We start from the raw sequence: 57,671 nt of genomic DNA, 5'->3' as shown, positions 1-57,671 counted from the left end.
ACCATTCTCCAGTACAATACCTGTTAATGAATTTCCAATCAGAGGAACTACACTTTGATCAGCTGACTTTTTTAGTTGAAAACTAAGGTTTGTTCCTGCATCAATTTCTTTAAAAGGCCCTAAAGTTTTCCAGGTAAGACCAGTAATTGTGGAAGGAGATTTTCCATTCGTGTATGGAATTACTACCTGGTCTCCAAAATTCCCGTAACTAACTCCCTTAAAAATAGCTGCCCCACTGGTATAGAAGAAATCAAGGGAAGGAGCATCAGGAGAAAAATTGGCAAACCTGATCTTTGCCTTGCCTGGAGAAGGAAGAGACAAATCATCATAAACCAAAATTAAACTGTCTACATTATTTGGGTTTAAAGTACTTGTTAAACGTTTTTTGACAGTAAACAAAGTATGTGCAAAATCTGCAATAGGGCCATTAGGTCCAGAAAAAGAAGTTGTATTACTTTCCTGAACAAAGTTTGCACTTCCACCAAAAACATAAGATGCTTTATAGGAAGTATTGGCGCCTTCAGTTACATTATACTGAACTTTTCCAAACTGAGTTTCCAGATAAGGAGAAGCTGTATTCCTTGACAATAAAGCTGGCGTGACCTTTCTCGTAAAGTCCCAGAAATTAACAGCAACTGGTGAAAGCCGTGCATTAACAAACTTGACTTTAGCACTCAATGCGGGCCGGTCACCGGCATCAACATCCAGATAGTCTGCTTTATGGCAGCCAGAAAACAAGAATGTGCTGATTATAATAGTTAGGTTTAAGTTTGAATTCTTCATGATCTTATTATTTAAAAGTAGCTGATAACCTGATAAACGGCTGAATACCTGTAGTTGTACCTGCCTGACTGGCACTTGGAGCCTGGGTTCTGGTAATATTACTTCCTGGCGCCGGAATAGAATAATCGCCCAGTACATTGAATAAATTATTTACCCCAATGGTAGCCTGTAATTCAGGAGTAATACGATATCCGGCTGAAAAATCTGTAATCCACACCGGGCTAAAGTCCTGATAATAATAGTCTGGCTGAGGAAAGTTAGCATTCAGCTGGCTTACGGCTGTCACTTTACCAAAGTATACCGTTCTGAGCAGCAGATTAATCTTTTTATAATTATAAGTACCCTGCAAGGTGATTTTCGTAGCAGGGATACTTGATGTGACTCTGGCTTTCTCACTTTCATCAAAAATGATATAACGATAAGCTTCCAATCCTTTAGGAGTGTTTACTTTGGTCAGTGTAGTTTGCTGAAAATTACCACCTGCTAAAAATGCTGCGCTTGAACCATCGGGCAATAAGAATTTATAGCTTCCTGTAAATTCAATACCCTTGGTTCTCGTATTAAATGAGTTATAAAAGAATTTGGCCTGTATGGTTCCTGTTTGTACAAATAATGCTCTTACATCAGCTGGTAAGTTGGTATCCGTCGCAGAAAAACGTCCGGTATTCCCTACCCGGTCTTTAATATCAATCTGATAAGCATCAAGCGTCAGCTCTATATTTTGTAACGGTTGAGAAGTAATACCTGCCGAATAGCCTTTAGACCTTTCTGGTTGAAGGGCTGGTATACCAAGTGCTTTAGTAGCAGGATTTACATTGTTTGCTGTCACCTGATCAATTGCAACTCCATTCTGGAAAGTGGTAGAGGTTTCTGTATAATAAAATTGAGCGAGATCAGGAGCTCTAAAACCTGTATTATACCCTCCTCTTATAGCCAGCCATTTAGCAAAGCTATAACGTGTTGCTGCTTTGAAAGTACTCACACTCCCAAAATCAGAGTAATTCTCTACACGAAATGCACCAGAAACCAACCACTTATTAGTTACATTCAGTTCCAGATCAGCATAAGCGGCAGAAATGGAACGCTTTACATCAACAGCATTACCGGGCCGGAAACCAGCATGGATTTGTGAACCCGGAGACAGGCCGTTCAATGGCGTACTACCGATATTATTAAAATATGGAATACCTCCTGTAGTATATTGCACGTCATATATCGGGCTCAAATCTGCTTTGGAATAAGAACTCTCCTCTCCTGCTTTAATCTGATAAGTTTCTACTCTGTATTGACCACCGAAAGCAACGTTTAAACCACTCAGTACTTGGGAGAACTTCCTTGTAAAATCAATACTTCCGCTATTCTGTGATGCGTTATAACTACCCGCATTAAAGGTTCTTGGTGTTTTTTGTCCTAGACTGGCATTCAAAGAATTGGTAATTATATTATCAAAAGCATTCCTTCCATAAACATTGGATACATCTACATTCCATTCTTTTATTTTTCCTTTTACGCCAACTGCGAAAGACTGATCTGTTATAATGTTGTCCATTGCGGGCAGAAATCCATCAGGATAGACAAAGGTATTATTCCGCTCCGTCCATCCAGGTAATCTGTAGACTGCAGTAAATTGGGAATTGCGATGACTGATCCCTCCAAAAGAATAGATTTCAAATCCATCTTTCAAAGGGATAGCTGCGTTAAAAGAGAGCAGACCTTCTATAGCTTTATTAGTAGATCCGCGCTGATCAAAGAAATGACGGTCAATACCTCTTGAAGCCAGTATAGCATCATCAATTTCTTTGGTATATATCTGATCGAAGCCCCTGGTATTGGCTCCGCCGCCATAAGCAGGTCCAATATAAATTCCATCAGAGTTCTTCCCAACAGGCAAAGAAACTGCCTGTGTTGCGTATTCTCCGGTCACATTGAAATACCCCTTAGTTCCTAACTTCACACCAAAATTAGCATTGGTACGGGTAGTCAAGCCATCTCCTCTACGGCGTATACTTTCAATGGTACTCACTGTTAACTGGTCAACGTTACTTTTCAATACGATATTGATCACACCAGCAATCGCATCAGATCCGTATTGCGCCGCCGCTCCATCCCTCAATATTTCGATTCTTTCAATCGCTCCGACAGGAATTGAATTCAGGTCATATCCGGTTGCGCCATTACCTAATCCCCCCCAGCTGATGTTCGAGCTTTTATGTCTTCTTTTGCCATTCACCAATACTAATACCTGATCCACTCCCAAACCTTTCAGCTGAACGGTAGATGTCGCTGAAGCTGCATCACCACCGCCAGAAACTGAGGAATGAAAAGAAGGAGATACATATTGAAGTAATTGCGTAACACTGGATTGGGGAGCGTATTCCTGCAAGGATTTCAGATCGATAATATCGACCGGAACCGGAGAGTTTAATTTGGTTCTGTTCGCACTGCGTGAACCGACAATCTGTAATTCATTGAGGTTATTATCAGCTTGCTCCAGGTTGATATTAAATATGGCAGATTTTCCAATTTCTACTTCCTGGGTTTGATAACCGATATAGGAGATAACCAGAAACCTTCCATTTTTAACAGGTATTTTAAAAGATCCATCTTTTGCAGAGATCGTAACTCCATCCAGTCCTTTGATCTGGATAGAGACGCCCGGCAAGGGCAGATGATCTTCTGCGGAATAGATAATGCCGTTGATTGTTCTTTGCTGCGCAAATGTATTTGGGGAGATCAGCACACCCAAAAGAAAGAATAAGAGTAAAGTTTGTTTCATGTATAAGAGTTAATTTGGACATAACAATGGCCGTTCACAGTCAAAAAAGGCCGTAATTCAGCATGTAAAAAGTATAATCGGTTTATTTCAGGGGAACCTGAATCATGGTTTCTTCTTTATAAATCTGTCATCCGTTAATGAAATCAGGAAGGACTCCAGGTCAGTAATTTCATCTTCAGCTAATCCCAGAGGTTTACTTAAGGACAGATCTCTATTTTTACCATTTTTGATAATCAAATCTGGGTTATTGTAATAGCTGATTACTTCTTTCAAAGTCTTAAACATCCCGTTATGCATATAGGGCGCCGTTAAGGCAACATTCCTCAAACCTGGAATTTTAAAATGTCCTTTATGCTCTGGGTTTTTGGTCACTTCATAACGGCCAGCATCTTTAAGTTCGTTTTCGTTGAACAACCCGATCCCCTTAAAGCGATCAGCAGTAAAATCTTCCCCGGAATGGCAATTATTGCAATTTGCCTTCCCTATAAAGAGCAGTCTTCCACGTTTAGCGGAGGCAGAAACAGCCTGATCATCACCATTGATATAGCGGTCATAAGGACTGTTAGCTGTTTCAAGCGTTCTTTCATAGGCAGCAACAGCTAACAAAAGGTTCTTTTCTGTGGGTGGACTATTAAAAATTTTTTGAAATAAAGCTGCATAAGTCTGATCTGTTTTCAGACGCTCCACAGCCTCGGCTATAGGAAGGTTCATTTCAACCGGATTAATTATAGGCTGAAGCGCCTGTTCCTCTAAAGAAGATGCTCTTCCATCCCAAAACAAAGTTGGCCGACCAGAAAGATTGGTGATAGACGGAGAGTTTCTTGTGCCTTTAATACCTCCAACACCCACGCTCACTGCCGAGGTATCTGCAAATGCGAATTCCGGTTTATGACAAGATGAACAGCTGATAGACTTATCTTTAGAGAGTACCGGATCAAAAAAAAGTTTTTCTCCAAGCCTTTCTTTACTATTAATGACGGCTGGATCATCAGCTCCAAAGCCAGCAAGAATAAATACCAGGAAACTTATGAGCAGCAAAACATTTATTTTAACGGGGATCATCAGCATATCATTCTTATTTCATTTACAAAATGACAAAGGAGGATAAGAACTATCCTTCCTTTATCAGTCAAAACATCGGTTATTATTTAGTAGCCGCCAGCTGAATATTCAGTTCAAATTCATCAGAGATTGTTTTGTCTCCAAGGTTCTCAAAGAAACTCTTAGACCTGAACTTAATACCGTATTTAGTTCTGTCGACCAGGATTTTTGCAGTCGCTGTAAGTTTAGACTGGTCAATTTTAACGCTGGCAGGAAAGCTGACCTCATTCGTGATTCCTTTAATCGTCAGATTGCCTTTAACATCATAAAGACCAGCACCTTTAGATACTGCAGAAGTGATCACAAATTTGGCTTTATCAAATTTCTCTACAGCAAAAAAATCATCACTTTTAAGGTGCCCTAGTAATTTTGCGTTACTCTCTTTGTCAGTGATATCAGTCACTACAATAGATTTGGTATCCAGATCAAAACTTCCGCTTCTTAAAACATTATTTTCTACATTGAGTGAGCCTGAACTCACAGCTATAGTCCCGGAATGTTCCCCGGTGACTTTTTTTGCAAGCCATGTAAGTTTACTGTGTGCCGCATCTACTTTATAGGGTACTGCTTTTACGTATTTTCCAATCGGATCTTTCAATGGGACTAAAGCCATGCGATCGATCATAGAAAAGGAAGAAAGAGCCAGGACTGTTCCAATGGCAACTAATGCATTTATTTGTTTCATATTTTTCTAGGGATTTTGGGTTTCTGTTTGGGCACTGAAATAAGAAGCTGGCGGAACTGGTTCTGCCAATAATTCATCCAGTACTTTGTTAAATTTCTTCTCGTACGCTGCGTAGTATTTGCCGGTTACTGTTCCGGTATAACCTGTATAAATTTCTCTGACCTCTCCTTTACGGTCAATAATAATCGTAGTCGGATAGGCCACAAATTTGTTTAAGGCAGGCAATTTATCGGCAACTAATCTTTTATCGGCTAATCCGCCGAAAAGGATATCATATTTGATATTATATTTATCACGTAATTTCCCAAGTGTATATTTACCATATTCCAGATCGTCCTTTTGCTCGAATCCTATCGCGATAGCCTCTACACCACGGGTTTTATTTTTATTAAACCATGGAGATAAAAAGATAGTCTGATCTGTACAATTTGGACACCAGGTACCTACCAGCTCTACAATAACCACTTTACCTCTATACTTTTCATCAGTTAGTGAAACAGGCTTACCCGTAAGGTCAGGGAAGGTAAAAGCCAGCTTTTTCACTCCTGCTTTCAGCGCAGTCAGGGTATAAGGATCAGGTAATTCTGCTTTGCTGTCTTTAACACCTGTAAACTTCAGGTTATCATAAATCCCCTGGCTGATCTCTCCCGACAAGGTACCGTCTTCGTTAATTGTACCTTTATAAATTTTAGGACTTGGGCCACTAAATCCAGACAATACGAATTGGTTCCCTTGTACTGTTCCTTCCAGTTCACGGCTATCACCAGTCACCTGTAAAATTACCCCGGTTAATTTATTCCCTGTTTGTTTCAGGATGGCTATTTTGTTTGGAACGGCTTCTTTGGAGAAACCTTTAAGCTCCCATTTCCCCGATAAATCTGCAGCGGGAGCTACGTCTTTTCCTGATTCAACAAAACGATAGGATTTACCTTGTTCAGCAGTAAAAGGCAAAGCGTTTCCTCTGAGGCCGGGTACAAGACTTCTATATTCACCACTGATTTGTCCATCGTTATCTATTTTAGCCACTAAGGCAGCGTCATAAGTATTCATTTTGATGAACAAAGAATCTTTGCCTAGATATTCGACATGAAAATCATCTCTCCGCGTCCCATTCAACAGTGTGAAAGTCGCGTGTTCCACATCCTTTCCTTTCAATTCGAAATTAAAAGGTACTTCAGTTTCACTAACTTTAAAAACACCACGCCAGATTCCTTCTTTAATGAATTTTTTAGCTGCTTTTGGATCTTCGGTTTTACCCGCTGCAAAAGAAGCAGAGGAAATTAGTACAGCTAGTGCCAGCACCCCTATTTTTGATACTTTAATTCTCATAATATATATTTTTGGTAGGTTGATTATTTATTTTCCTGTGGTAGTCGCTGCAACTGCCAGTTGAGGTACAGGTTCAGCAATGAGTTCATCGAGCACTTTATTGAATTTCTTTTCGTATTCCTCGTAATATTTACCAGTCACAGTTCCGGTGTAACCCGTATAAATTTCCCTGACGTCACCTTTTCTGTCGATAATGATAGTCGTCGGAAAAGCAACAAATTTGTTGAGTGCAGGCAGTTTTTCGGCAACAATTTTTTTGTCTGCTATACCACCAAATAGGATATCATAAGTAATCCCGTATTTTTCTTTCAATTTGCCCAGCGTATATTTTGCATATTCTAAATCATCTTTCTGTTCGAAGCCTATTGCAATAGCTTCTACGCCACGTTTTTGATTCTTTTTAAACCATGGAGCAAGAAAAACTGTCTGGTCGGTACAGTTTGGGCACCAGGTACCGATAGTTTCGATAATGACAACTTTACCTTTATATTTATCATCGCTAAGGGAAACTTGCTGTCCTTTTAAATCAGGAAAAGTGAAGTCAAGTTTTTTATAGCCTTCTTTTAAAAAGGTAAGTTTATAAGGATCTGGCAATTCTGCTTTTTCATTTCGCAAGCCATCAAACTTCAAGTTCTTATAGATTCCAAAGCCTTGTTCGCCTGTGATGCTGTTATCGTCATTGATTTTTCCTTTCACAATAAAAGGGCTTGGGCCTGTAAAACCTGAAAGTTCGAATTCATCACCTTGTACAGTACCTTCCAGTTCACGTGTATCTCCCACAACGGTCATAATTACACCTGTCAATTTATTACCAGATTGCTTTAAGAGTGCGATAGATGCAGGGACGGCCTCTTTAGTGTAAGTTTTGATTTCCCATTTACCAGAGATATTATGTTTTGGGGCGATTTCTTTCCCCGGCTCTACAAAACGGTAGCTTTTACCATATTCTGCGATGAATGGTAAAGAATTACCCCTAAAACCTGGTACAAGACTACGATATTCACCAGTCAGGGTTCCATTGTCTTCAATTTTAGCAACTAAAGCTGCATCGTAGGTATTCATCTTTACATAGATCGAATCCACACCACGGCGTTCTACATGAAATTCATCACGTCTTGATCCATTAATCAAAGTAAGTAATGCATTTTTTGAATCTTTGCCTTTGAATTCGAAATTAAAAGGAACTTGCGATTCACTGACTGTAAAAACGCCACGCCAGATCCCTTCTTTTGGAAGAGGTTTTGAATCATTAGCGGAGGCAGTTCCGCTGATCAGTACGACCGAGGTTAGTAGTCCTGCCAGTTTAGAGGAGAATTTAGTTTTCATAATCATCTTTATTAGTGTTAAGTCCTATTTTTTATAGTCTTTCATAACAAAGCCACGAACTCATAACGATTCCTGCCAGTTCACAATTGAACTGCCTCTGCAAAGAAGCAAGCCAGGAAACCTGAATAGTTACTTGTTATTAATTAATTTATAATCCATTGCTGGATCAGGTTGAGCACTTTTTCCTATGGAAAGTTGCTAGAAGTTCAACGAGACTGCCTCTCCCTTCTTCTGTATAAATCAACTAACTAATGGTGGTGATTAATTAGATGGTAAAGCTGTATATTTAAAATAAATCCTGATACCCCGGTGCTTTGTTGTAAAGAATAGATGACCACCATAATATTCCATCAAAATGCGCCGGGGTATCAGGATTTTGAAATCAAGATTATCAGCTCCGGTAATTGAGTGGATTTACAACTGCTGCTTAACGATTCAGTTTGTAAATTATAGGGTCAAATAGTAGTCTTTACGCCATACAACATCGCATAAAATTGCCTGTTAAATCAGTCAGCAATAATTTTTGAAGTTGTAATTTAGCAATCATGGTGAGCGTATTTTTAAATTGTTTTAACTTATCTACCCTAAAGATAAGAATGAAAAACCGTAAAAACAATTAATACTACTATTTTAGTAGTATTAATTTATAAAAAGTTGTTTTCTGGCTAAAAACGCCACTAATTAATCAGCAGGGTATAATACAAAAGAATAAGGATTTGGAACAGGGCTTTTATAAGGACTATATAATCCCAGGTAGCTGACCAGTTTACTTTCGTCCATTTTATGGATAAAAAAATCTGTTGACAGCAGGTAAAATTTGATCAGTTCAAAAATCTGATTTGACTTTTCTGCTTTAATCCCTAAATAATAAAAGGCTTTCCACCTGAGATTAGTCATTGCATTATTGGATGAGGAACTGAAATAATCATTGACGTACTGATCCAATCCTGCAGTATCCAGTTTCAGGTAATACAGTTCTTCTCTGATTAACATGACGGCATGTTTTCGCAGTGATGGAGATGCGATATATAATGCAGGAGGAAGAATTAACAATCCTGTTCCGATACCTGCCATGGTGATGAATGTTCTTCTTTTCATAACTAAAATGAATGATCTGCGGAATACAATGACATAGCTGATAAAGTCAGTGTTGGATTTGATGCACTAAAAGTAGTAAACGAGCCGCTGCCCAGTACAAAAACATTTCTGTACTGTTGGTGAACCATATTTTTATCTACCACACTATCTGCCGCAGTTTTACCCATTCTTGTGCCTCCTAAAATATGTCCTTCGTTAGGAAACGGGTCCAGGAATTTCAATTTTTCTACAGGAAGACACGATAGAATTCCCGGAAGAACTTTTTTCATGTTTTCCATTCCCTTCAGTGCATAATCGGATCTGCCCCCTTTAAAATTGATTTCAGGCACCAATTTATCTGAAGTGGTGGTGATATAATTCGTTGAGAGTGGTAAATCTTCAAAAATCATACGGAAAGAGGTCATATTTAACCATTTACCTCTTTCAAGCCGGATATTATAAGGTGCATTATTAGTTTCGATCAAACAGGCAGCATAATCCTTACGGTGGTTGCCATCATATAACATATAACCGTTTGCATTGACCCAGGTACTGCCCCCTGTATTTTTCAGGTTGTCCAGATAAATTAAGACCTGCATGCCAAGCTGTTCTCCAAACCCTTTACCAGTCAATGGATTACGATCACCTGAATTTAACAGGATATTTGAATTAAACATCGGATTAGCACCCAGAACGATAACCTCTCCAGCGATCTCATAATCCTTTCCGTCTTTCACATAACAAACCTTTTTTGCTATGTTGCCTGCGGTTTCCAAACGGTAAACCTGTGCACCATATAAAAGTTCAACCTGCGCGTTCTGATATACGTCAATACCAGAATTCTCTATGGTGAATTTAGCATCTACCGGACAAACATCGCAGCTTGAGTTGGCCATACATTGGTTTCTCCCTTTTGTACCCCTGCTCGCCCTTGCAGTAGGCTGGCTGATGTACTGATTTCCATATTTCTGATGCAGTATTTTATCTATCGGGCTGAAATTATGAGCTGGAAGCGGATATTTACTTTTCTTAGGAAAAGGTGTTCCGTCCGGCCCGGAAATAGCCATCAATTCTTCTGCTTCTTCATAATAAGGGTCAAGCTCTTCATAGGTGACCGGCCAATCGTTTTCTACCCCAAATAACGTCTTCATTTTAAAATCAGAAGGCATAAATCTTGGTGTACATCCCCACCAGCAATTAGAACTTCCTCCAAAAGCAGTCGTAAAAGGCCACCTTTTCTCCGGGGTTTTATTCATGATCTGATCTTCCCACGAGTTACCAGAGGCCGGAGAATCAGCAAGCTCCCCTCTTTTGATCTTTAATCTTTCACTATGCGGGAATAACTGTCCGCGTTCAAGCACAAGGATCCTCTTTACTCCTTTATTCTTTTCCAGATACTTTTTCAGAAAAAATGTAGAAGAGAAGCCGGTGCCAACAATAATCAAATCGTAATAATCGTATTTCATCTAATATTGGATGCGTTTTTAAGGAACCAATATAACCATGGAATATCAACAAACATCAAAATGCAAAGCAATGCCGTAAAAAGAAATAAATATAACATAAACCACTTACGTGTATGTAGTTTTTCGGAACCCTGTACTGGAGAATCGTTCAATAATCCAATTCTGAGATACCATGAAAACAACAGAGCGAAAAATGGAAAACTAACCAGTAATTCTATTCTGTCCTTAATCAGGAAAATACCCATAAAAAAGGCAGAGGTAATCGCGTAAAAAAACATAGAGACCAGTAAGCTGTTTTCCGTATAAAACTTAAACGACCTCCGGTACTGACCAGCCGTTTCAGGATTTCCAATCATCCTGTATTCTGCAAAACGTTTAGTAGCCATTAAAAATGCACCTCCCATCCAGTAGGCAACAATAATACTGGTTGGAGGAAAAGTGTTGATCCAGTCAAAATCCCATTTGCTGTCCGGAGCACCTAATGCCGGAGAAAATATAAACCAGCCCAAACCAAAACGTATAGGGTTATTCACTGATTCAGAAAGCACATCCAGAAATACCCGTTCTTTACTCCTGAATGGTCTTACATTATAAATAACCCCCATAAATAAGAGGAAAGCCGAAAGCAGGATAAATTTATACGAGATCAGGTAAGCTAATGACAACCCTATAATTGCAAGAGCAACGTATTCCAGGTAAACTAACTTTGGGTTTACCGTGTATACAACAGAAGATCTGTTCTTTTTTAAAGGATGGAACCTGTCAAAATCTGCATCCAGGTATTCATTGATCACATAATTTGCCGATGCAATTAAACAAGTACTGATAATTCCAATAATGATTTTAAAAAACAGATGGCTGTCTATAGGTGTCTTAAATACAGATAATGCAAACAGCATTCCAGGTACCATGAAAACGTTCTTCACCCAGCTGTCCGGGCGGGCGAGGGCTATATAATCTTTAAGACCCGCCTTTTTTTTAACCGTCATTTACAATCTCTTATTTATAATGTCCTTTTAAACTATTTGCAAGCGCTGTATATAAGCTGCCTGAGTTATATTTATTGATATTGAGGTAGCGTATTTTTGCCCGGGCAGCACATATTCCATCCAGTTCATCCCGATCGCCTATGTAAAGACATTCTGCTGAATCAACACCAAAGTGCTTCATGATATGAAATAAAGCAATTGGTTTCGGCTTCAAACAATTAACCTCTGTATCAGTAGAAGCGACCACCAAATCGGCTTCAATTTTCAACGCTTTTAATTTATCAATGGCACCGTAATCTGAATAAATAGCTACTTTGATCTGATGCTCCTTTAACAGCTGCAAAAATGGATATATTTCAGCGTACCGGCAAGCATATAAATAAGGATTTGGAAATTCAAACATCCATTTTGAAACGACCTTTTTAATTCTTTCCAGCGGGGCATCTATTTTAGCTGCACACCATTGATATTGTTCAATCTCCAGGTTATTACTGCAATAACCTGCCTTTTTTTTACGCTCGGAACGGAAAAAATATAGAATCAGGAGATCTCTGAGTTGCGTTGGTCTGACTAAATAATATTTTAGCAAAGCATATAACATTCTTCTTCTTAATCCAGACTGATTGTACAAAGTACCATCTACATCAAGAATCAAAACTTTTATTTTCTCCCAATCTATAACATCCACCTATGGCTATTTAAATAATCTTTAAATTTATGAATTATTTGCATTAATTAAAAAGTTTCCCATGACTGAGCATCACTCATATGTGTAAAAACCAATCCAGCTATCTCAGAAACCAAAATATTTGGTACAGCATAATTATTGGATGCGGCATTTTCGTTCGTCTCTTCCATCTTTTATATAACCGCTCCCTTTGGCTGGATGAAGTTTATCTGGCTACCAGCCTGATCAAAATGAATTACATTGAGCTGGCGGCCCACACTTTGGATTATCAGCAAAAAGCACCGATTGGCTTTTTATGGGTTGTAAAAACATTTGTTTACCTTTTAGGAACGGGCGAAATGGTGTTGCGTCTATTTCCTGTTTTATGTGGTATAGCGGCAATTTTGCTTTTCATTCCTGTAGCCAAGTATTTCCTGCGCCCGGTTGCAGCAATAACAGCTGTAGTGATATTAGCACTGGCTCCTCCTCTGGTTTTCCATTCCGTTGAGATCAAACAATATTCGACTGAACTATTTGCCACTGTACTGATCTTGTATATTTATATGCACTATAAGGATCGGTTAGCATGGCGATCATTACTCGTCTGGGGAATTTCAGGAGCTGCAATTCTATGGTTCTCCTACTCATCCATATTTATTCTGGCTGGAATTGCAACAGGCATCAGTTGTAAAAATCTTTACAAACGAGACTGGAAGCTATTCTTCAGACAATTAGTCCCTTTCTTGTTATGGCTAGCAGGTTTCGTCCTGAACTATCTGCTGTTTACACACAAACATGCGGAGTCTAAATGGGCAGCTGAGTGGTTTGATTTTTATCATTATTTCATGCCATTGCCACCAGTCAATATGGAAGAATTGCGTTGGTATCCAGCGGCCTTGTATCATTTAATAGAATATCCGCTTGGCCTGACCTGGAAATTGTTTACTGGAAATTCTGTTTTGCTTAAAGCGCTTCTGAATACTCCATGGTTACCACTTATTGGGCTGTTTTATGGGATATGGCTCTATATTAAGGATAAAAGATATGCGCTGATCCTGTTATTTCCATTTGTGTTTGTTTTTCTGGCCTCAGGGCTTAAGCTTTACCCTTTAAACGAACGGTTCTGGGTTTTCATTTGTCCTTTGCTCATCCTCTTTATTGTCAAAGGAATAGATCAAATTGCCTCATTTTTCAAATCAGACAAGGTGAGCTTGTTATTCTTTATACTCTTAATAGCAGCGCCAGTTTACAATTGTGTGCAAACAATGATACATCCCGATGAATTTATCATTCATAAAAGATCTTTTCAAAAAGAAGCACTTACTTATGTGAATACTCATTTTAAACGTGGTGACCTAGTTTATGTGTACTGGAATGACCTGCCTGGCTATCGTTTTTACAAGCATACCTACCCTTATAATTTTACTGCACTCGAAGGAGGAGATTACCGCAAAGTTTCAACCAGTTATCCTAACTACATAGCCCATTTACAAAAAGACCTCAGATCATTTGAAGGAAAGAAAAGAATCTGGGTGATTTATAATCATCTTATTCTAACCGATATTGGCGATGAAATAGATCAGCCCGCCTGGTATTATTTAAAAAACATCAACCCTACAGATCGCCTGATGAGCCACCTCTCCACATTGGGGAAACAGGAGAACGTTTACACCTCATTTGATGTGAAGGTCACTTTGATTACGCTGAAACCTTAAAAAAATAAAAAGCGGCTCTTCAAAAGAAGAGCCGCTTGATTAAGTGATGGTTTATGAGCCCTTAGGCAGTGGTATCTTATTCCCCGAAGTATTAATCTTATACCAGGTTTTATTTTCATAAAGTGCACCTTCATGTTTGCCTTTATGCTGGTTGACATCGATTCCCAATACCTTGCCTTGATAATAAAAGCCAACATTATCAGCAGTTATCGTATGTCCGACAATGATTCTTTTCACCTGATAAAGCGCAAGTGTCCGATTAACTTCTTCTTCAGTTGCTTTAGGTTCAATAAAATATCCGCGGTACCAAAACAAAGAAGAGCGTGTCCCGTCAAAGAATTTACGAACTACACTGTCAGTCATTAAATCTTTCTTTTTAGCCAGTGCATAATAAGGACGGCACTTAGTGTTGATTTCCGTCAGACCCATTTTTAAGGTATTGATCACTGGGGCAACTCCCGCATGCAGACAGAGGTTGTCTCCAATCTTCTCGATCAGATTTTTACTCCTCAACCAACGTCCCATTTCCGTATCCTGGCTATAAAGTTCTTTATAGTCCAGTCCCATTAACTTTGCATTCTCAAAATATTTAGCTTCTACATACCGCAGGTCGCCACTCAGGTTCATAATATCATGGTTACCCAAAATCGTATGCAAATAGCCCCCTTTAGCCTTAGACTCCTGTTCCAGCTTATATAAAAGCCAGAGCGTGGCCGGAACTTCTTTTCCACGGTCAAATAAATCACCGCAGATAACCAGGTGTCCTTTCCCGAAGATCCAGTTATACTGCTCATCTATTATTTTATTGGCCAGCAGCAGCTTTCTGAATGCTTCAAACTCTCCTTCTATATCAGAAAGAGCAATTATCCGGTCTGGCTGTTTAAACTCCGCTGGTTCATTTTGAAGAACCCGTTGCAATTTCACCGTAAAATCCCATTCCGGGTGATCAGAAAACCTGACTTTTAAGGGAAGCCCCGCTTGAGCTCCAGCCGGAAAGGTTTGTAACTTAGCCTTTCGAACACCGTCTTCAAGTACTACACTGTGTACCTCTATTTGCTCTTTTTTATAAAGTACATAGGGCCCATCATTCACATTTGCCCGATCAGCAGTATCAGGGTTTAGCCACAGGCCATTGATTAAAAGCGGCAATATCAGCGTCAGTAGATTCATATTTCAACTATTTATAACCTTGATTTTGTTCCATATTAGGATTAGCATTCATTTCAGCTAAAGGGATTGGCAGCACAGTTCTCAAAGAAGTATTTGCTACAGGTATGGTAATACCACCTGTACGGTATTTAACAAATTCTGCTTTATTGCGCGTCAAATCAAACAAACGATGTCCCTCAAAAGCAAACTCCTTACGGTTTTCCACAAGAATAAGGTTTTGTAAAGCTACTCCGGTTTCTGTAGTCGTTGGTTTTGCAGTATCTGCGCGTTTTGCGACCACATCTAAATCTGCCGCTGCTAAACCATCTTTACCCTGCTTTGCCCTTGCTTCTGCCCTGATTAGATAAACCTCTGATAAACGAATCACTTTAACCCCTTCCTCATAAGTGGAAATATTGTTATACTTCGTAATCACAAAAGCAGGATCTTCACCCCCGCTACCACTTCTTTTACTTTTAGTCATGAAACCTCTGCGTACATCAGTGCTCTTATATAAATTATATAAGTCATCAGTAGCCAGACCATCTCCATAACTAGCTCCTTGTAATAAAAAGCTGGATAACGCATCCTGAGCCAGGTTATCTGTCAGTGTAAATTGTACTTCAAAAATTGCTTCACTATTGTTCTGAGTTCTGAAATTAGCAGAGCCGGCAGCATAATTTGCATTGCTTAATAAGGTGTACTTATTACTGTTGATGACCTCTGTAGCCAAGGCTTCTGCATTTACCCAGTCGCCCATATACAAATAGACTCTGGACAGTAAAGCCTTTGCTGCGTAATGTGCGATATGTCCTCTGTTAGCAGCGCTGAAACCTATTGGCGCAGCCGCTGGAAGCAAAGTAATCGCTTTTTGCAGATCATTAACCAGTTGTGTATACCCTTCTTTAACCGTATTCCTTTTTGGAGAAATCACATCTTCTTTACTTGTCCCGCTTTTAATTACAACAGGGATTCCGATATGGCTGGCATCAGCCGACGCATTGTAAGGCGCAGCATATAAACGCAATAAATCGAAATGAGCTAATGCTCTCAACGTATAAGCCTCACCAATCAGATGCTTCATTTCACCCGATTCTGTTTCAGGAACAACAAGCTGTTCTCCTTTTGAGATAATGATATTCGCATTCACAATCGTTTTATACAGTGTGTTCCATGAGCCCGAAGCTGTACCGTCATTCACCGTTGTGATGTATTGATCATAGCTCGTATACCGGTTAGAATTTCTTCTGCTGATATACATATTGTCTGCCATCAAATCTGGCAGTACAACTAAACTGCGGCCATAATAGGAAGCGCTTTGTAAAAGTCCATAAGTCCCCATCACAGCTGCCCTGGTACTTGGTAAATCTATAACCACCATATTCACATCAGTTTGCTGCTCTGGATTAATTTCCAGAAAATCCTTTTTACAAGAGCCAAAGGATAAGGCCACCATAACTAATGGTAATATTTTATATACTTGTTTCATCATTTCCATCCTGAATAAATTAGAATTTAAGATCAATGCCCAACAGAGCAGTTTTATAAATAGGAACATTTTTGTCTGCAAGACCATCGATTCCTACTTCCGGGTCGAAACTGATACGCTTGTCTTTGATATAAGTAAACAGGTTATTTGCTCTGAAATAAACCTTTGCACTGGCCAGATTAATAGATCTGATCCATTTAGATGGTAATTGATAACCCAGAGAAACATCACGCAAACGGATATAATCACCATTGTAAAGAAAACGGGAAGAACCCTGACTAGAAGGACCGGATTGTGTTCCTGTAAATACAATTTTAGGTTGATCAGTGATATCACCCGGATTGCGCCACCTGTGATCGTAAGCATAACGCGTCATCCTTGTTGTCGGTGTAAAACCACCTGATCCATCAGAAAAGCTCGTTGCTCCGTAATTATCATAAATCTTGTTTCCAAAATTAAAGTACAATTGGAAGCTCAAAGAGAAACCTTTATAAGTAAATGTATTCGTTAATCCACCAAAAACCTTTGGCAATGCACTCCCCTGGTTGAATTGAGTTGCAGAACCGTAATTGTTAGTTGTTTTTGATTTGGTTCCATCCGTATACCATAATGCTTCCCCATTAGCAGGGTCTACACCGGCATAACCTACCATATACAACTGATAAAAATCACCGCCAACAAAACGATTATAATTACCAGAAACGATCGGGCTGTTTAGCGCAGTAATCTTATTGTTCATGGTAGAAATATTGAAATTAGTTGTCCAGCCAAAGCCATCACTTTCAGACTTTAAGTTGATACTGTTAAGCTCTAATTCCAATCCACTGTTTTTCATTGCACCGATATTATCAGTATAACTTATCAGGCCATTGGTTGCTGAAATAGGTCTGCTTAACAAAAGGTCTGAAGTTGTACGTGTATAATATTCGACAGTACCAGTCAACCTGTTTTTCAGAATTCCAAAGTCCAGTCCGACGTTAAACGGTTTATTTTTCTCCCAGGTCAGCTGGTTATTCCCGTAATTGGAGAATTCCAGACCTGGCGCATTGTCATAATCAGAGCTTTTATATAAGGCCCTGGAAGCGAAATTACCAATATCCTGATTTCCATTCACCCCGTAACTTGTACGTAATTTAAGCTCTGAAATCACGTCCTGTCCTTCCATAAAATGTTCACGGCTGATGTTCCATGAGCCTCCTAGCGACCAGAAATTACCATACCTGTTATCAGATCCAAATCTTGAAGAACCATCCCGGCGCACAGAAGCACTCAGGTAATATTTCGATTTATAATCAAAGGACGCATTAAAAAACGCAGAATTAAGTGCGTTTGAAGTTGCATTCGAACCACCACTAACTAAAATTGAAGCATTGTCTAGTGTATAAGTGTTCGGCAAAAAATTACGCTTAGTTACACTATTACCTACTTCATTCACTTTCTGGGCCTCATAACCTACATAAGTTTTAAGACCAAAATCGCCCAGTGTTTTATTGAAACGTACAATAGTCGTATTTACCCAATTCGAAGAACGGCCGGTACCAGCGGTAGCTCTTCCGCCATCTGTACGGGAAGTACCTATCCCGGATTTATTATAATCTGTTGTCTCTTCATAAACAAAATTAATATTCGACTGATTCTCTATCGATAACGACGGTAATAGCTGGTATTTAGCCAGAAAATTACCCAGCATTCCGTAAGAATTATTTCTGCTGAAGCTTTCTTTAACCTGAGCTACTGGATTATACCTGTTAAAATAGCTGAAATCGTAAGTACCATCATCGTTATAAGCCTTTAACCAGGGTTGGTAAATGGAATACATCCGCACTGGATTTCCAAATGTACCACCATCTGCCTGCGTCTGGTTTTTACGATAATTGACCTGCAGGCCTCCAACAAAAGAAAGACTTTCTGTGGCCTGGTTACTTAATTTTAAATTAGCAGTACTGCGGGAAAACTCACTGCCAAGCAAGGGGGCTTTCGCTACATAATGACTTCCGGAAACATAAAACTTAGTCTTTTCTGTTCCGCCACTTGCAGAAAGATCGTATTGATTATAAGTTCCTGTACGGGTAAGCAAATCAAACCAATCCGTATTCACATTAGGGTCAACCGCATTATCAACCAATGCTTTATCAAAAAGTGCCACATCATTTCCTTTATTTACCCAGCCCTCTTTTAAGAGTTCCAGCATTTCTTGTGTATTTAAAGATTGATGTCCTTTGATATTCGTCACGTTATTTGCACCAAATTGTGCCGAAGCATTGATAACTGTCTTTCCTGCTACTCCACTTTTTGTGGTAATCAAAATCACTCCGTTAGCAGCCCTTGACCCGTAGATAGAAGCTGCAGATGCATCTTTTAAAACTGTTACTGATTCTACGTCAAAACTATTCAGACTGCTGATCAGACCAGATTCTAATGGTATCCCGTCCACTACATACAAAGGCCCGCTGCCGGCATTTACAGAACCAATACCACGAATCCTGACATTAGGCACAGCACCAGGTTGTCCTGAACCATTGGAAGAAACCAATCCGGCAACATTTCCCTGTAAACTCTCCTGAATACTTACACGCGGGCTGCCATTGATCAAATCAGACTTTAATGTTTTAGCTGATCCGGTAAAAGAAGACTTGGTTTGTGTACCATAAGCAACTACCATCACTTCATTTAAACCTTCATTAGATGGCGTTAAAGTAATATTTTTGATGACATCATCTTTTTTAAGGTCAATAGTAGCCAAATACTTTTCATACCCAATAAAACTTGCCGTCAATATATATTGACCTGGTTTTGAGAGGTTAAAAATATATTCTCCACTGGTATTGGTTTGCGCACTCTGCTTAAAATTATCAGCACTTAGCTGCAGGCTGACACCAGGCAATGGCATTCCATTTTCATCTAAAACTTTTCCTTTAAATGTAATCGCTTTATAATAATCTTCAGTATCGCTTAAAACCAGATCAGTTCTTCTCAGCAATACATTATTTCCAACTATCTTAAACGTTAAAGGCAATACTTTTGTGCATTCATTTAAAACAGTTTCTATAGAAGCCGTTTTAACATCGATAGACATTTTGATTCCACGGATATCATGTGTATCATAAAAAAAGACGTAACCGGTCTGCTTTTTAATAGACTCCAGAATTCTTTCTAAAGAAACATTTTTCTCCTTCAGACTAATCTGGCTGTATCCCTTTGCGCTGGCTTGCATCAGGGCCAGAAACAACAAGATTGTGGTCAATTTCATAATGAGCAGTAATTTAGGGGGTAGCCATGCCTTGGACATAGCTCTGGTAATAGCATAAAAATTCATACTTTTGTGAGGTTGGGTTAATACAGTAAATTCTCGAAAATTTGTTTTTCCCGGATCTTTTCCGGGGGGATTAACTCAGCTATTCCGCAGTTGTGCTCCAACACTTCTGCGGTTTTTTTGTAAGTTACCCTTCAGATGATCAATGCTTTTGTAGTCTTCTTTTCATAACGTTTGAGTTTTTTGGTGAGTTTGGTTGGTTATTTACAGGTTATAGTTTTATTTAGTCACGGTAATTTTTTTACCGTCAATTCTGAAATGCACTTTAAAAAAGCTCAGGATATCCAATACCTCTGAAAGATTTATATTCCGGTGAATCTCTCCTGAAAACTGTCTTGCCGGTAGATTCCCCTCATAACTCACTTCTACATCATACCACCTGGCCACAGCACGCATCACTGTTTGTAAGTCTGCATCTTTAAAGCTGAACATTCCATTTTTCCAGGCCACTGCCTCTTCTGTATCTCCAGGATTGACATTCAACTGGTTTCCCATTAAGACAGCTTGTTGTCCCGGTTTTAAGAAGACACTTCCACTAGTACCTGTCTGCGCAGTTACTTTAACTGATCCTTCTAACAAACTGGTTTTTACGGTCTGCTCATCAGCATAAGAATTAATGTTGAAATGTGTCCCCAGAACTTCTACAGTCTGAGTTGATGAAGTTACACTGAAAGGTTTGGCTGGATATATTTTTGCAACTTCAAAATAAGCCTCTCCAGTTAAACTCACCCGGCGCTCAGTACCGGTAAATACCGTAGGGTAACTTAAAGATGAAGCTGCATTCAGCCAAACCTTAGTTCCATCAGGCAAATTAATTTGGTATTGTCCACCCTTAGGCGTAGCGATCCTGTTCATTGCAGCTTTTCTCTGATCTGGATCATTACCTTTATCAGCAATAGTATAGACTAGCTGTCCATCCTTAGTTTTCGTAATAATAATTCCGGCCTGTTCTGCAAGCTGACCGTTATCCGCTCCATCTAAAGTAATTTCCTGACCATTGGCCAGTGTTAAAGTAGCCTTATTACCTCCAGGTAAAATCTGCTTTGTTTGCTCTTTTTGAGTTAATAAAGCTGACTGTGGTCTGGTTGAATTGAAAAAATATAAACCAGCAGAAAGCAGGAGCAGCACTGCCGCAGCTCCTGCAATACGAGGCCATAATTTGCGTTGAGTTTTTTCATGAACAGGTAATCTATCCCAGACACGGTCTGTAGCCTTCTCCAATTTATCAGCGGTCAGCGGATCAGCATTTTCCTGTTCAAATTTCAGATACCATGTTTCTACAATTGCTTTTTCTGCAGCTGTACAGTGTCCTGACCGATATTTTTCTAGTAATTCTTTTGCGTCCATGGGCTTTAACCGCTTATTACAACTATAGACGGTTAGCTCAGGTACAGGGCGTAAAAGAAAATGAAAATAATTTAGTAACCGGAGATGTACAACAGATAGATGAAGATTCCCAATCTGCTTCTGAGGACTTTCAGTGCATTGTTCACATGTTTTTTAACTGTCTTTTCAGAAAGGTCTAACTTCACTGCAATCTCCCGGTGCGAAAGATTGGCTTTTCTGCTTAACTCAAATACTTCCCGCATCTTAGGCGTTAATGCACCAATCTCTTTTTCAATGAGGGCGGCCAGTTCATTTTCTCTGACCCGGTGGTCTGTGATCGCTTCGCTTTCATTTATAAAATGCTGAAGCGAGGTAATATAAGAAGAGGCTACTTTTTTGTGAGAAATGATATCGATCACGCGGTTTCTAACTGCCTGATAAAGATATCCCGATAGATGTGTTTTTAAAAACAGCTGTTCTCTTTTAGTCCATAAAGAAGCGAACAGTTCATGTACGACGTCATCTGCCTCCTGTTGATCTCTAAGCCGGTTATAAGCATGGATGTACAATAACCCCTTATACCGATTGTAGATTTCGGTAAAAGCAGCTTTGTCACCTTCTTTCAAAAAGGCAATTAAATCGTGATCAGCTAAAGTTTTATAAGAGGCCATAATCAGAATCAACCCGCGTTTTATGGAAGATCCCGGTCAATATTAAATAAATTTTATGTAAAAGCTTTAAGCATTCCATGTAATCAAATTGTTAAGACCGGGATAAATCCTTGAAATTGAATTACATTCACCTTATTTGAAAAACGGATTCACTCTGAAATACTGCCCATCTTCAAAACTCACTGCATAGTCAGACTTAAAATGCGTACTTTTTAAATAATAGTCTGTAGTAATGATCTGGGCTCCTGAAGCACATGCTGCATTGAAATTGGAATGGTCATTGCGACGCGCCTCTTGTGTATCCGAATCTGCACGGGTACGGATAATATATCCTTTTTTAACTAGCTGAGGGATCATTGGATCTTTAGCGTTGTTGATGATCATCATCGCAGCTTCAGGTCGTCCGGCAGCGGCATTTACAAATAAAACTCTATTTTTCAATGAAGGATGTCCTTTGATATAAAGTTCCATCTTCTCTCCTTTCTGATCAAGAATAAAAATAAATTTTCCTCTTGCAGCTGAAAGTACAGGCCAGTTATCTTTTGATACTGCGGCTTCCAATGTTTTATAATTTCCTCTCACCATATCTGGTGTGATAATCTTATTCATGCCAAGTCCATCAAGCAGTGCCTTGTCCAGCTGATCGAATGTTTCTGCTGTGAATTGTTCAGGATCACTGAAACCTTCTCCTTTTATTTTATCGTCTTTGGCCTCCAGTGTGATAAATATGGGCGTGTGATCCGGATGTACATCCGACCATTTTTTCAATTTCGAAAGTCCACCTTTCAAGGTCAGAAAATCACTTCTGAAATCCAGATCCTGAATATGAAAAACTTTAAAACCCGGTGCCTTCATTTCTTTATCAACATCATAAGGGGCCTGATCTTTTGCCCAGTCCAGCCCTCTGGGATGTGCATATTTCCCTCCTTTTGCATCTGCATACACGTCAATTTCCAAATTTCTTAACCCCATATCAAGCTGCTGGGTTACGCCGATATGTTCATAGTCTATCTTGCTGGCCGATACAGAATCCTTTTTCCTGAATATTCCGAACAAATGAGGATCAATCGCTTTCTTATAACTGTTATGCGACCCAATAACCTGGATCTTATTAATTGGTAAATTATCTCCATCTTTTGGTATCAATAATGGAAACACGAACAATAGCAATGCGCTGGAAACTGTTTTTATCATAAGTATTAAAATACGAACAGCCGGAAAAATCCGGCTGTTCAAAAGAATTAATAACCTGGGTTTTGTCTTAAATTGGAATTTAACTGCAGTTCAGTTGCAGGGATCGGATAAAGTCTTCTCGCAGCATCTTTATTCATCGAGAGTACATCATTTTGCAAAGGATATTCCTTTTCAAACAAACCATAACGAATCAAATCGTTCCTTCTCCAGGCTTCCCAGCTCAACTCCCTTGCTCTTTCATCCAATAAGGATTCCAAATCAACACTTGTTGCCGCTTCCGCACCCGCTCTTGCCCTGATTTTATTCACTAAACTAAGTGGAGTCTGCATTTCTCCATTCACTGCTGTTGGCGAAGCACCACGTAAAATAGCTTCTGCTTTCATCAACATAACATCTGCTAAACGTAAAAAAGGCATATCATTACCATTCAAACGTGTCGCTTGTATGGCATTCACATCAGGCCAGTATTTAACCGAGCGAATGCCCTTTGCCTGATCGGCTACTGTATTCCCCACGTCCATTGGTTTACCGGGTTTAAGGATCAGATCACGTGTCAATACAATTTGTTGTGTTGTACCAGCGACATATACAGGCTTTGTCTTATCAGGTTGTCTGTTCGCATCTGGTGCAAATTGAGGTCCCACCAACCAAAAGCTTTTTCTCACATCATTTGCCAGATTAAACCGGTCATAATATTCAGGGGTTGTGCTCATAGAGATACTAAATCCTACTCCTGTAATCCCGTAAGCAGTAGCTAGTGCAGGATAGAATCCGAACCTGGTCATCTGGTTACCCGGAATCTGCTGATCATAAGGAATTGCAAATATCGTTTCAGAAATCTGAGGGCCATTATTAACATCAAAGATATCCGAGTACTTAGGATCCAGCTGATAAGTTGTATTTTTCATTACACTATCTGCCATAGCTACTGCATCTGTATACCGCGGCTTCCCAGTGTACACCTGTGAATTCAAGTACATTTTAGCCAATAAAGCGAAAGCTGTTCCACGCGTTGGTTTTCCATAAAGCAACTTCTGATTTGCTCCTGTTTTCTGAGGTAAATTAGGGATAACTGCCAGCAATTCTTTCTCAATAAATTCGAATACCTTATCTCTGCTTGTTGTACCTGGTAAAGCGCCCGCTTCTACCGGAAATTTATCGATGATAGGAATATTACCATAAATGTCCATCATTAAAAAGTAGTACAATGCACGCATGGTTTTTATTTCTGTCACTCCCGAAGCTTTCTTTGCATCAGATACTGAAGAGGCATTGGTAACTGAAATTAACCGGTTACAATTGTTAATTCCACCAAATCCCCATTCCCAAACTGTTTTCACGTTAGGGTGGTCAAACGTCCAGGTATGGTAGTGCAATTGTCTGTATTGTCCACCATCATCAAAATTACCATCTCTTGCTGGTAAGATTGCAGCATCAGTTGACATCTCCTGCATTCTGAAATAAGGCACTCCAAATTGAGAAGAAAGGTTTGAATACATAGTTCCATATAAAGCCGCGTAATCAGCGTCAGTAGTAGGAAAGTTATCTTTTACATATTGTGATTCCACCTTCACATCAAGTTTTGTGCAGGATACAGTGGCTAATATAGCAGCAAATGCTGTTGTTAATAAAAATATCTTTTTCATCAGTTTGAAATTAGAAGGATGCGTTAATACCGAGACTGAACGTGCGGGTCTTAGGATAATAGTTGTTATTATCAATACCAGGTGTTAAACCTCCGATGTTAATCTCAGGATCCAGTCCAGTGTATTTAGTAATTACAAATAAGTTATTTGCCGTTACATAAAGCCTTATCGCTTTAATCGTCTGTACTTTTGGTTTAATAGAATAACCTAGTGTAGCGTTATCCAAACGTAAATAAGAACCACTTTCCAGGTAACGGTCAGAAATCAGGTAAGCATTTCCATCATTGAAAGATTCACCTAAAGTAGACCTTGGAATATTCTGTAATTTAGCATCAGCAGGTGTATTCAGACCAGCTGCAGTAGCATTTAAGATCTTATTCCCCAATACACCACGTACAAGGAAGCTCAAATCCCATTTTTTATAAGTAAAGCTGTTACCCCAGCCGTAGATATATTTTGGCTGCGCATTACCTGCAATTTTAGCATCAGATGTTAAAGGCTGAGTCGCAATGATTTGTCCTGCAGCATTTACATAGGTACTTACACCTGCGTCATTCTTACCTGCATAATTCCAAAGCTTGAAAGTCCCCAATGCCTCTCCTGGTTGTACAATCTGACTGTAATTTCCCGATTGTCCTTTACCACCCAATACTGCGGTTTGTATATAGGAGATTTTATAGAAATCATCCGACAGGGTCTCCACTACGTTTTTATTGTGTGCAATATTTGGGGAAGTATTCCAGCTAAAATCCTTTGTCTTTACAACTAAAGCATTCAAAGACAATTCAATACCTGTATTTTTGATCTTACCCACATTGGCTGTAATGGTAGGCAAGAAAAACTGGGTGGTAGAAACCGCATATTCAGAATAGATCAAGTCAGATGTCTTTTTGATATAGTAATCTACTGAACCTGTAACTCTGTTCCCGAATAAACCAAAATCCAATCCGATGTTGGTCGTTGCAGTACTTTCCCATTTCAGATCCGGGTTCTCATTTCTAACCGGACCAATTGCATTACTGATTACTCCATTGTTCAGGTATTTACTGCTTGTTGCAGGTGTTCCATAAACCAACAAAGCAGAGAATGCATCAAAACCAAGACTATTTCCAGATTTACCATAACCAGCTCTCAATTTCAGATCACTGATCACAGGTACACTTTTCATAAAATCTTCTCCGATAATTCTCCATCCCGCAGATACTGCTGGAAATAATCCCCAACGGCTATTGATACCAAAAGCAGAAGAACCGTCTTTTCTCAAAGAGGCCTGCAATAAGTATTTCTCTTTATAATTATACTGCGCTCTTCCATAAAATGAAATTAGTCTCAAAGTGGAGATTGGTGAGTTGGCAAATGTAATTTGTGAAAGTAAAGATGGGTTCGATAAAAAGATATTATTTGCACCCAGGTTATCATTTGAAAACCCTTGCGTTGTTACACCAAAACCATCATTGGTCCGGTCTTCTTGCCAGGAATAACCTGCAAGTAATTTCAAACTATGCTGACCAAATACCTTATCGTAATTAAAGTATCCCTCTATCACTTCAGATTTGTTCAAGACGTCTGCTTTGATCGCCTGTCCGCTCACTCCTCTGGCAAGTCCTGACTGGCTATTTAAATAAGAACTTGAATTATTCTGATCTTTTTGTGTAGATAAACTTGCTGTAAACTTCAAACCTGATAAGATGTTCACTTGTGCCATCCCATTGATTAATGTTTTGTTATTTACATTTTTAATGGAGTTATTGTCAACAATAGAAAGTGGGTTTCTTGTTCCGCTACCCGTTCTGTCATAGTTTTCTTTATAAGTCCCGTTCGCATTGAAAGGACTTACTGTTGGCAAATAGAACAACATATTTGACAGGGCCTGAGTTTGATAAATATCATTACCAGTGGTAGCACTGTTCGTGATCGTCAAACCTAATTTCAGTCTGTCATTAAAGAACCGCTGATTTACATAAGCGCGGACAATCGTTCTTTTTAAAGAAGTATTTTTCAGGATTCCCTGATTGTCGAAATAATTAACACTCGCACCATATTCAGAAGATGCGCCAGAACCACCATAAGACAAATTATGATTTTGTGAATAGCCCGTTCTTTCCAGTAACTTTTGCCAGTTCGTATCAGAACCATCATCATCAATAGGGTTTAGCACCTGCTTATTATCTTTTAAATACTGACGCAATTCTGGTGCACTGAGCATATCATATTTCCTGGATACACTTTCCACCGCCCCATAACCACTATAAGAAAGTCTGGATTGTCCACCCTTTGATCTTTTTGTAGTGACAATGATTACCCCATTTGCGGCTCTTGAACCGTAAATAGCTGTAGAAGAAGCATCTTTTAAAATATCTATACTTTCTATGTCAGCAGGAGCCAGCAGGTCGATTGATGCTCCAGGAACACCATCGATCACATAAAAAGGCTCTTGTGCCGCACCCTCACGTAAGGTAGACGGCCCTCTTAATATAGTAGAAGGTTTTGCATTAGGATCTCCGCTTTTGGTTACATTTAATCCGGCCACCTTACCTTGCAATAATTGGGCAGGACTGGTCATTACGCCCTGGTTAAATTCTTCAGCATTCACAGAGGTCACGGCTCCTGTTAAATCCTTTTTGCTGGAAGTGCCATAACCAATCACCACTACATCTTTTAGCTGTTTGCTATCGGTAACGAGTGTGATGTTTAAATTTTGATTATTACCAACTGTTACCTCTCTGTTAAGGGTCCCCAGCATATTAAATACAAGAACGTCCTGCGGGCCATTTACCTGTATGGAGAAATTACCGTCCTGGTTAGTAGAGGTAGCTGATTTCGTTCCTTTAACCCTGATAGTGACACCAGGTAAACCGCCGTTACTTTCGTCGGTTACTTTTCCTTTAATAACTCTGGCCTGTTGTTGTGCAAACGTACAGACTGAGATGGCCAGCATTAATAGCAGCAGCAAAAAAGACTTCTGCTGAAAATAATGGGTAACCACGAAAATTAATTTGTAGTTTTTTCTCATAAATGGTTTTATCTAAACTTTGAAATTCCGCCAAAGATGTAGCTCTCAGTTTAATACGGATATACATTGAAGTTATTAAATTGTTAAGAACAATCATTACATGTTATTATTAAAATAACATGCGAATAACTTTTAAGTCTTAATAAAACCAGATAAATATTTAAGAGAATGTGAAAATTATGAGGTAAACCTACTCTTTGCGCTTAAGAATTATGCTTACTCAATAAACCTTTTAGCTCATCCAACTGCTGTTCGAGAATCCTGCATTTTAGCAGATTTGTGATATACTCCATTGGCAAACCACCAGTTTGCTCACTGTTTAATGAATTGAGCTCGTCCGCTACGAACCCTGATTTCGCATTAAACTCGACTATATCCAGAAATAAATCATTGTTTGCGCCCATTGTATATGTTTAAGGTTAAATATTCTTTTCAGCTCTACTTGATGAAAAGTAATTCAATAATATCAACGGCTTTATATTATTACGGCAACTGTAGCTAAAATTACGTGAAGTGCTAAAAAATGACAAAATTCTCAATCCGGCAAAACTAATATCAAGGGCCAATAATGCCAGGAATTAAAAGGGTTGCCTGCTTAACAAACAACCCTAAATCAGATTAGCTTAAATATTAATCTTCCTGACTGCAACCAATTACCCCTTTAATGGTAAGTGCAGAAACACCAGATGCATTCACAGCTTCAACACCTATTGCACCATATGAGCCGCAATTAATTCCTACACTCGTATAATTGTTAGTTGTTGTGTATAAGAATTTGCCATTCAAATACCAATTGTAGCCTGTTGCACCAGGTACCAGCCCGACACCAACCAGGGTACGTCCTTTTCCATTGTAATTAGCGTAACTAAAAACAGGAGCATCAGGAACAGCAAAGTACAATGCTGAAGTTGTGGAATTTTGAATTTTTGCAGGTACATGGCTAAAAGAAGACAATGTACTGATCAACAATACGGCTACTATACCTGATAATAAATATTTTCTCATAAAACATAATTAGTTCACTTAAATATACAATAGATATCTCCAAAGAAAAACAAAAACAATTTTTAATTACAAAAACAAATTAAATAATGAATCAATCTAAAACACAGATTAAATACCTGAATCGTGAGACTTATACCTGATTTCTGAAATAAAAAAAACCAATAGGCATACTCTTTGTTTAAGCATCTGTAAATCAAACTATTCACTTAACATTAAGATCATGAAAAAGTTATTAATGATGATGATGCTCTGCACATTCGGCTTTGCAACATTTGCAATTGGAGTGCCTCAACAGGATACTTCAAGGCAAAAACAAGACACGACGAAAAAGCGTACAGACAAAAAATCTCCACAAAAAAAGACGACCAAGAAGAAAGGGTGGCCAGCAAACGACACGTTAAAAAGAACTGATCGCAGGTCAGATACAACGATGAGGCCACCTCAAAACTAAGAATTGATGCGGATTTAAAAACTGAATGCAGACTTGTTAATCTGCATTTAGTTTTACTGACAATTTGCATTGTATAATTTATATTTTATCTGCTACAAATTCAGCTGTCGCACCGAGTTCCTTCAAATAGCTGACCACATCCTTAAGATAAACCAGATAACCCTGATAAACCTCAATTTCTTTTTGTTTAGACAATGCTAAAGCCTGTTGCGGAGTTAGCTTTAAGTTTTCTTTCAAATAATGTACAATTTTCATCTTTTGCTGGCCAACATCTCTGATCACAACTTTCCCTCTGATCCATTCTGAAGGGTCTGTATCTGTCTCTTCTTTACTAACATCCTCATCTTCTTCCTCAATTGATGCATACATTTCCTCCCATAACTCAATAGTCAAATCAAAATCTGCATCCAGCAAATTGATTAATTCATCTTTATCCTTTTCTGCCTTTTGTATGCTCAGCAATTTTGCTGCAAAATCACTTAAATCATCAGCAACCTTAACTGGTTCCCAGCTCCCTGAACCATGCCATGAAAAATACACAGGAAAACCCCGGTCCTGCTCAGATAAATCCACATAAAATGGATCATTCATCTCATTAGAACAGATGACATACCAGTTTTCCCTGAACTCAGCAGGCTTTATACCTGTATAAGTTTCACCAGTCGTTCCATTAAACCTATAACCGTCCTGGAATTTCTCAAAGGTTTTGACCTCGGGATAATTTTGAGGGAGATAGACACTATCTGGCATTATTTTCCTCTCTATAAACTTTTTAATCTCCGGATGTAGTTCCATATCGCAAGCTAATATTTATTTCTACTAATCATCCAAAACAATCGACCGTTCGATATTGATTTGTCTCAGGAAATAAATATCATGAGAAACGACCAGTAACGTCCCTTTATATGCATTGATTGCTTCAGTTAAAATTTCAATATTCTGAATATCCAGATTGTTTGTTGGTTCGTCCAGTATGATCATATCTGGCGCTTGTTTGTTAATGGTTAACGTACAAAGCATCAACCTCATTTTCTCTCCACCACTTAGTGCCACACAGGGCTTATCCCAGTACTCTTTTGTAAACAAAAACCGGTTTAAGCGGATTTTTATTTCGTGCTCCCGCAATTCGCCTGAATTGTATTGTTCGGCCTGTTGGTACACACTGAGTTTGGGATCAATCAATGAATAATCCTGATCAATATAAGTAGTTTTGACATCAGCACTTTCCAGAATTCCCGATTCAGGATGAAGTTCACCTAATATCATTTTTATCAATGTGGTCTTACCAGACCCATTCGGCCCATTCACAGCAATACGTTCACCACTGCCCACCTGGAAACTCAGCGGTTGTTTCCAGATTAATTGCTCATTATACCCAAAATTAATAGCTGTTGCAGTAAGCAATACTTTTCCCCGATGGAGTACTGAATGCGTAAAATCCATTTTCATTTGATCGATACCAGGTAAAGCCGCTCTCAACTGGCTAAGTTCCTTAGCAATAGCACCAACCTTTTCCGCGTGGACGCCCTTTACCTTTGACGTACTTTTCTCTGCGTTATTTCTCAGTGTATTCATCACAATAGTGGGAAGACCAGCTTTTTCTTGCTTCTTTTTTCCCCTGGCATTCAGCTTTTGCTGCCTTTCCAAAGTATCTTTTGCTGTTTCCTTCGCGTTACGAAGTATCTTCTCTTTATTTCTCAGTTCTTGCGCTAAGGCCTCGCTTTCGATCAATTTCTGTGCTGTGTAGAAATCATAATTACCACCATAAACAGCTACACCAGTATTGCTTAATTCATAAACTGAATCCAGGAGATTTAATAAAGCCCTGTCATGGCTAACCAGCACTACAGTATTCTTAGTTGATTTGATATATGCCTGCAAAATTTCCCTGCTACAATTATCCAAATGATTACTTGGTTCATCTAATAAAACAATTTCAGGACGGTGGATACCGATCCCGGCAAGAAAAACCCGCGTTTTTTGCCCACCGCTCAACGTTTCCATTTTTTGAGTCAGCTCCAGCCCATCAAGTTTCCAATGGGCAAGCGCCTGCGCACAGCGTTCTTCAATTGCCCAGTCATCGTCAAGCAAAGTTAGATTTGCGTCATTTGCTTTTCCATCGAGAATTTCTCTGAGTGCATTTAACTTATCTTCAATCTGAAGGGCCTGAGCGATAGTACACGCGTTAAATTGACCAAATATTTGTGGCATATAATAAGGCTTTGAATCAGTGTTTACCAATCCTTGCGAAAGCGATAAGTTTCCAGCTAAAATTTTTAAAAGCGTAGACTTTCCAACGCCATTATTACCAATTAATGCAATTTTCTCGTGTCTATTGATCACGAGATTGAGTGCAGAGAATAATAAATCTCTGTTAGGGTGCCTGTAGGATGCACCTTGAATAATCATCATAATTCCTTTCTGTAAAGTTGAATAATTAGAAACCTGCTAAGCCAGTTTCGTTTTTTTCTGAAAGAAATTAGATCCTACATGAATAGATGAGTTGATTATAAAGACAAAGGTAAGAAAAAATTACAACCCATAATCCAAGGCCTTTTGCTTGATAAAAGCCAGACTACCTTCTGCCAGATCCTGCGCATTATACGTGGAAGGATGCCATAGATTAACACGTTCCGCCATGCCGTTTATAGCAGAAGAAAAATTCTCCAGCACTAATGCTCCGTCATAATTAATCTTTGCCAGCGCCTCAAAGAGATCATCCCAGTGCACATTTCCTTCTCCTGGCATACCGCGATTACTCTCTGTAATATGCATATGTTTTAAATGACTGCCACTATTGATCACCGGATCGCGAAAATTATCTTCTTCGATATTCATATGAAAAGTATCCAGATGAAGCGCTAAAGCAGTTGAGCCAACCTGTTCAACTAAATCCAGCACATCAGCAGCACAAGTACATACATAGCTCTCATACCGGTTAACAGGCTCCAAACACATCGTTACCCCTAAACGGCTCGCATAATCAGCACATAGCGCTAATACCTGGACTACCGTTTCAGTTTCCTCAGCTGTCTTTACCGAACCTGAGAAAACACCAATGCCACTGTGAAGCACTCCCGCAAGAATTGTTGATTCCAGTTCAGCAGCTTTATTAAGCGCCGATTTAATCGCGTCATATGCCTGATCAGGATAAAAAGGAATATGACAATTGGCAGGAAGATTAAATGAACAGATCGCCTGAATATGATGTTCCTGTAATTGTTTTCGTACCGTTTTGGTATTGATTTTCATCGAAGGAGGTAATAAGATCTCCAGCACATCGAATCCTGCTGCTGCTGTTTTTTGAATCGCATAAGCCCCCTCAACTGCCTTCCACTCGGGCAAGATCCATGACAATAAAGACGCACCAAATTTTACCATATTCAATTGTTCTGCTCTAAGGTTAATCAGCAGCAAGCTAAGCTAATTTTGGTAACAGAAAGAATTTTAGTCGTCCAATATTTTTAAATAAAAACAAATTAATCGTATAAATTTTTTACCGGATTCCCAAACAAAAATGACCAATTGAAATAAATCAACTGGTCATCCTTTTATAACGTATCCGGAAGCAGATTCGAACTGCCACGCCTTTTCAAGCGCCACCCCCTCAAGGTGGTGCGTCTGCCAATTTCGCCACCCGGATATCTTGTGAGGTGCAAATATATATTTATTCGCTATAATCAAGCAACTATTTTAAAAATTATAAATTTATAACCAATCCATCATACCCTAACCTGATATTCTCCGGCAACTCCTTTTCCACATCCGCATGTTTCCCCATATTATGGCCGATATGCGTAAAATAAGTCATCTCCGCACCAATCTCCTGCGCAAAAGCAATCGCTTCTCCCAAAGTAAAATGTGAAATATGAGGCTCAACCTGCAGCGCATTCACGACTAAGACTTTCGTTCCTTTTATTTGATCAATAGTTTCCTGCGGAATAGTCTTCGCATCAGTAATATACGTAAAATCATTAATCCTGAAACCCAGAATTGGCAATTTATAATGCATAATCTGTAAAGGAATCAGTACTGTCTGACCAATATAAAAATTCTCTGTAGCAATCGTATGTACATTGATCTGCGGAATCCCAGGATAAACCTTTTCCGCAAAAATATAAGAGAACTCTCTTTTTAAAGCATCCTGAACTCTTTCGGTCGCATAGATGTCAATGTTCTTCTGCAGCAAATAATTGAAAGGACGGATATCATCCAATCCTGCCACATGATCCTTATGCTCATGTGTATATACAATCGCATCCAAATCCTTTACACCGGCACGAAGCATCTGGTACCTGAAATCAGGCCCGCTATCTATTACAATCGTCTTATCCCCTGTTTCCACTAATACAGAAACCCTCAGCCGATTATCTCTCGGATCATCAGAGTGGCAAACTTCACAATTGCAGCAAATCACAGGAATTCCCTGGGAAGTGCCAGTACCTAAAAATGTAATTTTCAAAAGCAGCTGGTTTATACGATCCTGTTCAAAATTAAAACAGATTCTAATGTAGTTCAAAAATAACAAAAAAAAAGGGTTCAGACACTTAGTCTGAACCCTCATTTACCTTAAAGTATAATTACCGCAAATCAACCACTTCAACGCCAGGATATTTCCTCGCATCAAATGCAAATGTCGATTCCGGAACTTTTGCATTGCCCATAAAAGATTTTATAGTATACGTATATTTATTACCATTCTTATCCAGGATTAAAACATTAGCCAATTGCTTAGCAACCTTGTCAATGCTCAACCGGATTTTAAAATAAGAAGTCTTCGAATCGGTTGGGGTTAAATCTATCATCTGATAAACCTTTGCACCTGCTTTCTGATCACCAGTATAAAGATACTTAAAACCCTTTTCATACAAAGTGAATACCTTTGCAGGATTGAGTGCATCACTGCTGTTATCCGCAGCTGATACCTGTACCTCCTTATCTTTTTTCAGATAAGTCCACTGGCTTTTGCCATCACTGATCATATCCTGATCAGTCATAATTACTTTATACTTATTAGCAGCAGCTTTTGCAATCAAAGTACCTTGCTGAGTCTCCTTCACCTTATTTTGAGGGCTTTCCAGCGTAAAAGTAAAATCTGCCTTTACCACGTCATAAGACTTATATTTCTTGCTTACATCTGCTAAAATAGTCTTTGCTTTAACATCCTGCTGAGCATATACACCAAAACTTATTCCTGACAAAATCAGGAACGCACCTAATATCTTCTTCATCTGCTCTCTAATTATTTCTTCAGGTCGTTCAATAACTGTTCCAATTGATGCTCATCAAGCACTAATACCTCTCTCGCTTTACTTCCCTCAAAAGGGCCAACTATACCAAAAGCTTCCAGCTGATCAATAATTCTGCCAGCTCTGTTATAGCCCAGCTTCATTTTTCTTTGTATCAGAGAAGTAGAGCCCTGCTGATGCATGACAATCAGTCTGGCTGCATCCTCAAACATCACATCACGATCATTCGGATCGAAATCAGACTTGGCAGACTCTGCCGCCTCATCCAGGTATTCAGGCAACTGATAAGCCTCTGCATATCCGCGCTGATTACCAATAAACTCAGAAATACGATCAACCTCAGGTGTATCCACAAACGCACACTGTAGCCTGATCAGATCATTTCCGGTAGATAATAACATATCTCCTCGACCAATCAGCTGATCCGCCCCACCACTATCCAGGATAGTTCTCGAGTCAATTTTAGACAATACCCTGAAAGCAAGCCTCGCCGGGAAATTCGCCTTAATTGTACCCGTAATAATATTTACCGAAGGACGTTGCGTGGCCAGTACCAGGTGAATACCAACAGCACGGGCCAATTGAGCCAAACGGGCAATTGGTGTTTCCACCTCTTTACCAGCGGTCATCATTAAATCGGCAAACTCATCTACAATCAGTACGATATAAGGTAAGAAACGGTGTGAATTATTTGGATTCAGCTTCCGTTTGATGAACTTCTCGTTGTACTCCTTCAAATTCCTCACCTGTGCATCCTTCAACAAATCATAACGCTGATCCATCTCAATACACAATGAATTTAAAGTATGGATTACCTTTTTAGTATCCGTAATAATCGCATCAGCCTCTCCCGGAAGTTTTGCCAGGAAATGCCTTTCGATCTTATTAAATAATGTCAGCTCTACTTTCTTTGGATCGACCAGAACAAATTTAAGCTGCGAAGGATGTTTCTTATACAACAGGGAAACCAGGATCGCATTAATACCAACAGACTTACCCTGTCCAGTTGCTCCTGCAACCAATAAATGGGGCATTTTAGCCAGATCGGCAATATAAACCTCATTAGAAATAGTTTTTCCTAAAGCAATAGGCAGATCCATCTCCGTTTTCTGGAACTTCTCCGTATTCAGAATACTTCTCATGGATACCATTTCCGGATGCATATTCGGAACCTCTATACCAATTGTACCTTTTCCAGGCATCGGCGCAATAATACGGATACCCAATGCCGCTAAACTCAGCGCGATATCATCCTCCAGGTTCTTAATTTTTGAGATTCTGACTCCCGGTGCAGGAATAATCTCATAAAGCGTTACTGTCGGGCCAATCGTAGCCTTGATCTTATCGATCTCAATATTATAATGATTCAGCGTCTCAACAATTTTATTCTTGTTGGCTTCTAATTCATCTGCGTTTACAGAAATCTTGTTTGAACCATAATTTTCTAATAACTCCAGATTAGGATAAACATAACTCGCCAAATCAAGCGTAGGGTCATAATTACCAAACTGTTCTACCAGATCATCCGATTTCTTTTCCTCTTCACTTTTCTGGATCGTTAACTGTGGTTCCGGTTTAACTTCTTCAAAGATCAATTCCTTAATCGGCTCTACTGCCGGAGAAAGAATGATCGGTGCATTCATTACATTTAATATCGGTGCTTTTGGCACGATAACCTCAGGTTCAGCTTCTTTCTCTTCGAAACGACTTGGCGTCAATGTAATATTCTGCTGTTCCTTTTTACGCTCCGAAGCCAGCCTGTCATTTAAAGTGAATTCTACCTGATCAGACCGCTCTATATTTTCTTTCACTGCCAAAGGCGAAGGACGTTCTATTGGAGAAACCCTTTCCGCAGGCTCTTTAAAGTCTGAGAAAGCATTACCAGAAGCTTCAGGAATACTATCTTCCTCTTCTTCATGACGTACCCTCTCCGGGAATTTAAAGTCAATATTGTAAGCAATGATTAAAATTGTCAGTCCTAAAAAGGCGATAAGCCCTCCAACTCCGGTCACACCAACCTGGGCAACCAGTAAGCGATTAGTCCAATACCCGATTTCACCTTCCAGGTAATGTGGGGAATCAGCAATAAAAGAATGTAGAAACCCAAAAACCAGTGACAAGAAAAGCAGGAAAAACAAACTATAACCCAATGTTTTTTCGAGTGCAAATATTTTAACCTTAAACAATAAGCGGTAACCGATAACGAAGAAAACGAATACAAATAAAAAGGAGGCAACACCAAACCACTCATAGATGAATTGATGAGATAATAGTGCACCAAACTTACCCAGCCAGTTTTGTACCACAAATGGAATATTATGCTGCTGTAATTCTTCTACTGTTTTAAAAAGATTACTCCAGCCACCATTTGCATCAATTACATAACTATAATCCTCCTGCCAGGTAAACAGGTAGGAAGTAAATGCCACAAGGAAATAGATGGATAGAATCAGGAAAAACAAGCCTGCAATTTTCAAAACCCTCTCATCCTGAAAATTCAGTGAAGGTATCCTTTCAAATCTTGCTCTTGGTTCTTTGGACGATGCTCTTGAACCTGGCTTCTCCCCGTATTCGTTTTTGAATGAATTAGATTTAAATTGGTTTCCCCTTAACGACATTTTTCGTAACTGTATTAATAAACAACAAATATAAAATATATAGTTGTATGAGTTCTGTTATACTGATTTATAACAGAACAATAAATTTATAAATCCCAAATCCGCTGTCTGATCCTTTTAATATAATGGCGGACATCTAAAATAAGCACAGCCATGATATAAAAAACAATAGGAAAACCTACTGCCAGAAAAGAAGAATAGATAAAGAATAATCTGATTTTACTGATCGACATGTCAAAACGGTCTGCAATATAAGTACAGACCCCAAAACTTTGCTTCTCGAAATAGGTTACGATGCTCTGAAACATGCTTTTAATTTAATAACGGGCCTTTGCAATAATCATACCTCAAACAGGAACTCTTATTGACAACAATGCCAATAGCAATTTAAACATTTTTTCTCACATCAAGATTTCTTTTTTATTGCAAGAAACTTATAATAAACCTGATTTTTCAAGTATTATCTGCATTTCCTGCTGCAACTTTAAAGCTTCCTCCCTTGCCTTCTCCGCAAAGTCTTCCCCTTTACCCGCATAAATAATCCCTCTTGATGAATTCACCAGTAAACCACAAGTCTCATTTAAGCCGAATTCACAGACATCTGCTAAACTTCCACCCTGTGCACCTACGCCAGGAACCAACAAAAAATTATCAGGTGCAAGTCTTCTGATATTCGCAAACTCGGCTCCCCTTGTTGCCCCAACTACATACATCAGCTGATCACTGTTTCCCCATTTAGAAGACACCCGGATCACTTCTTCATAAAGTTTTCCATCTCCATTTTCAAACAATTGAAAATCACTATGGCTCTCATTCGAAGTCAACGCCAGCAAAATGACCCATTTATCCGCATACTTTAAAAAAGGGCCAACAGAATCTTTTCCCATGTAAGGAGCAACAGTAATCGCATCGAAACTCATTCCCGATTTCTCCGCATTGAAAAAAGCATCCGCGTACATCGCAGAAGTATTTCCAATATCCCCCCTTTTTGCATCAGCAATGGTAAAAATATCTTCAGGAATATGAGCCCATGTTTTCAATAAACTCTCCCAACCCTTCAAACCTCTTGATTCATAGAATGCTGTGTTAGGCTTATAAGCAACACACAGATCTTTGGTCGCATCAATAATTTGTTTATTGAATTCAAATATCGGATCTTCAAAACTCAACAAGTGTTTTGGAACATTTTCCAACACCGGATCGAGTCCAACACATAAAAACGATTTTTTAGCTTGAATTTGTTCAAATAGTTGCTTCTTATTCATTTGGGCTTAGATTATGCGCAAATATGCCAAATTTTCTACAGCAATTCAGAGCCTATTTAAGATGAGTTTTGCACATATTAAGTAAAATCTTTATAACAATTTTCGTTTTTACTTGGAGATTAGGATACAATTACATACAATTGCAACATAATTCTCAAAAGTTTATCTGATCATTCCAGAAAATCTCACAAAAATTTGTTCTATTTTCAAATTCATACTTGCATTTTTTTGCTTTGATCTACTGATAAATAATTTCGTTTATAAAAATTTCTCTACACCCACATAATGTTTAACAAAACAGAATTAAATGAAAAACTTACTGCAGAATTGCGGGAGTTAGCAAAATCTCAGGGGATCTTGAATGCTGATGATTTGCGCAAAGCTGAATTGGTTGAAGTTATTCATCAAATCAGTGAACAACAACCTGAAGCTGCACCTGCCATTGATGTTCCTGAAACAGCGATCAGTGAGGATACTGTCAAAGAAAACCCGGCAAAAACAGCTAAACCAAAAGCTCCGAAAATCAATACTGCAGAAAAACCGCTTAGAAAAAGGACACGTATTCCTAAAGACGAAGCTGAACAAGCTCCGGCAACTAACAACGGTAATAACTTCAACAGAGCATCTCTATTCGATACACCGCAGCAGGAGGAGCAGGCACAGCCTGAAACTACACCAGCAGCAGCAACCGATGGAAATATTCAGTCAGAAACTCCAGCTCCGGTTGCCGCTCCGGCGCCAAGAACTGAAGAAAGACAACCTGTTCAGCCAGCTGTTACAGCACATACAGAAATTAAAAAGTCAAAACCTGTAAGAGAAGACAACAGGCCAAAGAATAACAATAATAACAACAACGGTAACAATAGCAATCAGAAGCAGAACGAAAACAGTTATTCAAACCTGGATTTCGACAATACCATCACTAACGAAGGTGTATTGGAAATTATGCCTGATGGATATGGTTTCTTAAGATCAGCAGATTACAACTATCTGTCTTCACCTGATGATATTTACGTTTCACAATCTCAGATCAAACTTTTCGGTTTAAAAACCGGAGATACCGTTAAAGGAAGTATCCGTCCTCCAAAAGAAGGCGAGAAATATTTCCCGTTGGTCAGAGTAGAAACTATCAATGGCCGTTTACCAGCTGATGTAAGAGACAGAGTTCCTTTTGACTATCTGACTCCTTTATTCCCGACTGAGAGATTAAATCTATTCACAGAAACCAACAACTACTCTACCCGGATCATTGACTTATTTACCCCAATCGGTAAAGGACAGCGTGGTTTGATCGTTGCACAACCTAAAACTGGTAAAACAAACCTGTTGAAAGAAGTTGCCAATGCGATCGCTAAAAACCACCCTGAAGTTTATCTGATCATTTTACTGATCGATGAACGTCCGGAAGAGGTAACAGATATGGCAAGAAGTGTACGTGCAGAAGTTATTGCTTCTACATTTGATGAACCAGCTGAACGTCATGTAAAAATTGCCAATATCGTATTGGAAAAAGCGAAACGTTTAGTAGAATGCGGACATGACGTTGTCATCCTGCTGGATTCAATTACACGTCTTGCACGTGCTTACAATACAACTGCCCCTGCATCTGGTAAAATCTTATCTGGTGGTGTGGACGCAAATGCTTTACATAAACCAAAACGCTTCTTTGGTGCAGCCCGTAACATTGAAAGAGGAGGGTCTTTAACTATTTTAGCAACTGCATTAACGGATACAGGTTCTAAAATGGACGAAGTAATTTTCGAAGAATTCAAAGGAACAGGTAACATGGAATTACAATTAGACCGTAAATTGTCTAACAAACGTATTTTCCCTGCCATCGATATTACAGCATCAAGTACTCGTAGAGACGACTTATTACATGACAGAGATACCTTACAACGCGTATGGATCTTACGTAACCACCTTGCAGATATGAATGCACAGGAGGCTATGGAATTTGTTCAGGCACAAATCAAGAACACAAAAACTAACGAAGAGTTCTTAATTTCTATGAACAGCTAGTCAGTTATGAAGAAACACATTCCCAATGCATTAACCTGTGCCAATCTCTTTTCGGGGTGTATAGGCGTGGTTTTTGCATTTAAAGGAGACTTGAATATTGCAGCATATGCCGTGTTAATATCCGGCATATGTGACTTTTTTGACGGCTTTGCAGCCCGGTTACTGAATGTCAAATCTCCTATCGGTAAAGAGCTTGACTCTTTAGCAGATATGGTAAGTTTCGGATTTTTGCCAGGAGTGGTGATGTTTCAATTACTCGCACAGAGTGATTTTTCTTCCCCATACCTGCCTTATCTGGGTTTTATGATGACTATATTCTCAGCGTTACGTTTAGCTAAATTTAATATAGATACACGGCAAACTGAAGACTTCATTGGTTTAAACACACCAATGAATACCTTGTTTATTGTCTCATTGCCTTTTATCCAGAAAGATTATCCGGCATTAATTGGTTCTTCCATTTTATTGGTTGCAATTACCGTTATCATGAGTTTTCTGCTGACCAGCGAAATCAGGATCTTCTCTTTGAAATTCAGTTCCATCAAATGGGAACCGAATAAAATAAAATTTATATTTCTGATTTTGTCAGCAATATTGGTTGCTTTCCTGCAATTTGCTGCAGTTCCATTTGTGTTGGTACTTTACATCGCTTTATCTTTATTACACTTCAGGCGCGTGCCGAAGTTGTAATCAATTAATCTGATATAAAAAAAGCTGTCAGCAGATCTATATGATTCACTGACAGCTTTTTTATTTTCCAAGAATTTCTTTACAGTCTTTTTGCCAACTCTGCTTTCGCTTCATCAAGTTGCCTGTACAGGATCTCTATAAATTCGTTCAACTCCTTTAATGCGCGTGGCATATCTGAAAGATCTTTCATATCACGTGCATTATTTTCTATAAGCTGGAGATGTCCGCGGGCATCTTCTCTGCCTACGTAAGATAGCGTAGGCTTTATTTTATGTGCATAGCCGGCCATCTTTTCCCAGTCCTGAGCTTCAAATGATTGTTCAAGGTCCGCTACATACAAAGGTGTTTGTACCTTAAACATATCGATCATTTCAATCATAAACTCAGCACTATCGCCAGACATATCCCGGAGATAAGACAGATCAAGGGGGCTGTTATTTTTTTCTTCGTCAATCATTTGAAACAAAACTAATAAATTTATAATATTTTATATACAGTTAAATTATCTTTTAATAAAGATAATAATGTTGATATAGGCTGTTTAAATACAGGATGTTCAACCTCTCCGGCAATTTCTGCCAGTGGTTCCAGTACAAACCTCCTGTCCTGCATCCTTGGATGCGGGACCTGTAGCCGCTCGTCATTGATGATTTCCTGTCCATATAGGATCACATCAATGTCAATCAGCCGGGCTCCCCATTTCACCATTCTTACTCTACCCAGTTCTTGCTCTATCTCCAATGCTAAGTCCAACACCAAATCAGCGGTTTTGTTTGTTTGCACACCAATTGCTACATTCAAAAAAGGAGGCTGATCCTCGTTTCCCCAAGCCGCAGTCTCATATAAAGCTGATTTAGAGACTACTGACCCTATACGGCTTTCAATCTTTGAAATAGCTTCTTCAATTAACTCTTTTCTTTCTCCCAGGTTACTTCCCAGTAACAAATAAACCGTTTTGTACTCCAATCCCATATAAAAGCTAATTCATTAAGAGCGCGCCTTAATTTAGTTGATAAATCTCAGGTAGTTTCTTAATATATTTACAAATTAAATATTAAACATCCACATGAAAGAATTTTTTAAATATGTTTTTGCTACCGTAGTAGGAATTATCATTTCCACTTTTCTTATTGCCATTTTCTTTATCGTTTTTGTAGTCGCACTGGTTTCTTCTATAGATAGCGACAAAACAGTGGATGTTGTCAGTAACTCTGTGCTCTACCTTAACCTTGACCAGACTATTAAAGAACGTACACCAAACAAAACACTTGACAATTTACCTATTATAGGTTCAAATGTTGGAAAAAGCCTGGGCTTTAACGACCTGATGAGAGCTTTAAAAAGAGCAAAAACAGATGATAACATTAAATGTATTTATCTGAATGTAAGTTCTCCAAGAGCAGGAAAAGCGACTTTAAAAGAAATCAGGGATGCTTTGATTGACTTCAAAACCAGTAAGAAAAAGATCATCGCTTATAGCGAAGTATATACACAAGATGCTTATTACCTGGCTTCAGTAGCGGATAAAGTTTACCTGAATCCACAAGGTGCATTGGAATTCAAGGGATTCAGCTCTCAGCTAACCTTTTTCAAAGGTGCTATGGAAAAACTAGGCGTAGAAGCGCAGATAATCCGCGTTGGTAATTATAAAAGTGCCGTAGAGCCATTCACGAATGTAAAAATGAGTGATTACAACCGTCAGCAGGTTACAGCTTACCTTGGTGGTTTATATAATACTTTTCTGGAAGGCATTTCTGTATCCAGAAATATCCCGAAAGATAGTTTATATAAAATGGCTGATACTTATAGAATTCAGGCTCCCAAGGATGCACTGACTTATAAAATGATAGACGGCCTTAAATACAAAGATGAAGTCATTGACGAATTGAAAGCGTTAAGCGGAACAGGCAAAAAGGAAACTATTGCTACTGTCAGCATCAATGACTATGCAACCAATCAGAAAGAAGAAAGCACTGAAAGCAAAAACAAAATAGCGATTATTTATGCTAATGGCGATATTACAGGTGGTGAAGGCAGTGATGAATCAATTGGTTCAGAACGTATTTCACGTGCCATCAGAAAAGCCAGACAGGATGATAAAATTAAAGCGATCGTACTTCGTGTAAATTCAGGTGGTGGTAGTGCATTAGCCTCAGACGTGATCTGGAGAGAAATTGTACTGGCTAAAAAAGTAAAACCTGTGATGGCATCTTTCGGTGATGTTGCAGCTTCGGGCGGTTACTATATTGCTTGTGCGGCCGACTCTATTTTTGTGCAGCCAAATACCATTACGGGTTCTATCGGTGTATTCGGAATTATTCCTAATTTCCAGAACCTGTTAACCAATAAAGCAGGTATTACTTTCGACGGTGTAAAAACAGGTCAGTACGCTGATATAATGAGCACAAACCGCCCGTTAACTCCAGGAGAGAGGTTGATTATTCAAACAGATGTTAACCATGTATATGATACTTTCACCAGCCGTGTAGCAGAAGGCCGTAAGCGCTCTAAAGCTTATATCGACTCCATAGGCGGTGGACACGTCTGGGTAGGTACTGATGCAGTAAGAATCGGTTTGGCAGATAAGATTGGTAGTTTCAATGATGCAATTGTTGCAGCTGGTAAAAAAGCGAAATTAAGCAGTTATAAAATCGTAGAATATCCTGAGAAAATAGATCCGTTAAAATCTTTCTTATCGGATGCAGGAGATAATGTAAAAATGTATTATGCAAAACAGGAGTTTGGCGAAAACTTCCTGTTGTATCAGCAATTGAAAAAAGTAGTAGTGAACAGTGGTATTCAGGCAAGAATGCCATTCGAAATCAATATTCAGTAGTCTCTGCTAGTTTAAAAAGCCTTCCCAATAATTATTGGGAAGGCTTTTTTTATGGGCGAAATTTCTTTACTAAGATATTTATTAACAATAGAGATATTTATTACCTTTTAAACATAAAACCTGACTAGCTTGACCTAAATCATTAAAGAATTATGTTAGCTATTACAAATAAATACATTGATCCATTATCAGATTTTGGATTCAAACACCTTTTCGGCGGTGAGCCTAATAAAGAGATCATGATAGCCTTTTTAAATGCGCTATTTGAGGGGGAAAAGCACATTGTTGATCTTGTATATAATCCAACTGAACTTGCAGGGGATGGCAAGGTGGATAAAAAGATCTTTTTCGACTTGCTGTGTACCGGAGACAAGGGTGAGCAGTTTATCGTAGAAATGCAGCGGGCAGCACATGATAATTTCGAGGACCGCTGCATCTTTTACCTGAGCCGGCTGATTCAACAGCAAAAGTTAATGAAAAAAGGGAACTGGAGAGTTAAACTGAAAGAAGTTTTCCTGATTGCAATCCTGGACTTTAACATGAAGAATTGTCTGAGTGATGATTATTTGCAAAGTATTTCACTGGTCAATACCGGTACTGGTAAAATATTCCACAATGGACTGGGATTTAAATTTTTGGAACTGCCTAAATTTGAGAAAAAAGAAAATGAACTGGAGAATGAGCTGGACAAATGGGCTTACCTGCTTAAACACATGCACAGTTTGAATCAGATTCCTAAGTATCTGGATAAACGTGTTTTTGAAAAAATATTTAAGATCGCTGAAATGAACAACTTATCGCCAGAACAACAACTTTTATATATATCAATTTTACAGCAGGAAGAAGACGATATAGGCCTGATGGAATGTGCAAAAGAAAGAGCAGAAAAAGAAGGAATGGAAAAGGGAATTGAAAAAGGAATAGAACAAGGAATGCAGAAGGGAATTGAACAAGGAATAGAACAAGGAATTGAAAAAGGAATGCAAAAAGGAATAGAACAAGGAATGCAAAAAGGAATAGAACAAGGTTTAGAAAAAGGTTTAGAAAAAGGTTTAGAAAAAGGTTTAGAAAAAGGACTGGAAAAAGGGAAACATGAAACTGCGCTGGCCATTGCAAGAAAAATGAAAGAAGAAAATTTTGACATTGCTAAAATTGCCGGGTTTACCGGACTCTCTCTTGAAGAAATAGCAGGGCTTTAACCAAAAAGGTGAGGCTATAGCCTCACCTTTCTCATGATTATTTAGCACTTACAAAAGAATATACAGGAAACTTGTAATTGTTATTTAAGGTAAAAAAGTCTTTACCGCAATGCTCAGCTAAAGTAGCCAATCCAAAAAGCATAGTCGAATAATCAATACCCTGAACTTCATTAGCTGTCCAGGCTGGATCCTTCACACTATATCTCCATAAAATATCGTATGCAGTTCCCGGAAGCTTGTAAACCCCTTTTTTAGCCCTGTACAGGCTCATTAAATCATTCTTTGCAGCTGGATTAACCGGAATAAAACCACCTATAACATGCGGAGAAACTACCTGTCCGGCATTATCATTAATCCGATTCGCATGATAACCTGAAGGATCACTACCTGCTCCCAGCCCCCATTCATAGCTTGCTATTTTACCAGTTCCTTTCCACCACTGCTGATCAGCCAGCATTGCATTCTTCATATAGTTCATATAAGCCGGACTTGCCAAATACGGCTGGCACAGATAATAGCAAAACTGCGGAATAAAATCAGAGAGATAAGAATCAGGGTAATCTGTCAGAAGTTCATAATCAGCATAATTCGATTTAGGTAAATTAGCCGTATTTGCGTAGAAATTAGTCCATAAATCAGTTGCAGGCCCACCTTTTCCATTTTCAGCTTTATAAGCCAGATGAGCCAGCAGCATATATTCATTATAAACCGATGTAGTGCCTATCCCATTCCCATTTGCATCAAGCGTAAGAAACAGCTTACCAGTTAACGGATCCGCAATTGCCTTTGACCAGTTAATAGACTGATATAAAGAATCTGCAAGTCCGGAAATAGTCTGGTTACTTTTAAAATAACTCTTACAGAACAAAGCTCCCGAAACCATAATAGCCGCATCAACCGTACTATACTCAGAACCCCACTCCTGTGCTCCAGTTTCCATACTCACAAAATGCCTCGGAAACCCAGCGGTATTTACATCCAGCTTGAAACCCTTATTGCGTGCAAGAACACTTCTTAATGTAATGATAGCCTGCTTATCCGCATCAGGAACCCATTTCATTTGATCCGCGATACAAAGTGACACCAGTCCAATACCAATATTGGCTACAGAAGCTGGGTGATAATCCGTTCCCTTAAATAATTTTGAATCTCTGTAAATTCCAATCGCATTCCGCTGCATCTCATATACCCGGTACGAATTCCGGAATAAAACAGCCAATGTATCTGCTGTACCATCCTTCACAACAGGCAGATCAGCAGGAATCTTATCTTTTTTACAAGATACAATCCCGCAAAGAAAAATCAGGGATAAAATATAGAGAACACTTTTATTGAAATGTCTTTTCATAAGAATAAGATGATATCCTCATAAGATAAGTATATTCCGGAGAACCAGCTGCCCAGCTTACAATTTCTTCCAACCCGGATACATAGTCAGATAAACTTCGTTAACAGATTTATTTGAAGGGTGTATCGTAATTGCGGTACAGGTATCCTTCTGCACATCAAAAGCAATTCCTTTAGCTACAGCATCATAAACTGTAAGCTCAGCCTTTGTTTTGAGATGCGTATAAACTGCTGCTTTTTCAAGTTCAGGATAAACTGCTTTTAATGCCTTTAAACTTACACCGGTATGAATTCCTTCTGCTGTACTAAAACCAGGAGCAGCAACAGAAATTTGTTTAACGCTCTTAATCACCATATTACTATCCCGATAAGAAGAAAAGATAAGTAACGGTTTTTCTTTATTCCAGATTGCTAATGCACTTCCCATCGCTGCATCACCATCATCAGGTTTCCCTAATAACTTAAATACATCCTGCATATCCTGCCCAAGGTAAATACGACCTGCCTGTCTACCAGCAACAATAAGCAGGGTACTATCTATTTTCACATCTTCCTTTGCAGTAACTGCATGCGCAGTTGAAAAGGGGTCTTTCTTCTGATCTTCCGGAGAATGACAAGCCGTAGCTACAGCAATCAGCAGCAATCCCGTATAATTTAATTTTTTCATCAATATCAAATATTAGATTGTATACGTTTCCTAAAAACAACAGATACTATCCCTAATAACAGGACCACAAACACATTGTTCCGAAAAAACGCTTCTTTTTATTTATTTTTACCCCCGATGGAAAACAAAACCATAGCCCGTAGTCTCAGACTCCTTTCACAATTGATGGAGCTTCACAATGAGAACCCTTTCAAAATTAAATCAATAGCAAATGCTGCCTTTAAAGTAGACAAGCTGCCTTATGCAATCAGCAGTAAAACCATGGAGGAAATCGAGAAAATCGATGGTCTGGGTAAAAGTACTGCTGCTAAAGTTGTAGAATTACTGCAAACCGGAACAATGGCAGAGCTGCAAAATATTCTTGCAGAAACACCAGAAGGAATTGTTGAAATGCTTGGTATCAAAGGTATTGGTCCAAAAAAGATTGTGGTAATATGGAAAGACCTCGGCATTGAGAACATTGGAGAACTTTATTATGCCTGTAATGAAAATCGCCTGATAGAAGCCAAAGGCTTTGGACTAAAAACACAGGAAGAAATAAAAAAAGTCATTGAATTCAAGATGGCTGCTCAGGGTAAATTCTTATATGCACAGGCAGAAACTCTGGTGAATACGCTTTCTGCAGAACTGAAAATCTGGTTCAATCAAATCAATAAAGATACTTTATTCAGTGTTGCCGGAGAATACCGCAGATACCTGGAAATCATCAATGAACTTGATTTTGTAATCGGCGCAGAAGATCCTTCAGCTGTGATAGCTGGCCTTCCGCTATTGAAAGACTTTACTTTCGAAGCGCAAACAGAAACGCTGTACACAGCAATGAGTACTTTTGGCTTAAAAATACAGCTGCACATTTATCCGAAAGGAGATTTTTACCTGAACCTCTTCAAACTAACTGGTAACGAAGCTCACGTAACTGAAGTTTTAAAGCTGGCTGGCAACGGCCCTTTTACAGATGAAAATGCCATTTACAGCAAAGCAGGGCTCGCTTTCATCACCCCTGAACTTAGAGAAGGTCTGGACGAAATTGCGCTTGCGAAAGCAAACCAACTTCCCGCACTCATCACTTATAATGACCTCAAAGGGAGCCTTCACAATCACTCCACCTGGAGTGACGGCGTGCATACCTTAGAACAAATGGCCGTTTATTGTAAAGATACCCTTAACCTGGAATATCTGGGGATGTGTGATCATTCCAAATCCGCATTTTATGCCAACGGGTTAAACGAACAGCGCATCTTTGCACAACATAAAGAAATTGATATCCTTAATGAAAAGCTGGCACCTTTTAAAATATTTAAAGGAATCGAAAGCGATATTCTGAACGATGGCTCGCTGGATTACAGTGATGACGTTTTAAAAACATTCGATTTCGTTGTAGCCTCTGTCCATAGCAATTTAAGGATGGATGAAGAAAAAGCAACAGCAAGGCTGATTAAAGCAATAGAAAACCCATATACAACAATTTTAGGTCACCCAACCGGACGCTTGTTATTAAGCCGTAAAGGTTACCCTATAGATTACGCTAAAATTATTGATGCCTGTGCGGCAAATAATGTAGTGATAGAAATCAATGCGAATCCATTACGTTTAGACCTGGATTGGAGGTGGCACCGTTATGCACTGGAAAAAGGCGTATTACTTTCGGTAAACCCTGATGCCCACCGCATGGAAGGTTTCAGAGATATGCACTACGGTGTATATATTGGAAGAAAAGGAGGCTTGCAAGCAAAACAATGCTTAAATGCATTCACATTAGCTGAAATCACGGCTTTTTTCAACAACGTAAAACCCGGGATTTAAGTAGACCATTATACCTATCTTTGAACATTAATATATAAGCATGCTTGCAGAAAAACTATATAATGCACACCATCAAAGTCAAAAACCTAAGATCCTTGTCATAGGTGACCTGATGCTCGACCATTATATTATTGGCAGTGCGTCCAGGCTTTCACCAGAAGCCCCTGTACCAATTGTCAATGTCAAAAAAGAAAATAAAATAATTGGCGGTGCAGCCAATGTTGCCAGTAACCTGATCGACCTGGGTGCAAAAGTATCTCTTGCCGGTATTATTGGCGAGGATAGTTTTGGAGAGGAAATCAAAGCAATTCTGCAAACTAAAAACATTGATACACAGTTGATCCTGACCGATCAGTCACGTCCAACAACAGTAAAAACCAGGGTAATTGCCGCTACGCATCAAATTGTAAGGATAGACCACGAGGAAACACATGATATCTCAGCTGAGCTGGAAAAGAATTTCCTGCAGGCAGTTTATACTCATATTGAAGCAAGTGATATTATTATCCTTTCTGATTATAATAAGGGCCTGCTGACTAAAACCTTGTGCCTTGCGCTGATCAAATACTGTAACCAGCATCAAAAAAGGATCATCGTTGATCCTAAAGGACTGGATTACACTAAATATAAAGGTGCATTTATCATCAAGCCTAACCGTAAAGAACTTGCAGAAGCAGCCAAAACGGAGAAGATACACAGCGCGGAAGAACTGGTTAAGGCAGCTGAAGTCATTTTCGACACCACGCATGCTGCATATTTAATTGTGACGCTTTCTGAAGGAGGAATAGCAATTATTACACCAGATACCCATCAGATCTTACCAGTAAGGGCAACTGAAGTTTACGATGTTACCGGTGCCGGAGATACTGTGATTGCGACACTGGCCTACTGTTTAACTTTAGGTCTTACTGTAGAAGAAGCCTGTCATATTTCAAATTATGCAGCTTCTATTGTCATTAAACACATTGGCAGTGCCACTACGACGGTTGATGAAATTTTAGCCGCTATCAAAACAACAAACTAATGGTATTAGAAGAACTTAATCATCATAAAAATACAATTGACCAGGTTATTGCCAAACTGGTCCCAGCAATCGAAAACGGAAGTAAATTACTTACAGACACCGTTATGGCCGGAGGAAAAGTGTTAATTGCAGGTAATGGCGGAAGCGCTGCCGATGCCCAGCATATTGCTGCAGAATTAACTGGAAGATATGTTAAAGACCGTAAAGCCTTACCGGCAATAGCTTTAACTGTAGATACCTCTGCTTTAACAGCAATCAGTAATGATTACGGTTTTGAAAGAGTATTTGCCAGACAAGTGGAGGCTTTTGCCCGCCCTGGTGATTTGTTTATAGCAATATCAACCAGTGGTAACAGTCCAAATATTATCCAGGCACTCCATACCGCCAGAGAACTGGGCTGTAAAATAATAGGTTTATCGGGAAGGGATGGCGGCCAGATGAATAATCTATGCGATTTAAACATCATTATACCCGACAATGTTACTGCACGTATACAAGAGATGCATATCCTGATTGGTCATATCTTTTGTAAAGCAGTAGATAACTTATATTAAAGCATTACACATGAGCGTCAACCATTCCCTAAGCCCAAAAATTGTTTCCTTACCAGAACTCACCCCATTAGTGAATCACTGGAAAGGAGAAGGCAAGAAAATTGTATTTACGAACGGCTGTTTCGATCTACTACACGCCGGGCATATTACTTACCTAACTGAAGCTGCAAGTTTAGGAGACATTCTGATTATCGGTTTGAATAGTGATGATTCTGTACAAAGACTAAAAGGACCATCAAGACCAGTCAACAATGAGATTACCAGATCGGTCATCTTAGGTTCGATGTCTTTTATAGATGCAGTAGTCTTTTTCAATGAAGATACCCCATTGGAACTCATAAAAAAAGTCTTGCCAGATGTACTGGTTAAAGGTGGAGATTATAAAACAGAAGAAATTGCAGGTGCTAAAGAAGTCATTGAAAATGGCGGAAAAGTACAAGTGTTAAGCTTTTTACCTGGATACTCTTCTAGTGCAATCATTGATAAAATAAAAAACTCTTAACATACCCTGATTTGAGCATACCTAAAAAGATATTGGTGATCAGATTCAGCTCCATGGGTGATATTATTTATACCACACCCGTTATCCGCTGTTTAAAACTGCAAATACCAGGATGTGAAATTCATTTTCTGACCAAAGAACAGTTTAAATATATCTATCAGCAAAATCCATATTTAACAAAATTACACTTCTTAAAACCGACCCTTGCAGAGACTATCAGGGATATTAAAACGGAGAAGTTTGATTTGATAATTGACCTGCACAATAATCTGCGCACAACAATTATCAAGCTATCAACCCGAATCCCGTCTTCCACTTATAAAAAAGATACGGTAAAAAAATGGCTGGCCCTGAAATTCAAATGGACCAGTCTTTTCTCTAAAGATCATTTAGTAGACCGCTACCTGGAAACTGTAAAGTTTCTTGGCGTAAAAAATGACAACAAACCAATTGATTATTACGTAGCGCAGGAATATCAAATCCAGGACCTGCTTCCTGTTACCCATCAGGCAAAATTTGTCGCTTTCGTTATCGGCGCTACGCATTTCACCAAAAGATTACCTAACCATAAGATTATAGAGATCTGTAAAGGGATTAATCTTCCCATTGTGCTATTAGGTGGAAATGATGTCAAAGACAATGCAGAAGAGATTAAATTGGCTGTAGGCGACAACATTTATTCCACTTGTGGTCTGACTAACCTGGATCAATCTGTATTCCTTGTTTCCAGGGCGCATAAGGTGATTGGTTTTGATACCGGTCTGACCCATATTGCCGAAGCATTTGACAAACCAATCGCTTCAATCTGGGGAGGCACTACACCAGAATTATTAGGTGTATACCCTTATAAAATAAAAAACTCATTGCTGGCAGGTATTGATTTAGCATGCAGACCCTGCTCTAAATTCGGATTAGAGCAATGTCCGCTTGGACATTTCAACTGTATGGAAAAACTTCCGGGTGAGATAATTGTTAATTTCTCAAACGAATAACAAAAAAGGATGGCAAAACAATTGGTATTAGTAAGACATGGCAAATCGGATTGGGCAGCAAGCGGAGTTGCTGACTTTGACAGACCGTTAAATCACCGGGGTAATAAAAATGCCCCCGAAATGGCGGAACGAATGAGCAAAAGAAACCTTATTCCAGAGTTATTAGTGAGCAGTCCGGCTAAAAGAGCTTTGACCACCGCTAAACACTTTGCAGAAACCTGGAATATTCCAAAGGAGGAGATTCATAAAGAACCATCCATTTATGAAGCCAATACCACAGCTTTACTGGCGGTAGTAAATAAAATCGATCCGCGATATAACCGGGTGGCACTTTTTGGCCATAACCCAGGATTAACAGATTTCCTAAACTACCTTGCTGATGCACATATCTACAACCTGCCCACTGCAAGTGTAGTATACATAGATTTCCCATTTGATGACTGGTCATTGATAAGCCATCATACAGGAAGTCTACGGTTATTCGATTATCCTAAAAACACCGATTCTATTTAGAATTTAAGGTGTTTAACAGTTAATCCATTATTGATTAATTGTTTCAGAGAATCAATACCAATTTTAAGATGCGTATCTACATAATTTGTAGTTACGGTACTATCGCTTTCAGTAGTTTTCACGCCTTCAGGAATCATTGGCTGATCAGAAACCAGCAATAAAGCACCAGTAGGAATTTTATTGGCAAAACCAGTGGTAAAAATTGTCGCTGTTTCCATATCTACTGCCATTGCTCTCAAAGTTTTAAGATATTTCTTGAAATGCTTATCGTGCTCCCAAACCCTGCGGTTAGTGGTATAACATGTTCCTGTCCAGTAATCGCGTGAATGATCACGGATAGTAGTCGAGATTGCTTTCTGCAGAGCAAATGAAGGTAATGCTGGCACTTCTGCCGGAAGATAATCGTTTGAAGTACCTTCTCCCCTGATTGCAGCAATCGGAAGGATCAGATCTCCTAATTGATTTTTCTTTTTCAAACCACCGCACTTTCCTAAAAACAATACTGCTTTAGGCATGATTGCTGTCAGTAAATCCATCATGGTTGCCGCCATCGGGCTTCCCATACCAAAATTTATAATCGTAATTCCATTTGCAGTTACACTTTGCATTGGTTTATCCAATCCCATGATTGGTGCATTGTCATTCCATTCTGAAAACATTTGCAGGTACTTACTGAAATTGGTCAGTAAAATATATTCTCCAAATTCTTCCAGCGGACGGCCAGTATATCTTGGTAACCAGTTTTTAACTATATCTCCTTTAGATTTTAAACCCGGTTTTACCGGTGAATCTACTTCTTTGTTCTTTTTTGATTTTTTTACAATAGCCTCGTCTTTTTTTACTTCTTTTTCTTCGTTCATATCTTTAATAATTATTGACTGCATCATAGCAGCCAGAGCGGACATTCTTTTCAGGACAAACCTCCTGATACTGGTTAATTGTGGTCAAATAACAAGTTAAAAAAAAATCCCCGTTAAAACGGGGATTTTAAATTCTTTAAGCAGCTTTTAACTTCTTAAAGTCTGCCTTTTCAAATTTCTCCACCGCATATCCGAGCGAGATGACCAGCTCCTTAATAGTTGGATCAGATGGGATGTCAAACATCGCGTCCAGCATAATGGCTTCACAAATAGATCTTAATCCTCTTGCGCCTAACTTATATTCCATGGCCTTATCTACGATAAAGTCTAAAACTTCATCTTCAAATACAAGATTTACTCCTTCAAATTCGAATAATTTCACATACTGACGGAATAAAGAATTCTTAGGTTCCGTTAATATATTACGCAATGCTTGTTTATCCAGAGGATTCAGGTGAGTTAATACCGGAACACGTCCAATCAGCTCAGGAATCAAACCAAAAGATTTTAAATCAGCAGGTGTGATATACTTGTACAGATTGTCCAGGTCAAGTTCAGTGTCATCCTTTTTAACTTTATAACCTACTGCTTGTGTACGTAATCTGTTGGCAATCTTACGTTCAATGCCATCAAATGCACCACCACAAATGAACAGGATATTATTAGTGTTCACAGGAATCATTTTCTGATCAGGGTGCTTACGTCCACCCTGAGGCGGAACATTTACGATAGTACCTTCCAGAATCTTTAATAAGGCCTGTTGTACACCTTCTCCCGATACATCTCTGGTAATAGAAGGGTTATCGCTTTTACGCGCAACTTTATCCACCTCATCGATATAAACAATTCCACGTTCAGCAGAAGCCACATCATAATCTGCAGCCTGAAGTAAACGGGTCAGAATACTTTCTACATCTTCACCCACATAACCAGCTTCTGTTAATACCGTAGCATCACAGATACAGAAAGGTACATGAAGAATTTTAGCGATTGTTTTTGCCAGTAAAGTTTTTCCTGTACCAGTTTCACCAACCAGCATGATGTTAGATTTCTCAATCTCCACTTCATCCACTGCATCAATCTTCTGTCCTAACCTTTTATAGTGGTTATATACAGCTACAGAAAGTACTTTCTTAGCATCATCCTGCCCAATAACGTATTGGTCAATATGTGCTTTAATCTCCATTGGTTTTAAGAGGGGGCCGGCAGCATCCAGTGATTTAGCTTGTTTATTGCCAAATTCCTGCAGTACCAGTTGATGAGCCTGTGTCACGCATTTATCACAAATGTATGCATCAAGCCCTTCAATAAGCATTAAAGTATCCTGCTTATTTGAACCGCAAAAAGAGCAACGGGATTCTTTAGTTTGTTTAGCCATTATCTATTTTTTATTCGAACCTAATACTTCATCAATCATTCCGAAGCTTTTAGCTTCATCTGCTTTCATCCAGTAATCACGGTCAGATGCTTTTTCTACCCATTCGTAACTCTGTCCTGAATGGTCAGAAATGATATCATATAATTCTTTTTTCAACTTAAGCATCTCTCTTAAATTGATCTCCATGTCTGAAGCTACACCTTGTGAACCTCCTGAAGGCTGGTGGATCATCACACGTGAATGTGTCAATGCTGCACGTTTACCCTTAGCACCTGCTACTAATAAAACCGCACCCATTGATGCAGCCATACCTGTACAGATTGTTGCTACATCAGGAGTAATGTATTGCATCGTATCATAAATACCTAAACCAGCGTAAACAGATCCACCTGGTGAGTTAATATAAATCTGGATATCTCTGTTGTTGTCAGTTGACTGCAAGAACAGTAACTGCGCCTGAATGATATTTGCATTACCATCATGGATAGCATCACCTAAAAAGATAATTCTGTCCATCATTAAGCGGGAGAACACATCCATCTGAGCAACGTTCAACTGACGTTCTTCAATGATGTATGGAGTCATACTTTTTGGTGAACTATTTGTATGACCAATATAACGATCTACATTTAAGCCGTTTATACGGTGATGTTTAACTGCATATTTTCTAAATTCGTCTTTATCTATATTCATCTGTATATAAGTTTATCGAGTTTCTATTTTTGTTTTGTGGTTTGACCTGGCGTCCTTTTTACGGGGGATTTTGCTTTTGTCAAATCCAAATTAGTCAAACTAAGTTGACAAATTATTTGGTTATTGTAAAATTAAGTGCCTTTTTAAATTCAACTACCTATTTACAAGGGACAGAAATAGCATTATATAAGTAAGGCGGCTTTAATAAAGCCGCCTTACGATAAGATTAAAGAAATTTGAGAAATCTGTTATACAGATTCAACTAACTCTTGAAATTTATTATAAGCTATATCTTTTTGGTCTAAAGTTGCAACCGACTGGATATATTCAAAAACTTTAATTGCCTTCACCTCTTCGAATATACGGTTTGCATTGTCTTTTTCCTGCAGGAAAGTAGCTGTGTATTGTGACAACTGATCTTCCGGCATTGGAGCTGGACTGTACATTCTGAATTGTGCATCTAAACGTTGTTTAGCTGTTTGGAATACATCTTCGTATTTAATTTCGATACTGTTGTCTTTAATGATCTTATTTTCAATTAAAGTCCATTTCAGGTTTTTCGCGAAATCATTGTAACCTTCTTCCAGTTCAGCGTCAGATAATTTTTCGTTGGTAGCTTTTAACCACTTTCTTAAAAATTCATCAGGCAAATCCATTTTCACGTTTTCAGTTAACTGAGTGTACATGTCATTTTGTAGTTTGCGATCCGCATCCTGTTTGAACATACCTTCAATTTCTTCTGTGATTTTCGCAGTAAAACCAGCTTCGTCAGTAACGATACCTTCACCAAATATTTTATCAAAGAACTCCTGGTTCAAATCAGATTCCTCTAAACGGTTAATATTTTTAACCGTTACCTGGAATTTAGACTGCAAATCCTTAGCTTCATCTTCACCAATGTTTAACAACTTGGCAATTACCGCCTGATTGTTTCCCAGCGCTTTCTGAAGATCTAACTCAAGTACCGCATCCTTTTTAAGTCCGATTAAAGATTTCAAAATTGCTTTGTCTTTAACCTGATCTAAACGGATAGAACCAGTATTTGTAATTCCACCTTCAAAAACTGAACCATCAGGAGAAAGTTGTGCTAATTCGGCATAAAGTACATCATCGTCTGCCGAAACTTCCGGGTTTGTCATTTTGCCATAGCTGCGGCGGATGTTTTTGATACGGGAAGCTAAAGTCTCGTCATCTGCTTTTACATTGTATTGTGTAAATTTATCTTTCGCAGTGATGTTAACTTCAACTGCTGGAGCAAGACCAATTTCGTAGTCAAATTCAAAAGCATCAGTACCATCCCATTTAAAATCTTTAGTGTTATCAACAACCGGAACCGGCTGACCAAGGATTTCAACTTTATTTTCTGTCAGGAATTTATTCAGGTTTTCGCTTAATAAAGCGTTTATAGTTTCAACAAGGATACTTCTACCATACATTTTCTTAATATGTGCAGCAGGAACCATTCCTTTACGGAATCCCGGAAGGGTAGATTTTTTCGCTTGTTCTTTAATAGTTTTATCGACCTTTTCAGTATAATCTTCAGGCGAAATTTTAATCTTTACAACTGCGTTTAAGTTGTCAATTTTTTCCTGTGTAATATTCATCTTTCTAAATCAATGTGTTTAAATGTCTTTTTATTGAATCCTCACTGGATTAACGGAGGATTTACGGGCATGAAGGATATAAACTCTTCGGTACCCCCTCTTCAATAGAGGTGCCAAAAGTATTAATTTTCCCGAATAAGACATAGTTAATTATCAAATTGTGTTTTTAATGTTATTTTAAGCCGCATTTTTTGTAAAAAATATGGGTTTAAGAAGTAGCAGAAAACCTGACAAATATTGAAAGAACAGGATATAAAAGCAGGTTTCGTAAGGGTGTCTTATACTGAAACCTTCAAAAATGATTTCATTGTATTCCAATAAGAGTAAATCATATTTTCTAAGCAACTCTTCCAGCTTTGTAGTCTGACCAAACTCCAATTAACCTAATTTAGGATCAAGTTATAAACTTGTGGAGCAGGCCCTTTTTTAAGCATAATTTTTGGCACGCTAAACAGAAAGTCTTTGCGATCACGGATGCGCTTATGCCTCTGGAAGTTGCGCTGAAAGCGTTCAATTTGCATGGGAATGACTCAGGGGAAACAAGGCCTGGCTATTGGTAAATAATAGCTAAATAATAGATCTATATCGGCCGGGTACTGCCTGAGTACTGTCCGAGTACTCGTTAGGGTAAGAGCAGTGCTAAAGTAACGCGAGAGCATGGCAAGTCCAAGTCAAAACAACTAG

Annotated in this window: 49 protein-coding genes, 1 tRNA gene and 1 riboswitch (1 of these 51 running past the window's edge); of the genes, 12 read left to right on the top strand and 38 right to left on the bottom strand. The window is 38.8% G+C overall.

Annotated features, from left to right (window positions below):
• The 11 genes from ABIB30_RS25330 to ABIB30_RS25280 all read right to left on the bottom strand — a co-directional run.
• Positions 1-783, bottom strand: the 5' portion of a protein-coding gene (locus ABIB30_RS25330; protein ID WP_354305809.1) for a hypothetical protein. 78 nt of this gene lie to the left of the window's left edge; 783 of the gene's 861 nt are visible here — the first part of the coding sequence; it begins with the start codon at positions 781-783; its stop codon lies off the left edge, out of view.
• Positions 784-790: 7 nt separating this feature from the next.
• Positions 791-3,559, bottom strand: a complete 2,769-nt coding sequence (locus ABIB30_RS25325; protein WP_354305808.1) for a TonB-dependent receptor — start codon at positions 3,557-3,559, stop codon at positions 791-793.
• A gap of 102 nt (positions 3,560-3,661) precedes the next feature.
• Entirely contained in the window at positions 3,662-4,627 is a 966-nt protein-coding gene (locus tag ABIB30_RS25320) for a cytochrome-c peroxidase (protein ID WP_354305807.1), read from the bottom strand.
• A gap of 76 nt (positions 4,628-4,703) precedes the next feature.
• Positions 4,704-5,345 carry a YceI family protein gene (locus tag ABIB30_RS25315; protein WP_354305806.1) on the bottom strand — a complete coding sequence of 214 codons (642 nt, stop codon included), beginning with the start codon at positions 5,343-5,345 and terminating at the stop codon, positions 4,704-4,706.
• A 6-nt stretch (positions 5,346-5,351) separates the two neighbouring features.
• A complete protein-coding gene (locus ABIB30_RS25310; RefSeq protein WP_354305805.1) occupies positions 5,352-6,674 on the bottom strand; it encodes a peroxiredoxin family protein in 1,323 nt (440 codons plus the stop codon).
• 27 nt (positions 6,675-6,701) lie between these two features.
• Positions 6,702-8,000, bottom strand: coding sequence for a peroxiredoxin family protein (locus ABIB30_RS25305; RefSeq protein ID WP_354305804.1), 1,299 nt, complete (start codon positions 7,998-8,000; stop codon positions 6,702-6,704).
• A gap of 145 nt (positions 8,001-8,145) precedes the next feature.
• A riboswitch (SAM riboswitch) is annotated at positions 8,146-8,242 on the bottom strand.
• Between the two features lie 439 nt (positions 8,243-8,681).
• The gene (locus tag ABIB30_RS25300; RefSeq protein ID WP_354305803.1) at positions 8,682-9,098 is read right to left on the bottom strand and encodes a hypothetical protein; all 417 of its coding nucleotides are present in this window, start codon (positions 9,096-9,098) and stop codon (positions 8,682-8,684) included.
• Positions 9,099-9,100: 2 nt separating this feature from the next.
• Positions 9,101-10,543 (bottom strand): GMC oxidoreductase, encoded by a 1,443-nt coding sequence (locus ABIB30_RS25295; protein WP_354305802.1) that lies wholly within the window; start codon positions 10,541-10,543, stop codon positions 9,101-9,103.
• Positions 10,540-11,532, bottom strand: a complete 993-nt coding sequence (locus tag ABIB30_RS25290) for a UbiA prenyltransferase family protein (protein ID WP_354305801.1) — start codon at positions 11,530-11,532, stop codon at positions 10,540-10,542. Before ABIB30_RS25290 ends, ABIB30_RS25295 begins: the two co-directional genes overlap by 4 nt.
• 10 nt (positions 11,533-11,542) lie before the next feature.
• Positions 11,543-12,220: an HAD family hydrolase gene (locus ABIB30_RS25285; protein ID WP_354305800.1), complete on the bottom strand. Its 678-nt coding sequence runs from the start codon at positions 12,218-12,220 to the stop codon at positions 11,543-11,545.
• Positions 12,221-12,267: 47 nt separating this feature from the next.
• Entirely contained in the window at positions 12,268-12,390 is a 123-nt protein-coding gene (locus tag ABIB30_RS25280) for a hypothetical protein (RefSeq protein WP_354305799.1), read from the bottom strand.
• A 60-nt stretch (positions 12,391-12,450) separates the two neighbouring features.
• Between ABIB30_RS25280 and ABIB30_RS25275 the strand changes: the two genes are divergently transcribed.
• The gene (locus ABIB30_RS25275) at positions 12,451-13,914 is read left to right on the top strand and encodes a glycosyltransferase family 39 protein (protein ID WP_354305798.1); all 1,464 of its coding nucleotides are present in this window, start codon (positions 12,451-12,453) and stop codon (positions 13,912-13,914) included.
• A gap of 51 nt (positions 13,915-13,965) precedes the next feature.
• On the opposite strand, the gene ABIB30_RS25270 is transcribed toward ABIB30_RS25275, so the two are convergent.
• From ABIB30_RS25270 to ABIB30_RS25225, 10 genes are all read right to left on the bottom strand, one after another.
• A complete protein-coding gene (locus ABIB30_RS25270; protein ID WP_354305797.1) occupies positions 13,966-15,084 on the bottom strand; it encodes a metallophosphoesterase in 1,119 nt (372 codons plus the stop codon).
• A 7-nt stretch (positions 15,085-15,091) separates the two neighbouring features.
• The gene (locus tag ABIB30_RS25265) at positions 15,092-16,555 is read right to left on the bottom strand and encodes a RagB/SusD family nutrient uptake outer membrane protein (RefSeq protein WP_354305796.1); all 1,464 of its coding nucleotides are present in this window, start codon (positions 16,553-16,555) and stop codon (positions 15,092-15,094) included.
• A gap of 16 nt (positions 16,556-16,571) precedes the next feature.
• Positions 16,572-19,802 (bottom strand): SusC/RagA family TonB-linked outer membrane protein, encoded by a 3,231-nt coding sequence (locus ABIB30_RS25260; RefSeq protein ID WP_354305795.1) that lies wholly within the window; start codon positions 19,800-19,802, stop codon positions 16,572-16,574.
• Between the two features lie 282 nt (positions 19,803-20,084).
• Positions 20,085-21,212 (bottom strand): FecR family protein, encoded by a 1,128-nt coding sequence (locus ABIB30_RS25255; protein WP_354305794.1) that lies wholly within the window; start codon positions 21,210-21,212, stop codon positions 20,085-20,087.
• Between the two features lie 71 nt (positions 21,213-21,283).
• Positions 21,284-21,862, bottom strand: coding sequence for an RNA polymerase sigma factor (locus ABIB30_RS25250; protein WP_354305793.1), 579 nt, complete (start codon positions 21,860-21,862; stop codon positions 21,284-21,286).
• Positions 21,863-21,994: 132 nt separating this feature from the next.
• Positions 21,995-23,056, bottom strand: coding sequence for a phosphatidylinositol-specific phospholipase C1-like protein (locus ABIB30_RS25245; protein ID WP_354305792.1), 1,062 nt, complete (start codon positions 23,054-23,056; stop codon positions 21,995-21,997).
• Positions 23,057-23,103: 47 nt separating this feature from the next.
• Positions 23,104-24,702 (bottom strand): RagB/SusD family nutrient uptake outer membrane protein, encoded by a 1,599-nt coding sequence (locus tag ABIB30_RS25240; protein WP_354305791.1) that lies wholly within the window; start codon positions 24,700-24,702, stop codon positions 23,104-23,106.
• Between the two features lie 10 nt (positions 24,703-24,712).
• Complete coding sequence (locus ABIB30_RS25235) at positions 24,713-27,715, bottom strand: SusC/RagA family TonB-linked outer membrane protein (RefSeq protein ID WP_354305790.1); 3,003 nt, start codon at positions 27,713-27,715, stop codon at positions 24,713-24,715.
• 203 nt (positions 27,716-27,918) lie between these two features.
• Positions 27,919-28,119, bottom strand: a complete 201-nt coding sequence (locus ABIB30_RS25230) for a hypothetical protein (protein WP_354305788.1) — start codon at positions 28,117-28,119, stop codon at positions 27,919-27,921.
• A 226-nt stretch (positions 28,120-28,345) separates the two neighbouring features.
• Positions 28,346-28,720, bottom strand: a complete 375-nt coding sequence (locus ABIB30_RS25225) for a hypothetical protein (RefSeq protein WP_354305787.1) — start codon at positions 28,718-28,720, stop codon at positions 28,346-28,348.
• A gap of 220 nt (positions 28,721-28,940) precedes the next feature.
• Here ABIB30_RS25225 and ABIB30_RS25220 point away from each other — a divergent pair, with 220 nt between their 5' ends.
• A complete protein-coding gene (locus ABIB30_RS25220) occupies positions 28,941-29,171 on the top strand; it encodes a hypothetical protein (RefSeq protein ID WP_354305786.1) in 231 nt (76 codons plus the stop codon).
• 78 nt (positions 29,172-29,249) lie between these two features.
• Here ABIB30_RS25220 and ABIB30_RS25215 read toward each other — a convergent pair whose 3' ends face one another.
• The 9 genes from ABIB30_RS25215 to pyrF form a co-directional block, all read right to left on the bottom strand.
• Positions 29,250-29,966, bottom strand: coding sequence for an SMI1/KNR4 family protein (locus ABIB30_RS25215; protein ID WP_354305785.1), 717 nt, complete (start codon positions 29,964-29,966; stop codon positions 29,250-29,252).
• 24 nt (positions 29,967-29,990) lie between these two features.
• Positions 29,991-31,583: a ribosomal protection-like ABC-F family protein gene (gene abc-f / locus ABIB30_RS25210; RefSeq protein WP_354305784.1), complete on the bottom strand. Its 1,593-nt coding sequence runs from the start codon at positions 31,581-31,583 to the stop codon at positions 29,991-29,993.
• 120 nt (positions 31,584-31,703) lie between these two features.
• Positions 31,704-32,552, bottom strand: coding sequence for a sugar phosphate isomerase/epimerase family protein (locus tag ABIB30_RS25205; protein ID WP_354305832.1), 849 nt, complete (start codon positions 32,550-32,552; stop codon positions 31,704-31,706).
• A gap of 178 nt (positions 32,553-32,730) precedes the next feature.
• Positions 32,731-32,814 (bottom strand) — tRNA-Leu (locus ABIB30_RS25200).
• A 57-nt stretch (positions 32,815-32,871) separates the two neighbouring features.
• Complete coding sequence (locus ABIB30_RS25195) at positions 32,872-33,633, bottom strand: MBL fold metallo-hydrolase (RefSeq protein WP_354305783.1); 762 nt, start codon at positions 33,631-33,633, stop codon at positions 32,872-32,874.
• A gap of 118 nt (positions 33,634-33,751) precedes the next feature.
• Positions 33,752-34,402 (bottom strand): outer membrane lipoprotein periplasmic chaperone LolA1, encoded by a 651-nt coding sequence (gene lolA1, locus ABIB30_RS25190; protein ID WP_354305782.1) that lies wholly within the window; start codon positions 34,400-34,402, stop codon positions 33,752-33,754.
• Positions 34,403-34,413: 11 nt separating this feature from the next.
• Positions 34,414-37,038 (bottom strand): FtsK/SpoIIIE family DNA translocase, encoded by a 2,625-nt coding sequence (locus ABIB30_RS25185; RefSeq protein WP_354305781.1) that lies wholly within the window; start codon positions 37,036-37,038, stop codon positions 34,414-34,416.
• An 86-nt stretch (positions 37,039-37,124) separates the two neighbouring features.
• Positions 37,125-37,346 (bottom strand): PspC domain-containing protein, encoded by a 222-nt coding sequence (locus ABIB30_RS25180; RefSeq protein WP_111635784.1) that lies wholly within the window; start codon positions 37,344-37,346, stop codon positions 37,125-37,127.
• Positions 37,347-37,472: 126 nt separating this feature from the next.
• Entirely contained in the window at positions 37,473-38,303 is an 831-nt protein-coding gene (gene pyrF, locus ABIB30_RS25175) for an orotidine-5'-phosphate decarboxylase (protein WP_354305780.1), read from the bottom strand.
• Between the two features lie 285 nt (positions 38,304-38,588).
• Between pyrF and rho the strand changes: the two genes are divergently transcribed.
• Together rho and pssA are read left to right on the top strand one after the other, a co-directional pair.
• Positions 38,589-40,325, top strand: a complete 1,737-nt coding sequence (rho, locus tag ABIB30_RS25170) for a transcription termination factor Rho (protein ID WP_354305779.1) — start codon at positions 38,589-38,591, stop codon at positions 40,323-40,325.
• Positions 40,326-40,331: 6 nt separating this feature from the next.
• Positions 40,332-41,015: a CDP-diacylglycerol--serine O-phosphatidyltransferase gene (gene pssA, locus ABIB30_RS25165; protein WP_354305778.1), complete on the top strand. Its 684-nt coding sequence runs from the start codon at positions 40,332-40,334 to the stop codon at positions 41,013-41,015.
• 79 nt (positions 41,016-41,094) lie between these two features.
• Here the strand turns inward: pssA and ABIB30_RS25160 are convergent, their stop codons facing one another.
• A complete protein-coding gene (locus ABIB30_RS25160; RefSeq protein WP_068395421.1) occupies positions 41,095-41,472 on the bottom strand; it encodes an Hpt domain-containing protein in 378 nt (125 codons plus the stop codon).
• Positions 41,473-41,492: 20 nt separating this feature from the next.
• The gene (folK, locus tag ABIB30_RS25155) at positions 41,493-41,987 is read right to left on the bottom strand and encodes a 2-amino-4-hydroxy-6-hydroxymethyldihydropteridine diphosphokinase (protein WP_354305777.1); all 495 of its coding nucleotides are present in this window, start codon (positions 41,985-41,987) and stop codon (positions 41,493-41,495) included.
• Between the two features lie 94 nt (positions 41,988-42,081).
• On the opposite strand from folK, the gene sppA reads away from it, so the two are divergent.
• Together sppA and ABIB30_RS25145 are read left to right on the top strand one after the other, a co-directional pair.
• Positions 42,082-43,851 (top strand): signal peptide peptidase SppA, encoded by a 1,770-nt coding sequence (gene sppA / locus ABIB30_RS25150; RefSeq protein WP_354305775.1) that lies wholly within the window; start codon positions 42,082-42,084, stop codon positions 43,849-43,851.
• 152 nt (positions 43,852-44,003) lie between these two features.
• Positions 44,004-45,050, top strand: coding sequence for an Rpn family recombination-promoting nuclease/putative transposase (locus tag ABIB30_RS25145; RefSeq protein ID WP_354305774.1), 1,047 nt, complete (start codon positions 44,004-44,006; stop codon positions 45,048-45,050).
• Between the two features lie 37 nt (positions 45,051-45,087).
• Here ABIB30_RS25145 and ABIB30_RS25140 read toward each other — a convergent pair whose 3' ends face one another.
• On the bottom strand, positions 45,088-46,398 hold the full coding sequence (locus tag ABIB30_RS25140) for a hypothetical protein (protein ID WP_354305773.1): 1,311 nt from the start codon (positions 46,396-46,398) through the stop codon (positions 45,088-45,090).
• Positions 46,399-46,455: 57 nt separating this feature from the next.
• Complete coding sequence (locus ABIB30_RS25135) at positions 46,456-47,064, bottom strand: hypothetical protein (protein WP_354305771.1); 609 nt, start codon at positions 47,062-47,064, stop codon at positions 46,456-46,458.
• 117 nt (positions 47,065-47,181) lie between these two features.
• Here ABIB30_RS25135 and ABIB30_RS25130 point away from each other — a divergent pair, with 117 nt between their 5' ends.
• Genes ABIB30_RS25130 through ABIB30_RS25105 form a run of 6 tightly spaced genes read left to right on the top strand, consistent with a single transcriptional unit; the run spans position 47,182 to position 52,452 of the window.
• Positions 47,182-48,867: a DNA polymerase/3'-5' exonuclease PolX gene (locus ABIB30_RS25130; RefSeq protein ID WP_354305770.1), complete on the top strand. Its 1,686-nt coding sequence runs from the start codon at positions 47,182-47,184 to the stop codon at positions 48,865-48,867.
• A 40-nt stretch (positions 48,868-48,907) separates the two neighbouring features.
• On the top strand, positions 48,908-49,891 hold the full coding sequence (gene rfaE1 / locus ABIB30_RS25125) for a D-glycero-beta-D-manno-heptose-7-phosphate kinase (RefSeq protein WP_354305769.1): 984 nt from the start codon (positions 48,908-48,910) through the stop codon (positions 49,889-49,891).
• Positions 49,891-50,445: a D-sedoheptulose 7-phosphate isomerase gene (gene gmhA / locus ABIB30_RS25120; protein ID WP_354305768.1), complete on the top strand. Its 555-nt coding sequence runs from the start codon at positions 49,891-49,893 to the stop codon at positions 50,443-50,445. The genes rfaE1 and gmhA overlap by 1 nt, the downstream gene beginning before the upstream one ends.
• Before the next feature lie 10 nt (positions 50,446-50,455).
• Entirely contained in the window at positions 50,456-50,947 is a 492-nt protein-coding gene (rfaE2, locus tag ABIB30_RS25115; RefSeq protein ID WP_354305767.1) for a D-glycero-beta-D-manno-heptose 1-phosphate adenylyltransferase, read from the top strand.
• An 11-nt stretch (positions 50,948-50,958) separates the two neighbouring features.
• Positions 50,959-51,939 carry a glycosyltransferase family 9 protein gene (locus ABIB30_RS25110; RefSeq protein WP_354305765.1) on the top strand — a complete coding sequence of 327 codons (981 nt, stop codon included), beginning with the start codon at positions 50,959-50,961 and terminating at the stop codon, positions 51,937-51,939.
• Positions 51,940-51,948: 9 nt separating this feature from the next.
• Positions 51,949-52,452: a SixA phosphatase family protein gene (locus tag ABIB30_RS25105; RefSeq protein WP_354305763.1), complete on the top strand. Its 504-nt coding sequence runs from the start codon at positions 51,949-51,951 to the stop codon at positions 52,450-52,452.
• Here ABIB30_RS25105 and ABIB30_RS25100 read toward each other — a convergent pair.
• The 4 genes from ABIB30_RS25100 to tig form a co-directional block, all read right to left on the bottom strand.
• Positions 52,449-53,312, bottom strand: a complete 864-nt coding sequence (locus ABIB30_RS25100) for an AMP nucleosidase (RefSeq protein WP_354305762.1) — start codon at positions 53,310-53,312, stop codon at positions 52,449-52,451. The two genes, ABIB30_RS25105 and ABIB30_RS25100, sit on opposite strands and share 4 nt — an antisense overlap.
• A gap of 136 nt (positions 53,313-53,448) precedes the next feature.
• Entirely contained in the window at positions 53,449-54,690 is a 1,242-nt protein-coding gene (gene clpX / locus ABIB30_RS25095) for an ATP-dependent Clp protease ATP-binding subunit ClpX (RefSeq protein WP_068395399.1), read from the bottom strand.
• Positions 54,691-54,693: 3 nt separating this feature from the next.
• Entirely contained in the window at positions 54,694-55,383 is a 690-nt protein-coding gene (gene clpP, locus ABIB30_RS25090; RefSeq protein ID WP_068395397.1) for an ATP-dependent Clp endopeptidase proteolytic subunit ClpP, read from the bottom strand.
• 248 nt (positions 55,384-55,631) lie between these two features.
• Positions 55,632-56,987, bottom strand: coding sequence for a trigger factor (gene tig, locus ABIB30_RS25085; RefSeq protein ID WP_354305761.1), 1,356 nt, complete (start codon positions 56,985-56,987; stop codon positions 55,632-55,634).
• Positions 56,988-57,671 lie beyond the last annotated feature (684 nt).

Origin of the sequence: Pedobacter sp. UYP1 (assembly GCF_040547305.1) — a bacterium.
Lineage (GTDB): Bacteria > Bacteroidota > Bacteroidia > Sphingobacteriales > Sphingobacteriaceae > Pedobacter.
Note: the sequence above shows the minus strand (reverse complement) of the source record. Positions and strands in the feature narration are given on the sequence as shown.

What these genes read in the sequence shown, in the direction of transcription:
- ABIB30_RS25325 (WP_354305808.1), bottom strand. Translation starts at nt 3,559, where the DNA reads ATGAAACAAACTTTACTCTTATTCTTTCTTTTGGGTGTGCTGATCTCC.
- ABIB30_RS25320 (WP_354305807.1), bottom strand. Translation starts at nt 4,627, where the DNA reads ATGCTGATGATCCCCGTTAAAATAAATGTTTTGCTGCTCATAAGTTTC.
- ABIB30_RS25315 (WP_354305806.1), bottom strand. Translation starts at nt 5,345, where the DNA reads ATGAAACAAATAAATGCATTAGTTGCCATTGGAACAGTCCTGGCTCTT.
- ABIB30_RS25310 (WP_354305805.1), bottom strand. Translation starts at nt 6,674, where the DNA reads ATGAGAATTAAAGTATCAAAAATAGGGGTGCTGGCACTAGCTGTACTA.
- ABIB30_RS25305 (WP_354305804.1), bottom strand. Translation starts at nt 8,000, where the DNA reads ATGAAAACTAAATTCTCCTCTAAACTGGCAGGACTACTAACCTCGGTC.
- ABIB30_RS25300 (WP_354305803.1), bottom strand. Translation starts at nt 9,098, where the DNA reads ATGAAAAGAAGAACATTCATCACCATGGCAGGTATCGGAACAGGATTG.
- ABIB30_RS25295 (WP_354305802.1), bottom strand. Translation starts at nt 10,543, where the DNA reads ATGAAATACGATTATTACGATTTGATTATTGTTGGCACCGGCTTCTCT.
- ABIB30_RS25290 (WP_354305801.1), bottom strand. Translation starts at nt 11,532, where the DNA reads ATGACGGTTAAAAAAAAGGCGGGTCTTAAAGATTATATAGCCCTCGCC.
- ABIB30_RS25280 (WP_354305799.1), bottom strand. Translation starts at nt 12,390, where the DNA reads ATGGAAGAGACGAACGAAAATGCCGCATCCAATAATTATGCTGTACCA.
- ABIB30_RS25275 (WP_354305798.1), top strand. Translation starts at nt 12,451, where the DNA reads ATGAATTACATTGAGCTGGCGGCCCACACTTTGGATTATCAGCAAAAA.
- ABIB30_RS25270 (WP_354305797.1), bottom strand. Translation starts at nt 15,084, where the DNA reads ATGAATCTACTGACGCTGATATTGCCGCTTTTAATCAATGGCCTGTGG.
- ABIB30_RS25265 (WP_354305796.1), bottom strand. Translation starts at nt 16,555, where the DNA reads ATGATGAAACAAGTATATAAAATATTACCATTAGTTATGGTGGCCTTA.
- ABIB30_RS25260 (WP_354305795.1), bottom strand. Translation starts at nt 19,802, where the DNA reads ATGAAATTGACCACAATCTTGTTGTTTCTGGCCCTGATGCAAGCCAGC.
- ABIB30_RS25255 (WP_354305794.1), bottom strand. Translation starts at nt 21,212, where the DNA reads ATGGACGCAAAAGAATTACTAGAAAAATATCGGTCAGGACACTGTACA.
- ABIB30_RS25250 (WP_354305793.1), bottom strand. Translation starts at nt 21,862, where the DNA reads ATGGCCTCTTATAAAACTTTAGCTGATCACGATTTAATTGCCTTTTTG.
- ABIB30_RS25245 (WP_354305792.1), bottom strand. Translation starts at nt 23,056, where the DNA reads ATGATAAAAACAGTTTCCAGCGCATTGCTATTGTTCGTGTTTCCATTA.
- ABIB30_RS25240 (WP_354305791.1), bottom strand. Translation starts at nt 24,702, where the DNA reads ATGAAAAAGATATTTTTATTAACAACAGCATTTGCTGCTATATTAGCC.
- ABIB30_RS25235 (WP_354305790.1), bottom strand. Translation starts at nt 27,715, where the DNA reads ATGAGAAAAAACTACAAATTAATTTTCGTGGTTACCCATTATTTTCAG.
- ABIB30_RS25230 (WP_354305788.1), bottom strand. Translation starts at nt 28,119, where the DNA reads ATGGGCGCAAACAATGATTTATTTCTGGATATAGTCGAGTTTAATGCG.
- ABIB30_RS25225 (WP_354305787.1), bottom strand. Translation starts at nt 28,720, where the DNA reads ATGAGAAAATATTTATTATCAGGTATAGTAGCCGTATTGTTGATCAGT.
- ABIB30_RS25220 (WP_354305786.1), top strand. Translation starts at nt 28,941, where the DNA reads ATGAAAAAGTTATTAATGATGATGATGCTCTGCACATTCGGCTTTGCA.
- ABIB30_RS25215 (WP_354305785.1), bottom strand. Translation starts at nt 29,966, where the DNA reads ATGGAACTACATCCGGAGATTAAAAAGTTTATAGAGAGGAAAATAATG.
- abc-f (WP_354305784.1), bottom strand. Translation starts at nt 31,583, where the DNA reads ATGATGATTATTCAAGGTGCATCCTACAGGCACCCTAACAGAGATTTA.
- ABIB30_RS25205 (WP_354305832.1), bottom strand. Translation starts at nt 32,552, where the DNA reads ATGGTAAAATTTGGTGCGTCTTTATTGTCATGGATCTTGCCCGAGTGG.
- lolA1 (WP_354305782.1), bottom strand. Translation starts at nt 34,402, where the DNA reads ATGAAGAAGATATTAGGTGCGTTCCTGATTTTGTCAGGAATAAGTTTT.
- ABIB30_RS25185 (WP_354305781.1), bottom strand. Translation starts at nt 37,038, where the DNA reads ATGTCGTTAAGGGGAAACCAATTTAAATCTAATTCATTCAAAAACGAA.
- ABIB30_RS25180 (WP_111635784.1), bottom strand. Translation starts at nt 37,346, where the DNA reads ATGTTTCAGAGCATCGTAACCTATTTCGAGAAGCAAAGTTTTGGGGTC.
- pyrF (WP_354305780.1), bottom strand. Translation starts at nt 38,303, where the DNA reads ATGAATAAGAAGCAACTATTTGAACAAATTCAAGCTAAAAAATCGTTT.
- rho (WP_354305779.1), top strand. Translation starts at nt 38,589, where the DNA reads ATGTTTAACAAAACAGAATTAAATGAAAAACTTACTGCAGAATTGCGG.
- pssA (WP_354305778.1), top strand. Translation starts at nt 40,332, where the DNA reads ATGAAGAAACACATTCCCAATGCATTAACCTGTGCCAATCTCTTTTCG.
- ABIB30_RS25160 (WP_068395421.1), bottom strand. Translation starts at nt 41,472, where the DNA reads ATGATTGACGAAGAAAAAAATAACAGCCCCCTTGATCTGTCTTATCTC.
- folK (WP_354305777.1), bottom strand. Translation starts at nt 41,987, where the DNA reads ATGGGATTGGAGTACAAAACGGTTTATTTGTTACTGGGAAGTAACCTG.
- sppA (WP_354305775.1), top strand. Translation starts at nt 42,082, where the DNA reads ATGAAAGAATTTTTTAAATATGTTTTTGCTACCGTAGTAGGAATTATC.
- ABIB30_RS25145 (WP_354305774.1), top strand. Translation starts at nt 44,004, where the DNA reads ATGTTAGCTATTACAAATAAATACATTGATCCATTATCAGATTTTGGA.
- ABIB30_RS25140 (WP_354305773.1), bottom strand. Translation starts at nt 46,398, where the DNA reads ATGAAAAGACATTTCAATAAAAGTGTTCTCTATATTTTATCCCTGATT.
- ABIB30_RS25135 (WP_354305771.1), bottom strand. Translation starts at nt 47,064, where the DNA reads ATGAAAAAATTAAATTATACGGGATTGCTGCTGATTGCTGTAGCTACG.
- ABIB30_RS25130 (WP_354305770.1), top strand. Translation starts at nt 47,182, where the DNA reads ATGGAAAACAAAACCATAGCCCGTAGTCTCAGACTCCTTTCACAATTG.
- rfaE1 (WP_354305769.1), top strand. Translation starts at nt 48,908, where the DNA reads ATGCTTGCAGAAAAACTATATAATGCACACCATCAAAGTCAAAAACCT.
- gmhA (WP_354305768.1), top strand. Translation starts at nt 49,891, where the DNA reads ATGGTATTAGAAGAACTTAATCATCATAAAAATACAATTGACCAGGTT.
- rfaE2 (WP_354305767.1), top strand. Translation starts at nt 50,456, where the DNA reads ATGAGCGTCAACCATTCCCTAAGCCCAAAAATTGTTTCCTTACCAGAA.
- ABIB30_RS25105 (WP_354305763.1), top strand. Translation starts at nt 51,949, where the DNA reads ATGGCAAAACAATTGGTATTAGTAAGACATGGCAAATCGGATTGGGCA.
- ABIB30_RS25100 (WP_354305762.1), bottom strand. Translation starts at nt 53,312, where the DNA reads ATGAACGAAGAAAAAGAAGTAAAAAAAGACGAGGCTATTGTAAAAAAA.
- clpX (WP_068395399.1), bottom strand. Translation starts at nt 54,690, where the DNA reads ATGGCTAAACAAACTAAAGAATCCCGTTGCTCTTTTTGCGGTTCAAAT.
- clpP (WP_068395397.1), bottom strand. Translation starts at nt 55,383, where the DNA reads ATGAATATAGATAAAGACGAATTTAGAAAATATGCAGTTAAACATCAC.
- tig (WP_354305761.1), bottom strand. Translation starts at nt 56,987, where the DNA reads ATGAATATTACACAGGAAAAAATTGACAACTTAAACGCAGTTGTAAAG.